Annotated in this window: 51 protein-coding genes, 1 tRNA gene and 1 pseudogene (1 of these 53 running past the window's edge); 15 read left to right on the top strand and 38 right to left on the bottom strand. The window is 61.1% G+C overall.

Annotated elements, in window-relative coordinates; genetic code table 11:
* From murC to mraZ, 10 genes are all read right to left on the bottom strand, one after another.
* Positions 1–988, bottom strand: the 5' portion of a protein-coding gene (murC, locus tag IEW17_RS04900) for a UDP-N-acetylmuramate--L-alanine ligase (RefSeq protein WP_188560905.1). It extends 410 nt beyond the left edge of the window; 988 of the gene's 1,398 nt are visible here — the first part of the coding sequence; it begins with the start codon at positions 986–988; its stop codon lies off the left edge, out of view.
* 95 nt (positions 989–1,083) lie between these two features.
* The gene (murG, locus tag IEW17_RS04895; protein WP_188560904.1) at positions 1,084–2,187 is read right to left on the bottom strand and encodes an undecaprenyldiphospho-muramoylpentapeptide beta-N-acetylglucosaminyltransferase; all 1,104 of its coding nucleotides are present in this window, start codon (positions 2,185–2,187) and stop codon (positions 1,084–1,086) included.
* Positions 2,188–2,275: 88 nt separating this feature from the next.
* Entirely contained in the window at positions 2,276–3,454 is a 1,179-nt protein-coding gene (locus IEW17_RS04890; RefSeq protein WP_188560903.1) for an FtsW/RodA/SpoVE family cell cycle protein, read from the bottom strand.
* 63 nt (positions 3,455–3,517) lie between these two features.
* Entirely contained in the window at positions 3,518–4,894 is a 1,377-nt protein-coding gene (murD, locus tag IEW17_RS04885) for a UDP-N-acetylmuramoyl-L-alanine--D-glutamate ligase (RefSeq protein ID WP_188560902.1), read from the bottom strand.
* Positions 4,895–5,003: 109 nt separating this feature from the next.
* The gene (mraY, locus tag IEW17_RS04880) at positions 5,004–6,224 is read right to left on the bottom strand and encodes a phospho-N-acetylmuramoyl-pentapeptide-transferase (RefSeq protein WP_188560901.1); all 1,221 of its coding nucleotides are present in this window, start codon (positions 6,222–6,224) and stop codon (positions 5,004–5,006) included.
* 51 nt (positions 6,225–6,275) lie between these two features.
* Complete coding sequence (locus IEW17_RS04875) at positions 6,276–7,748, bottom strand: UDP-N-acetylmuramoyl-L-alanyl-D-glutamate--2,6-diaminopimelate ligase (RefSeq protein ID WP_188560900.1); 1,473 nt, start codon at positions 7,746–7,748, stop codon at positions 6,276–6,278.
* An 83-nt stretch (positions 7,749–7,831) separates the two neighbouring features.
* On the bottom strand, positions 7,832–10,309 hold the full coding sequence (locus IEW17_RS04870) for a PASTA domain-containing penicillin-binding protein (protein ID WP_188560899.1): 2,478 nt from the start codon (positions 10,307–10,309) through the stop codon (positions 7,832–7,834).
* A 66-nt stretch (positions 10,310–10,375) separates the two neighbouring features.
* Positions 10,376–11,197, bottom strand: a complete 822-nt coding sequence (locus tag IEW17_RS04865) for an FtsL-like putative cell division protein (RefSeq protein ID WP_188560898.1) — start codon at positions 11,195–11,197, stop codon at positions 10,376–10,378.
* Between the two features lie 22 nt (positions 11,198–11,219).
* The gene (rsmH, locus tag IEW17_RS04860; RefSeq protein WP_188560897.1) at positions 11,220–12,143 is read right to left on the bottom strand and encodes a 16S rRNA (cytosine(1402)-N(4))-methyltransferase RsmH; all 924 of its coding nucleotides are present in this window, start codon (positions 12,141–12,143) and stop codon (positions 11,220–11,222) included.
* Positions 12,140–12,613: a division/cell wall cluster transcriptional repressor MraZ gene (gene mraZ / locus IEW17_RS04855; RefSeq protein WP_188560896.1), complete on the bottom strand. Its 474-nt coding sequence runs from the start codon at positions 12,611–12,613 to the stop codon at positions 12,140–12,142. The genes rsmH and mraZ overlap by 4 nt, the downstream gene beginning before the upstream one ends.
* Before the next feature lie 316 nt (positions 12,614–12,929).
* Between mraZ and IEW17_RS04850 the strand changes: the two genes are divergently transcribed.
* The 3 genes from IEW17_RS04850 to IEW17_RS04840 all read left to right on the top strand — a co-directional run bounded on the left by IEW17_RS04850 (position 12,930) and on the right by IEW17_RS04840 (position 16,316).
* The gene (locus IEW17_RS04850) at positions 12,930–13,373 is read left to right on the top strand and encodes a hypothetical protein (protein WP_188560895.1); all 444 of its coding nucleotides are present in this window, start codon (positions 12,930–12,932) and stop codon (positions 13,371–13,373) included.
* Between the two features lie 142 nt (positions 13,374–13,515).
* A complete protein-coding gene (locus tag IEW17_RS04845; RefSeq protein WP_229748819.1) occupies positions 13,516–15,867 on the top strand; it encodes a TonB-dependent receptor in 2,352 nt (783 codons plus the stop codon).
* An 80-nt stretch (positions 15,868–15,947) separates the two neighbouring features.
* A complete protein-coding gene (locus tag IEW17_RS04840; protein WP_188560893.1) occupies positions 15,948–16,316 on the top strand; it encodes a heavy-metal-associated domain-containing protein in 369 nt (122 codons plus the stop codon).
* A 165-nt stretch (positions 16,317–16,481) separates the two neighbouring features.
* On the opposite strand, the gene IEW17_RS04835 is transcribed toward IEW17_RS04840, so the two are convergent.
* The 11 genes from IEW17_RS04835 to IEW17_RS04785 form a co-directional block, all read right to left on the bottom strand.
* On the bottom strand, positions 16,482–17,222 hold the full coding sequence (locus IEW17_RS04835; RefSeq protein ID WP_188560892.1) for a fatty acid desaturase: 741 nt from the start codon (positions 17,220–17,222) through the stop codon (positions 16,482–16,484).
* Entirely contained in the window at positions 17,222–17,551 is a 330-nt protein-coding gene (locus IEW17_RS04830) for a DHCW motif cupin fold protein (protein ID WP_188560891.1), read from the bottom strand. The genes IEW17_RS04835 and IEW17_RS04830 overlap by 1 nt, the downstream gene beginning before the upstream one ends.
* A 21-nt stretch (positions 17,552–17,572) precedes the next feature.
* On the bottom strand, positions 17,573–18,415 hold the full coding sequence (locus tag IEW17_RS04825; RefSeq protein WP_188560967.1) for a 4-hydroxy-3-methylbut-2-enyl diphosphate reductase: 843 nt from the start codon (positions 18,413–18,415) through the stop codon (positions 17,573–17,575).
* 135 nt (positions 18,416–18,550) lie between these two features.
* Complete coding sequence (locus IEW17_RS04820) at positions 18,551–19,024, bottom strand: hypothetical protein (protein ID WP_188560890.1); 474 nt, start codon at positions 19,022–19,024, stop codon at positions 18,551–18,553.
* Between the two features lie 243 nt (positions 19,025–19,267).
* Complete coding sequence (locus tag IEW17_RS04815) at positions 19,268–20,110, bottom strand: phytoene/squalene synthase family protein (RefSeq protein ID WP_188560889.1); 843 nt, start codon at positions 20,108–20,110, stop codon at positions 19,268–19,270.
* Positions 20,111–20,177: 67 nt separating this feature from the next.
* On the bottom strand, positions 20,178–21,683 hold the full coding sequence (crtID, locus tag IEW17_RS04810) for a bifunctional phytoene desaturase/3,4-desaturase (protein WP_229748818.1): 1,506 nt from the start codon (positions 21,681–21,683) through the stop codon (positions 20,178–20,180).
* 124 nt (positions 21,684–21,807) lie between these two features.
* The gene (locus IEW17_RS04805; RefSeq protein WP_188560888.1) at positions 21,808–22,362 is read right to left on the bottom strand and encodes a sigma-70 family RNA polymerase sigma factor; all 555 of its coding nucleotides are present in this window, start codon (positions 22,360–22,362) and stop codon (positions 21,808–21,810) included.
* A gap of 234 nt (positions 22,363–22,596) precedes the next feature.
* Positions 22,597–23,496, bottom strand: coding sequence for a MerR family transcriptional regulator (locus IEW17_RS04800; protein ID WP_188560887.1), 900 nt, complete (start codon positions 23,494–23,496; stop codon positions 22,597–22,599).
* 52 nt (positions 23,497–23,548) lie between these two features.
* On the bottom strand, positions 23,549–24,043 hold the full coding sequence (locus IEW17_RS04795; RefSeq protein WP_188560886.1) for a sterol desaturase family protein: 495 nt from the start codon (positions 24,041–24,043) through the stop codon (positions 23,549–23,551).
* 126 nt (positions 24,044–24,169) lie between these two features.
* A complete protein-coding gene (locus tag IEW17_RS04790; RefSeq protein ID WP_188560885.1) occupies positions 24,170–24,976 on the bottom strand; it encodes an enoyl-CoA hydratase/isomerase family protein in 807 nt (268 codons plus the stop codon).
* Positions 24,977–25,207: 231 nt separating this feature from the next.
* Complete coding sequence (locus IEW17_RS04785) at positions 25,208–27,490, bottom strand: ComEC/Rec2 family competence protein (protein ID WP_188560884.1); 2,283 nt, start codon at positions 27,488–27,490, stop codon at positions 25,208–25,210.
* A 125-nt stretch (positions 27,491–27,615) separates the two neighbouring features.
* On the opposite strand from IEW17_RS04785, the gene IEW17_RS04780 reads away from it, so the two are divergent.
* A complete protein-coding gene (locus IEW17_RS04780; protein WP_188560883.1) occupies positions 27,616–28,557 on the top strand; it encodes a phytanoyl-CoA dioxygenase family protein in 942 nt (313 codons plus the stop codon).
* Between the two features lie 40 nt (positions 28,558–28,597).
* Here the strand turns inward: IEW17_RS04780 and IEW17_RS04775 are convergent, their stop codons facing one another.
* The 3 genes from IEW17_RS04775 to IEW17_RS04765 form a co-directional block, all read right to left on the bottom strand.
* Positions 28,598–29,842 (bottom strand): hypothetical protein, encoded by a 1,245-nt coding sequence (locus IEW17_RS04775; protein WP_188560882.1) that lies wholly within the window; start codon positions 29,840–29,842, stop codon positions 28,598–28,600.
* 473 nt (positions 29,843–30,315) lie between these two features.
* Complete coding sequence (locus tag IEW17_RS04770) at positions 30,316–30,750, bottom strand: GNAT family N-acetyltransferase (RefSeq protein ID WP_188560881.1); 435 nt, start codon at positions 30,748–30,750, stop codon at positions 30,316–30,318.
* Between the two features lie 145 nt (positions 30,751–30,895).
* Positions 30,896–31,984, bottom strand: a complete 1,089-nt coding sequence (locus IEW17_RS04765) for a PhoH family protein (RefSeq protein WP_188560880.1) — start codon at positions 31,982–31,984, stop codon at positions 30,896–30,898.
* A 121-nt stretch (positions 31,985–32,105) separates the two neighbouring features.
* Here IEW17_RS04765 and IEW17_RS04760 point away from each other — a divergent pair, with 121 nt between their 5' ends.
* Positions 32,106–32,876, top strand: a complete 771-nt coding sequence (locus tag IEW17_RS04760; protein WP_188560879.1) for an SAM hydrolase/SAM-dependent halogenase family protein — start codon at positions 32,106–32,108, stop codon at positions 32,874–32,876.
* Positions 32,877–33,034: 158 nt separating this feature from the next.
* On the opposite strand, the gene IEW17_RS04755 is transcribed toward IEW17_RS04760, so the two are convergent.
* A complete protein-coding gene (locus IEW17_RS04755) occupies positions 33,035–34,216 on the bottom strand; it encodes an alpha/beta hydrolase (RefSeq protein WP_188560878.1) in 1,182 nt (393 codons plus the stop codon).
* A gap of 134 nt (positions 34,217–34,350) precedes the next feature.
* Here IEW17_RS04755 and IEW17_RS04750 point away from each other — a divergent pair, with 134 nt between their 5' ends.
* The 3 genes from IEW17_RS04750 to IEW17_RS04740 all read left to right on the top strand — a co-directional run bounded on the left by IEW17_RS04750 (position 34,351) and on the right by IEW17_RS04740 (position 35,460).
* The gene (locus tag IEW17_RS04750; RefSeq protein WP_188560877.1) at positions 34,351–34,641 is read left to right on the top strand and encodes a putative quinol monooxygenase; all 291 of its coding nucleotides are present in this window, start codon (positions 34,351–34,353) and stop codon (positions 34,639–34,641) included.
* A 163-nt stretch (positions 34,642–34,804) separates the two neighbouring features.
* Positions 34,805–35,341: an iron-sulfur cluster co-chaperone HscB C-terminal domain-containing protein gene (locus tag IEW17_RS04745; RefSeq protein ID WP_229748817.1), complete on the top strand. Its 537-nt coding sequence runs from the start codon at positions 34,805–34,807 to the stop codon at positions 35,339–35,341.
* Positions 35,342–35,378: 37 nt separating this feature from the next.
* Positions 35,379–35,460, top strand: a tRNA-Leu gene (locus tag IEW17_RS04740).
* Between the two features lie 294 nt (positions 35,461–35,754).
* Here the strand turns inward: IEW17_RS04740 and IEW17_RS04735 are convergent.
* The 6 genes and pseudogenes from IEW17_RS04735 to IEW17_RS04710 form a co-directional block, all read right to left on the bottom strand.
* Positions 35,755–36,927 carry an MFS transporter gene (locus IEW17_RS04735; protein WP_188560876.1) on the bottom strand — a complete coding sequence of 391 codons (1,173 nt, stop codon included), beginning with the start codon at positions 36,925–36,927 and terminating at the stop codon, positions 35,755–35,757.
* Positions 36,927–39,107, bottom strand: a complete 2,181-nt coding sequence (locus IEW17_RS04730) for a TonB-dependent receptor (protein ID WP_188560875.1) — start codon at positions 39,105–39,107, stop codon at positions 36,927–36,929. The genes IEW17_RS04735 and IEW17_RS04730 overlap by 1 nt, the downstream gene beginning before the upstream one ends.
* 102 nt (positions 39,108–39,209) lie before the next feature.
* Positions 39,210–39,533, bottom strand: a complete 324-nt coding sequence (locus IEW17_RS04725; protein ID WP_188560874.1) for a hypothetical protein — start codon at positions 39,531–39,533, stop codon at positions 39,210–39,212.
* A 191-nt stretch (positions 39,534–39,724) separates the two neighbouring features.
* Positions 39,725–39,859, bottom strand: a pseudogene (locus tag IEW17_RS04720) (YegP family protein); the annotation flags it as partial.
* 33 nt (positions 39,860–39,892) lie between these two features.
* Complete coding sequence (locus IEW17_RS21425) at positions 39,893–39,976, bottom strand: YegP family protein (protein WP_188560964.1); 84 nt, start codon at positions 39,974–39,976, stop codon at positions 39,893–39,895.
* 9 nt (positions 39,977–39,985) lie between these two features.
* Complete coding sequence (locus IEW17_RS04710; RefSeq protein ID WP_188560872.1) at positions 39,986–41,773, bottom strand: WG repeat-containing protein; 1,788 nt, start codon at positions 41,771–41,773, stop codon at positions 39,986–39,988.
* A gap of 149 nt (positions 41,774–41,922) precedes the next feature.
* On the opposite strand from IEW17_RS04710, the gene IEW17_RS04705 reads away from it, so the two are divergent.
* The 4 genes from IEW17_RS04705 to IEW17_RS04690 all read left to right on the top strand — a co-directional run bounded on the left by IEW17_RS04705 (position 41,923) and on the right by IEW17_RS04690 (position 45,199).
* Positions 41,923–42,591 (top strand): hypothetical protein, encoded by a 669-nt coding sequence (locus IEW17_RS04705; RefSeq protein ID WP_188560871.1) that lies wholly within the window; start codon positions 41,923–41,925, stop codon positions 42,589–42,591.
* A gap of 740 nt (positions 42,592–43,331) precedes the next feature.
* Positions 43,332–43,742 carry a hypothetical protein gene (locus IEW17_RS04700; protein WP_188560870.1) on the top strand — a complete coding sequence of 137 codons (411 nt, stop codon included), beginning with the start codon at positions 43,332–43,334 and terminating at the stop codon, positions 43,740–43,742.
* Positions 43,743–43,921: 179 nt separating this feature from the next.
* Positions 43,922–44,200 (top strand): hypothetical protein, encoded by a 279-nt coding sequence (locus IEW17_RS04695; RefSeq protein ID WP_188560869.1) that lies wholly within the window; start codon positions 43,922–43,924, stop codon positions 44,198–44,200.
* Positions 44,201–44,524: 324 nt separating this feature from the next.
* Complete coding sequence (locus IEW17_RS04690; protein ID WP_188560868.1) at positions 44,525–45,199, top strand: response regulator transcription factor; 675 nt, start codon at positions 44,525–44,527, stop codon at positions 45,197–45,199.
* Between the two features lie 13 nt (positions 45,200–45,212).
* Here the strand turns inward: IEW17_RS04690 and IEW17_RS04685 are convergent, their stop codons facing one another.
* On the bottom strand, positions 45,213–45,497 hold the full coding sequence (locus IEW17_RS04685) for a hypothetical protein (protein ID WP_188560867.1): 285 nt from the start codon (positions 45,495–45,497) through the stop codon (positions 45,213–45,215).
* A gap of 44 nt (positions 45,498–45,541) precedes the next feature.
* On the opposite strand from IEW17_RS04685, the gene IEW17_RS04680 reads away from it, so the two are divergent.
* Positions 45,542–46,879 (top strand): sensor histidine kinase, encoded by a 1,338-nt coding sequence (locus tag IEW17_RS04680; RefSeq protein WP_188560866.1) that lies wholly within the window; start codon positions 45,542–45,544, stop codon positions 46,877–46,879.
* A 390-nt stretch (positions 46,880–47,269) separates the two neighbouring features.
* Here IEW17_RS04680 and IEW17_RS04675 read toward each other — a convergent pair whose 3' ends face one another.
* The 3 genes from IEW17_RS04675 to IEW17_RS04665 all read right to left on the bottom strand — a co-directional run bounded on the left by IEW17_RS04675 (position 47,270) and on the right by IEW17_RS04665 (position 49,357).
* Entirely contained in the window at positions 47,270–47,629 is a 360-nt protein-coding gene (locus tag IEW17_RS04675; RefSeq protein WP_188560865.1) for a hypothetical protein, read from the bottom strand.
* 147 nt (positions 47,630–47,776) lie between these two features.
* Positions 47,777–48,676, bottom strand: a complete 900-nt coding sequence (locus tag IEW17_RS04670; RefSeq protein ID WP_188560864.1) for a hypothetical protein — start codon at positions 48,674–48,676, stop codon at positions 47,777–47,779.
* Positions 48,677–48,748: 72 nt separating this feature from the next.
* Complete coding sequence (locus tag IEW17_RS04665; RefSeq protein ID WP_188560863.1) at positions 48,749–49,357, bottom strand: hypothetical protein; 609 nt, start codon at positions 49,355–49,357, stop codon at positions 48,749–48,751.
* Between the two features lie 661 nt (positions 49,358–50,018).
* Here IEW17_RS04665 and IEW17_RS04660 point away from each other — a divergent pair.
* A complete protein-coding gene (locus IEW17_RS04660; RefSeq protein ID WP_188560862.1) occupies positions 50,019–50,396 on the top strand; it encodes a hypothetical protein in 378 nt (125 codons plus the stop codon).
* Between the two features lie 71 nt (positions 50,397–50,467).
* Positions 50,468–51,181: a head GIN domain-containing protein gene (locus IEW17_RS04655; RefSeq protein ID WP_188560861.1), complete on the top strand. Its 714-nt coding sequence runs from the start codon at positions 50,468–50,470 to the stop codon at positions 51,179–51,181.
* Positions 51,182–51,289: 108 nt separating this feature from the next.
* Here the strand turns inward: IEW17_RS04655 and IEW17_RS04650 are convergent, their stop codons facing one another.
* The 3 genes from IEW17_RS04650 to IEW17_RS04640 form a co-directional block, all read right to left on the bottom strand.
* The gene (locus IEW17_RS04650; protein ID WP_373286153.1) at positions 51,290–51,883 is read right to left on the bottom strand and encodes a sensor histidine kinase; all 594 of its coding nucleotides are present in this window, start codon (positions 51,881–51,883) and stop codon (positions 51,290–51,292) included.
* 28 nt (positions 51,884–51,911) lie between these two features.
* A complete protein-coding gene (locus IEW17_RS04645) occupies positions 51,912–52,919 on the bottom strand; it encodes a PAS domain-containing protein (RefSeq protein ID WP_229748816.1) in 1,008 nt (335 codons plus the stop codon).
* Positions 52,920–53,219: 300 nt separating this feature from the next.
* Entirely contained in the window at positions 53,220–56,441 is a 3,222-nt protein-coding gene (locus IEW17_RS04640; RefSeq protein ID WP_188560858.1) for a PAS domain-containing sensor histidine kinase, read from the bottom strand.
* Positions 56,442–56,561 lie beyond the last annotated feature (120 nt).

Below are 56,561 nucleotides of genomic sequence, written 5' to 3'. Positions count from 1 at the left end.
GCGTGGTCACTACGAACTCAAACCGGCGTTTCACACCGCGGTAAGCCGCTACGGCGGCACGCAGTTCTTCTTCCTTCACGCCCTGTAGTTGGGCGACCGCGGCGGCGGCCAGCATATTCTCTACGTTGTGATAGCCCGGCACGGCCAACTCCAGGTTGCTGATTACCCCTTGCAGACTGTGCAGATTGAAGTGAAACTGGTGACCTTCAGCGGAAATATTGGCGGCAAATAATTCCGGCCCCTGCGCGGCATTGAGGCCGTAGCGGATAATGCGGGTGCCAGCGGGTGCGGCGGCAGCTACGCTAGGGTCGGCGATGTGGTTGATGAGCAGGGTGCCGCCGGGCTTGATTTGGCCCACGAACTGACGAAACGAATCTATCAGGGCCGCCTGGTCGCCGTAGATATCCAGATGGTCGGCATCGGTGCTGGTCACGATGGCCACGTCGGGGTGCAGCGTCAGGAAGCTGCGGTCGTACTCGTCGGCTTCTACCACGATAGGCGCATCGGGCGCGCCCGGCAGCAGCAGGTTGCTGCCCAGGTTCACAGCAATGCCACCCAGAAAGGCCCCGACGTCGTGGCCGGCGTGGTGCAGCAGGTGGGCCACCATGCTGCTGGTGGTGGTTTTGCCGTGCGTGCCGGCCACGGCAATGGTGTAGTGCCCGTGGGTGAGCACGCCCAGCACCTGGCTGCGCTTGCGAATGTCGTAGTTCTCGGCTCGCAGCCAGGCCCATTCCCGACTATCGGCGGGGATGGCGGGCGTGAGCACCACCAGCGTTTGCGCGCGGTGCGTTCGGATTTCGGCCGGAATATTCTCCACTACATCGGCGTAGTGAATGGCAATGCCTTCGGAGGCCAGCGCCTGGGTGAGCGGAGTTTCAGTTTTGTCGTAGCCGCTCACCTGATGGCCGTTGGCCCGAAACCAACGCGCCAGGGCCGACATGCCGATGCCGCCAATGCCAAGAAAGAAAACGTAGGGGAACTGCTTCAATGCGTTGAATTAAAAATCATGAATTAAAAATTAAAAGTGAGTCAATGCGGTGCCGATGAGTCTATCTTCTGCGCCACATTTTTGATTCATAATTTTTAATTTTTAATTAACTTCAATAGCTCGTCCACGATAGCCGACGTAGCATCGGGCCGGGCCAGCTCCCGCACGCGGGCACTCAGGTGCTGCTGGCGCACCGGGTCGGCCAGCAGGCGCAGGGCTTCGTCGTAGAGGCGCTCGGGGGCGTGCTCATCGGTGATGAGTACAGCGGCCCCTTTGCTGACCAGCGCCATGGCATTTTTGGTTTGGTGGTCTTCGGCCACGTTGGGCGAGGGCACCAGGATGCTGGCTTTTCCGGTCAGGCAGAGTTCCGACACGGACAATGCGCCGGCGCGGCTCACCACCACATCGGCGGCGGCGTAGGCCAAATCCATGCGCTTGATGAACTCCAGGGCGTGGAGATTGTCGGACTGGTAGGCTTCGGCTTCGCGCTGAGCTTCAGGAAAATAGAGCTTACCGGTTTGCCAGAGCAGCTGCACGCCGGCCTCGCGCAGGCGCGGCAGGGCAGCTGCCGTGGCCAGGTTGAGGGTGCGGGCGCCCAGGCTGCCGCCCACCACAAGCAAGGTCTTTTTATCGGGGTTCAAGCCGAAGAACGTCAACGCCTCGGCGCGGTCGCCGCTGGCAATTTCGGTGCGCACGGGATTGCCGGTGAGCACCATTTTAGTGGCCGGAAAGAACTTTTCCATGCCGTCGTACGCCACGCAAATTTTATTGACGCGCCTGGCCAGCAGCTTGTTGACCAGCCCCGCGTAGGAGTTTTGCTCCTGAATGAGCGAAGGAATGGCGCGGGAAGTGGCGGCCAGCAGCACCGGGGCCGAGGCGTAGCCTCCCACGCCGACCACGGCATCGGGCCGAAACGCCTCAATCAACCGCCCGGCCTTGCGCACCGAGCGAATGACCCGCAAGGGAAACAACAGGTTCTGCGGGCTGAGGCGGCGCTGCAGGCCGGTGATGTCGAGGCCCACTATTTTGTAGCCCGCTTCGGGTACGCGCGTCATCTCCATGCGCCCATTGGCCCCGACAAACAGGATTTCACTGTCGGGCTGGCGGCGGCGCAGCTCGTTGGCAATGGCCACGGCCGGGAAGATGTGGCCGCCGGTGCCACCACCGGAGATGATGACGCGAAGGGGAGAATTGGTCATGGATGGGAGAACGGCGGGGAGGGGCAGCAAGGCGTTAGAACGGTCATGCTGCGCTGCGCTTAGCATGACCGTTCTTTTAGTAGCATCACTAGTAACTGACCGATACCTTGGGAATACGGGCTGTATCGTCGGGCTCGCCGGTCATGGGGCGGATTTCGCGCTCGCCGCGGCTCACCGCCAGGATGATGCCGATGCTGATGCCGGTGAAGATGAGTGAGGTACCGCCCATGCTCAGCAGCGGCAGCGGCAGGCCCGTGATGGGCCCCAGGCCCACCGCCACGCCCATATTCACCAGCGCCTGCAGCACCAGGCTGAAGCTCAGACCCGCCGAGAGCAGGCCCCCAAAGGCCCCGTAGCTGTTCATCACCGTTTTCAGCCCCCGATAGAGAAAGGCGAGGTAGAGAAACAGCACCACGGCCCCGCCCAGCAGGCCGTATTCTTCGATGATAATGGCGTAGATAAAGTCAGAATACGGGTGGGGCAGGATGTTGCGCTCGGTGCTTTTGCCGGGGCCCTTGCCCGCGATGCCGCCCGTGGCAATGGCGATGTAGCTGTGCTCCAGCTGAAACGGAGTTTTTTTGGTTTTGTCGGTGAAGCTGGTCACACGCGACATCACCGTGCCCAGGCGCTGGCCGGCCGCCAGGCCCGCTCCACCCAGCACGATGCCGATGCCCACCATCACGGCCATGTGCTTGAGCGGCACCCGGCCAATGAACATGAGCAACATGCAGGTGGCAAACAGCAGCAGCGCCGTAGAGGCGTTACTCAGAATAATCAGGCCGCAGATAACTCCGACCCAAAGCATTACTGGCAGCAGCGTCGACTTGAAATCGTGCAAGTGCTGCTGGCGGCGGCTAAGCATGCTGGCCAGGTGCGAAATCAGGGCCAGCTTGGCCAGGTCGGACGGTTGAAAAGTCTGGTTAATCACCGGAATGGTAAGCCAGCGGGAAGCTTCATTAACGGCCCCCCCCATAAAGAAAGTAAACAGCAGCAGCGGCACCGACAGTAGCAGCGCGTAGAGCGACAGCCGCGAATAGTGGCGGTAGTCGACGCGGTGGGCGGCCCACATGAAGAACAGGCCGAGCAGAATCAAGCTGGTGTGCTTTATGAGGAAGGCTTCGGTGTTGCCGTTCATCTTCTTGTAAGCCAGCGTGCCGGTGGCCGAATACACCACGGCAATGCTGATGAAGGAAAACAGCAGCACGATGGCCCACAGAATGGGGTCGCCCTTGAGGTTGCGCTGCAACCAGTTTTTAATAAGTTCCATGGGCTGCCAGAGCTTGGAGAGCGAATGAGTAAGACGTTGCCGAAAGCATACTTTATATTAGAGTTACTCCGCGATTGGTCCGGCCACGACGGACTCCACGGCCGCGGCGAACTGCCGGCCCCGGTCTTCGTAGTTTTTGAATAAGTCGAAACTGGCGCAGCAGGGCGAGAGCAGCACCACGTCGCCCGGCGCGGCCAGGGCGGCGGCACGGGCCACGGCGTCGGTCATGCTTTGGGTTTCCTCCACGTGGGACACCACGGCATCGAAGGCGGCGTGGAGCTTGGTATTGTCGACGCCGAGGCAAATGAGGGCCTTCACGCGGTGGCCGGCCAGGTTGAGCAGGCTGGCGTAGTCGTTGCCCTTGTCGGTGCCGCCGGCAATCCAGATAATGGGCTGCTGAATGCCATCGAGCGCGTACCAGGCCGCTTCCACGTTGGTGGCCTTGCTGTCGTTGATGAAGCGCACGCCCGCCCGCTCGCCTACCACCTGCAGGCGGTGGTCGGCGTTTTCGAACGTGGCCAAACCGGCTTCAATTTCTTTGGTTTCCAAGCCGACCATGCGGGCGGCGAGCACGGCGGCCAAGGTATTCTGGCGGTTGTGCTGGCCGATGAGCGGCGAGTGGGCGGTGCTCACTTCCTGGCCGCTGTCTTCGTTGATGCCGGGGCTGAGGTTGGTGCACATTACGTGCTCGGCAGTGAAGTAGCCCGCCAGGTGCACATCGTGCCGGTGGTGCAGACTGAACGGCAGCTGGCGCGTTTCGAGGAAAGCCGACTGGAAATAGCGGTTCGTCACCTCATCGTCGGCATTGTAGATGAAAGCACCGTCGTCGGCCAGGTTGCGGGTGATGCGCAGCTTGGCCTGGGCGTAGGTTTTCAGCGAGTAGTCGTAGCGGTCAAGATGGTCGGGCGTGATGTTGAGCAGGATGGCAATCCACGGCTGAAAACCGTAAGTGTCATCGAGTTGAAAGCTGCTCAGCTCCACTACGTAATAGTCGTGCTTGTCGGCAATCACCTGCTCGGCGAGGCTGAAGCCCACGTTGCCGGCCAGGCCCACTTTGAGTCCGGCGCTTTTCAGCAGGTGGTGAATAAGCAGCGTGGTGGTGGTTTTGCCGTTGGTGCCCGTAATGCAGATGCACTTGGCCTTGGTATAGCGGCCGGCAAACTCAATCTCGGAGATTATTGGAATGTTCTTCTCGCGCAGCGCCTGGATTACTGGCGCTTTTTCGGGAATGCCAGGGCTTTTGATAACTTCCTCGGCCTGCAGAATGCGCTCCAGCGTGTGCTGGTTTTCTTCGAATTCGATACCGGCCTGAGCGAGTTGGGCCTTGTAGGCGGGCTGAATGACGCCGCGGTCGGACACGAACACGGCGTGGCCCTTAGCCTGCGCCAACAGGGCCGCGCCCACGCCGCTTTCGGCCGCTCCGAGGATAATGATGTTCATAATGAGTCGACAAGATTTCCCGCAGAGGGCGCAGAAGTTTTCGCAGAATACGCAGAAGAACGTCTCAGCGTCCTCTGCGAAAACTTCTGCGCCCTCTGCGGGAAATACGTTAGCGCAATTTTAGGGTAACCAGGGTAATGACGGCCAGCATGATGCCGACAATCCAGAAGCGCGACACGATTTTGGATTCGTGGTAGCCTAGCTTTTGGTAATGATGGTGCAGCGGCGACATGCGCAGCAGACGGCGGCCCTCGCCGTACTTGCGCCGGGTGTACTTAAAATAGCTCACCTGCACAATAACTGACAGATTCTCAATGATAAACACTCCGCACAGAATCGGAATCAGCAGCTCCTTACGCACCACCAGGGCCAGCACCGTGATGATGCCACCCAAGGTCAGCGAACCGGTGTCGCCCATGAAAACCTGCGCCGGGTAGCTGTTGTACCACAAAAAGCCGATGCAGGCTCCCACGAACGCAGTACAGAAAATAAGCAGCTCGCCGGAATCCGGGATGAACATGACGTCCAGATAATCGGCCAGCAGGGCATTGCCGCTCACGAACGCAAAGATGGCCAGCGTGATGCCGATGATGGCCGACGTGCCCGCCGCCAGGCCGTCGAGGCCATCGGTCAGATTGGCCCCGTTGCTGATGGCCGTAATCAAAAAGATAACGATGGGAATGTACAGGAAGCCGTACAGGCCGTTGAAAAACGTGCCCGCCGTAGCGAATAAGTCGCCGTAGTTCAGCTCGTTGTTCTTCATAAACGGCACGGTAGTAATCATCAGATGCACGTCTTTGAAAACCTTGCTGGCCTCAATGGCCGAATACTGGCCATTAGGCAGCAGGTACTCTCGCACCGTGATTTCGTTGCTGTAAAACAGCACCCAGCCCACCGTGATGCCCAAACCCACCTGGCCCAGCACCTTGAACCGACCGCTCAGTCCTTCCTTGTTCTTGCGAAACACCTTGATATAGTCGTCCAGGAAGCCAATCAACCCGAGCCATACCGTGCTCAAAATCATGAGGATGATGTAGATATTGCGGAGCCGGCAGAGCAGGATAACGGGCACCAGAATGGCCATGATGATGATGAGGCCGCCCATGGTCGGGGTGCCCTTCTTTTCACTTTGGCCCTGCAGGCCGAGGTCGCGGATGGTTTCACCCGCCTGCTTCCGTTGCAGCACCCGAATGAGGCGGCCGCCAAACAGCAGGGCGATAAGCAAGGAAATGACCACCGCCAGCCCGGCCCGGAACGTGGTGTACTGAAACACGCCCGCCCCCGGCAGGTGGTAGTGTTCGTTGAGGTAACGGAAGAGGTAATAAAGCATTCGGACACTTAAAGAACGTCATGCTGAGCTTGCCGAAGCATGACGTTCTGATTACTTATTCAATTCTAAAAAAATCTCGGTCAGCACCAGCTTGTCGTCAAACGGAGCTTTCACACCGCGAATTTCCTGATAATTTTCGTGGCCTTTGCCCGCTACCAGCACAATATCGTCGGGGCCAGCCAGCGCCACGGCGGCCCGGATGGCTTCGCGGCGGTCGGGGACGGTGCGCACCTTGGTCGCGTCGGGCACCGTCACGCCGGCCTGCATCTGGGCCAGAATCTCGTTGGGGTCCTCAAAACGCGGATTGTCGGCGGTGAGAATAACTTTGTCGGAGAGGCGAGCGGCTAGGTTGGCCATGATGGGGCGCTTGGCCGCGTCGCGGTTGCCGCCGCAGCCCACCACTGTAATAATCTGCTGGCTGGGCTGGCGGATTTCGTGCAGCGTTTGCAGCACGTTCTCCAGCGCGTCGGGCGTGTGGGCGTAGTCGATGATGCCCGTCACGCGTTGGGTGGCCGATACCACGGGCTCGAACCGACCGGGCGCGGTGGTCAGGCCCGAGAGGATGGTGAGCACCTCCGTGGGGTCTTCGCCCAGCAGCACGGCCGCGCCGTACACGGCCAGCAGGTTGTAGGCGTTGAATACGCCGATGAGGCGGAACAGGATTTCGCGGCCGTCGATTTCGAGGTGCAGGCCGTGCACTTCGTTGGCAATGAGGCGGGCCCGGAAAGTGGCCGCCCCGCGCAGCGAGTAGGTTTCGCGGCGAGCGGCGGTATTTTGCAGCATCACCGAGCCGCGCTTGTCATCGGCATTAGTCAGGGCGAAAGCGGTTTTGGGCAGCGCGTCGAAAAAGCCTTTTTTGGCTTTCAGGTAATTATCGAACGTACCGTGGTAATCGAGGTGGTCGTGGGTGAGGTTGGTGAACACACCCCCCACGAAGCGCAAGCCCGTGACGCGGTGCTGGGCCACGGCGTGGCTGCTCACTTCCATGCAGGCGTGGGTGCAGCCGGCGGCTACCATGCGCGCCAGCAGCGCATTCAGCCGGATGGCGTCGGGCGTGGTGTGGGTGCTGGGAATCACCTCCTCGTCAATCTGGTTCTGCACCGTGCTCAGCAGGCCGGCGTGGTAGCCCAGCTCGCGCAAGAGCTTGTGCAGCAGGGTCGCGCAGGTCGTTTTTCCATTCGTACCCGTGATGCCGATGAGCTGCAGCTGCCGCGATGGATGCCCGTGAAACGCCGAGGCCATGTGGGCCAGGGCTGCGGCGCTGTCCTGCACCAGCACGTAAGCCGTGGCGGGATTCAGCGTAGCGGGTAGCTCTTCACAAATCACGGCCGCCAGCCCCTGCCCTACTGCTATTTCGATGAACTTGTGGCCATCGGTGGCCGTGCCGCGCAGGGCGCCGAAGGCAATGCCTGGCCCCGCCTCGCGCGAGTCGAGCGTGAGACCGGTGATAAGCACATCGGCCGGACCGTGCTGAGCCAGCACGGCAACGTCGGTGAGCAGGGAAAAGAGCGGCAGGGAAATCATGTAAACAGTTGTGAGTTAAAAGTTATGAATTATGAGTTGAGGCATTTTGCTTTCCCAACTTTTAACTGCTGCTTTTAACTATTTCAGGCGCGGCGAATGGTAGGCTTAGCCGGGGCGGGCTTTGTGGGGTTCTTACCCGAAACGGTTTGGCGGGGGGCTTTCGCTTTACCAGCCGCTTTGGTAGCACTGGTTGCCGCCGGCCTGGCAAGCGCTGGAGCAGCGGCGGGCCTGGTCGGGGGCTTGCTGGCTTTGGCATTCGGCTTCACGCCGGCCGAGCGTTCGGCTACCGCTGGCTGCACATGGGCTTTCTCGCCGGCCGCAAACGACTTGCGGGCTTTGACGGGCTCCGTATCCACCGGCACCAGCAGCTTGTTTTCGGCCAAATCCGTGTGTTCGGGCTCGGGCAAGGCGGTGGGTGCGGCCAGGCGCGGGCCGGTTTCTTCCAGCGTGAGGGTGATGAGCCCGCCGCGCTTAATGGGCAGGCCCACGGGCAACGACTGCTCGCGCACGCGGCCCGTGCCAATGGCGCGCACGTGCAAACCCCGGTTTTCAAGCAGATACAAGGCATCGCGCAACGACAGCCCGCGCACCTGCGGTACCCGGCCCGGCCGCACGGGATTCACCACCAGCGCCACCGTGCGGGCATGAAACGCGGTGTCGGAAGCAGCGCGCACCCATTCCTCGCCCCCGGTAGCCTGGGTGTTGCCGACCAGGCCCAGCTTCTGGCACACCAAGGCCAGCTCGTCCTGCATGCCGGCGCGCACCAGTGGCACGTGGCTCTTGTTCAGGCGGGCCTTGGCCAGCAGCGGGCGCTGGCTCAGCAGGTCGCGGGCCATGCACTTATCGGCCACTTCCCGAAACACCGGCGCGGCCACGTCGGCACCGTAAATGCGGCCGTTGCGAGGCGAATCGACCACTACTATGCAGCTGTACTTGGGCTTATCCGCCGGGAAATACCCCACGAAGCTGGTCGAATACGTCTTGGTGTACTGGCCGTTCTTGAACTTCCAGGCTGTGCCGGTTTTACCGGCAATGGTGTAATCCTTGGGCCGAATACCGCGGGCCGTGCCTTCCAGCACCACCCCTTCCATCATCGACTTCACCTTGGCCAGCGTGGCATCGGAGCAGATTTTGGGATTCAGCACCTTGGTTTCGTTGCGTTGCAGCACCTGGTCGGCCTGCTTGATTTCTTTCACGATAAGCGGCTGCACTTTCACGCCGCCGTTGGCAATGGCGTTGTACAGCGCCAGCGTTTGCAACGGGGCCAGCTTCAGCTCGTAGCCAATACTCATGGTAGTGAGCGAGGTGCGGCTCCAGCTGCGGTCGCGCGGGTCCTTCACGTAGGGCCGCGCCTCGCCGGCCATCTGGAAACCCAGGGGCTTATCGAGGCCGAATTTCTTGAGCTGGTCGGTGTATTCGGTTGGGTTGCCCGAGAAATACTTGTCCACCAGCTTGGCTACCCCAATATTGCTCGACTTCTCAAACACCTGTTGCACCGTGATGCGGCCGTAGCCGTGCGAATCCGACTTCACGGCCCCGCCCACGTACATGCGGCCATTGCCGGTATCCACCATGTCGTCCAGCGTCAGCTCCGGCCGGGCTTCAAACAGCGCCATCATCGAGGCCAGCTTAAAGGTGGAGCCCGGCTCCGTCCGGCCCTGGTCGGCAAAGGCGTAGTTGTAGTCTTCCTTATAGGTGTTATCCGAGGCCTTACCCAGGTTGGCCACGGCCTTGATTTCGCCAGTCGCCACTTCCATCAGAATCACGCAGCCGTACTGGGCGTTATTATCGACCAGCGACTTGTAGAGCGCGTTTTCGGCCACGTCCTGCAGATTAATATCCAGGGTCGTCTTTATGTCGTAGCCTGGTAGGGGCTTGGTTTCGGTGCCGTCGTACACGGGCTTCACGCCGCCGGGCACGCGCTCAAACAGCGCCTCTCCGGCCTTACCGGCCAGACTTTGCTCAAAGGTGTATTCCAGGCCCGCGCCGTGCTTGTCCTCGTTCACAAAGCCGATGGTGCGCTGCGCCAGGCCACCGAAGGGCCGAAAGCGCTTATCGACCTTTTCAAAAATGGCCCCGCCCCGGTTGCGCCTGGCCCGAAACACCGGCCAGGTAGCCATCATCTTCTTTTCCTGAAAGTTGATTTGGCGGGAGTTGAGACGGATGTAGCGGATGGAAGGCTCCTTAGCCCGCCGGGCATTCACTAACCGGCGGCGGTATTCCTGCACGCTGCGGTCACCAAAAAAGTGCGAGAGGTGCCAGGCCAGCGAGTCCACTCCGCTGTCGAACACGGTTTCCTCCACCACGCCCGGGTCCCAGGCCACGCGGTAAAATGGCAGCGACGTGGCCATAATACTCTCGTTATCAGAGTATATATTGCCTCGCGTGGCGGGAACCGGCTGGTAGCTAATGCGGCGCTCCTGCTCCAGAGCACGCCACTTGCTGCCTTCCTGAAACTGAATCTTGGAGGCCTTCCAAAATATAGCGCACGAAAACACGGCCACCCCCAAAAAGGCCAGCCGCACCCGCGTTACTATCGACTTTTTTACGCTGCCTTTCATCGGGTTTTGCCTAACTACTTATCTTACTGACGCATCTTGCTTATGCGTGCTTGTGCTTTTTTGTACCTAATTTCTATTGTTGACCTTACTTCCTTTCGCCGGCGCAGATTTTTTGCGGACAGCAGAAGACGTGGCGCGGCGGGCGGGTGCAGTACGCACTGGCTCTACAGCTGAGTCCCCACTTAGCGCTTGCGGCGGGGCAATAATTTCGGGCCCAGCATCGGCGGCATCGTCGCTCATTGGCACCCGGCGGCGGCCCGCCAGCATGTCATTGCGCAACGCAACGGCCGAATCTCGGTCGGCGCGGGCGGCTAGCGTATCGGCGGTAAGCACGGGCATCAGTTCCAGTTCGGCCGCGTCGAGGTGGCCAGCGGGGACCGTAATGCGGAAGGGTGGCGACGAACTTTCAACCAGCCCAAAGGCCGCTACTTTCCGAGCGACTTCGCTCTGCTTGCTGGCCTCCATGTAGTCTGATTTCAGGGTCGTGTAGTCGGCGCGCAGGTCTTCAGTTTCCTGCTTGAGGCGCTGAATACTGCGGTTCATGCGGTTACCGTAGTGAGTATTGCCGATGTAAAGCAGGGTCAGCACCATCACAAAGAGCAGGTGCGGCAGAAAACGCACTGGCAGCCCCTCCCGAAACAGTCCATCCACGCTCGTAACCCGGTCCAGCAATGAGAACAGGCTCCAAGTAGTTCTGGGAGCGGCCTCCGGCGCTGGTTTGCGGGCCCGCTTTTCAATTGGAGGCACGCGCTCGCGCTCAGCGGCAGGCGGCAACTCGACGGGGGCCGTGTAGTCGGCCACCGGGGCCGCGGGTAGCGGCTCCGGGTCGGGCGCGGCTACCGGGCGGGGCACATTGGCCCGGCGCGGTGTGTCGGTGGGACGGAGCATGTTGGCGGCCATTTTTTTTCTCCTAGTTTCTGATTGCAACCCGCAATTTAGCACTTCGGGCGCGGCTATTCAAGGCTACCTCCTCGGCACTGGCCTCTTCGGGCTTGCGGTTCACGGCTTCAAATGGCTTGCTTTCGTTGCCAAAGAAGTCTTTTTCGACTGCGCCAAAAAACTTGCCCTTGGCAATAAAATTCTTTACCAACCGGTCTTCCAGCGAATGGTAGCTCATTACGACCAGCCGCCCCCCCGGGCGCAATACCTCAGCGGTTTGCAGCAGCATTTCCTGAAGTGCCTGCATTTCCTGGTTCACCTCAATACGCAGTGCCTGAAAGACTTGAGCCAGATACTTATTTTCCTTTCCTCGCGGGGTACAGGGCCGAATAGCCTCCTTGAGCTCCGCGATAGTGGCCAGCGTGCGGCCTCGACGAGCCGCGACCACGGTGTGAGCCAAAGTCCGGGCGTTAGTCACCTCGCCGTACATTCCGAAGATGCGGTGCAGGTCGGCCTCCTTGTAGTCGTTGAGGATATCGGCGGCCGTCAGGGGTCCATCGGGGTCCATGCGCATGTCCAGCGGCCCGTCGAAGCGGGTCGAGAAACCCCGCTCGGGCGTGTCGAACTGATGTGAGCTCACCCCTAAGTCGGCGAGCAGACCGTCCACTGGCAAGACGCCAAGCTGCTGTAGCTCAGCGGTTAAGTCCCGGAAATTAGCTTTTACAAATGTAAACTGCGGCTGTTCAAATTTATCAGCTTCGGCCTCAGCATCAGCATCCTGGTCGAAGCTGTAGAGGTGGCCGGTGGTCAGTTTTTCCAGAATGCGGACCGAGTGCCCACCGCCGCCAAAGGTGACGTCGACGTAGCGGCCATCGGGCTGCAGGTCGAGGGCCGCTAAGCATTGGGCCAGCATCACCGGGCGATGATAGGCAGTATCGTTGGAGTAGTCGCTCACGCCACGGGGCCGCCCAGCGGCGGAGTTTCGACGGATAAAAATTTCTGTGCCAGTTTGCTAAAGCTCTGCTGGTCTTTGATGAGGAACTCATCGTAGCGGGCGGGGTCCCAGACTTCGCACCGATTTCCCAAGCCTACAATAATGGCTTCCTTCTCAATACCGGCATAGCGTAACATGCTACGAGGCAGCATGAAACGATTGATGGTATCGAGTTCTACTTCAGTCATACCCCGGAAAAAATTGCGCTGAAACTGACGGTACTCTTCGTTGAACTCGTCGAGGGCCAACACCTTCTCGTGAATGACGTGCCACGCGGCCCGGGGGTAGAGCACCAGGCAGGGCTCGAAGCCGCGCACGAGCACCAGTTGGTTACCGGATTGCTCGGGCAAGTTGCTTTTCACTTTGGCCGGCAACACCAACCGCCCCTTCGGGTCGAGCTTGCATTCGTATTCGCCGGACAGCAGGTTCATGGGCAAGCCGCCGGAACTTAAAAGGGCGGTATGAACAAATGTACGGGAAGCCGATGGGAAATCAACCACGATTTACCATTTCTTACCACAAATACAAAATAGCCACCACACGGCTCAAAAGCAGCTTTTGATTGACTTTGGAGCTGTGGCAGGCAGCAATGATTGGGGATGAATTAGCCGTAAGCGTTAAAACGGCAGCACCGGAATTGTCAGGGGGGCTTCAGGGAAAACTAAGTTGCTGGCCGGAAGTTGTACGCTTCAAACCCGGGTTCTACACCCCAATGCCTACCGTTGGGGGCTTACCTTTGTAGTAGTTATGCGTCCCTACTCCCTGTTCCGTCGCTCCGTTAGCCTGCTACTGGCTGTGCTGGTGCTTCTCACCTCGGTGGGCTTCACGGTGCAGCGGCTCACCTGCCGCATGAGCGGCCTCAGTAGAGTAGCCGTAGCGGTAGCGGGCCAGGCCGACCTGCGCGGCTGCCTCGGCGACTTGGCTCCCGCCATTCCTGTGGCTAAAGACAATTGCTGCGATTTCAGCCAGCAGGTGCACAAGCTGTCGGTGCCCTCCCCTGAGTTGGCCGCCAAAATTCTATTACCTGCCCCATTACCGATGGCAGCGGGTTCTTCAGACTTGGCCTGGCCGGTTTCGCCAACGGTCACGCTACTGACATACGACAGTCCGCGCTGGTTCGCAGCCGATTCGTCGCCCCCGCCGCGCAGCGGGAGGGCGCTACTGGCATTTGTCTGCACACTGATGGTTTAGGTTTTCTGGAATTAGTCCATTGCCCGATGCTGGCAAAGTGGCAAAAGCCGCTGCCCGGCAACGGCCTTATTCTCAGAATACCTAACTATCAGACGATATGAAACTTATATGCGGAAATTTTCCGCTATTCCCCCTAGTAGCGTTGGCACTATTGGGACTGCGGCCGGGTGCGGCAGCGGCCCAGTCGACGGCCATTGCGCCGGTACGGGGCGAGGTCACGGAGGCGGGAAAAGGCACTCCCCTACCCGGCGCGGTGCTGCGCTGGCTCTTTGATATTCCCGACGCCAACGCGCCGGTGATTACCACGAATTCTGATGAAGCGGGGCGTTTCACGCTGGTGCGACCGGCGCGGGCAGCCTCGCGGCTGGTGGTGCAGGCGCTGGGCTACCGCCCCGATACGCTGGCGGTGGCCGCCACCGGTGCACCGTATTTGCGCGTGGCCCTACGCGCTGGCCAGGAACTAGGCGAAGTGACCGTGACGGCCCGGGGTCCGGCCTATTCTTCCCTCACCCCGGCCAACGTGCAGGTAATTTCGAGCCGCGACCTGACCAAATCGGCCTGCTGCAACCTAGCCGAAAGCTTCGAAACCAACGCCTCGGTGGAAGTGACGACGTCGGATGCCGTATCGGGCGCGAAACAGATTCAGCTGCTTGGCCTGGATGGCAGCTACTCGCTGCTGACGGTGGACAACCAACCGGCCCTGCGCGGACTGGCGGCCCCCTACCGCTTGGGCTATCTGGCGGGGCCGTGGATTGAAAGCATTGAAATCATCAAAGGCACGGGCTCGGTAGTGAACGGATACGAAGCCATTTCGGGGCAGGTGAACGTAAAATTGAAAGAGCCGGAGAAAACGGACCAGCTGCTGTTCAATATGTACGGCAACGACCTCGGCAAATTCGATATCAATCTGAATGCTTCGGCGCGCATCAGCCCGAAATGGAGCACGGTGCTGCTGCTGCACACCGACCACCTGGGCAACCGCGTGGACCGCAACGACGACAAGTTTCTGGACCTGCCGCTGGCCACCCAGTTCAACGCCTTTAATAAATGGAAGTACCTGTCGGGGCACGGCTTAGTAAGTGAAGTGGGCTTGGGCGCGCTGCGCGAAACCCGGCAGGGCGGCCAGCTTGGTTTCCGGAACACCGGCGACGCGGCATTCCTGCAGAATTACGGCACGACGCAGGCCACCACCCGCTACACGGGCTACGCCAAAACTTCCTACACCTGGCCCTCGCGCCCGTTCCAGAGCCTGGGCCTGCTGCTAAGCGGCACCGACCATGATTTCACCTCACGGTATTCGTACGGCTACCAAACCTACCACGTCGGCCATGACCCCACGCTCCCGCCCGCCCTCGTTAGCAACCGCACCTCACGCCGCTACGACGGCACCCAGCGCACGGGCCTGGCCACTCTGCTGTTTCAGAGTGCGCTTGGCAACACGGCCCACGTGTACCGCACGGGCCTGAGCTTTCTCTACGACGACTACAAAGAACTATTAAGCGACGGCCGCACCTACCTCATCGAAACGCCCGCCGAGGCTTACGCCCGTGAGCACCGCGCCCGCCGCGAGCTGGTGCCCGGCGCTTTTGCCGAGTACACCTACCAGAACAGCCGCAACCTAACGGTGGTGGCCGGCCTGCGCGCCGACCGCCACAACCTTTACGGCTGGCAGGTAACGCCCCGCCTCAACCTGAAATACGACGTGGCCAAAAACACTGTGCTGCGCCTGGCTACCGGCCGGGGTTTCCGCGTGGCCAATCCCATTGCCGACAATGCCGCCATGCTGGCCAGTGCCCGCGAATTCGTAATCGGTGCCAACCTGCGCCCCGAAAAAGCCTGGAACCTGGGCGGCAGCGCCACGCAGTATTTCACGGCGTTGGGCCGCCCGGCTACGTTTATTATCGACTACTACCACACGGACTTTCAGAACCAGGTGGTGGCCGACATGTACACTTCGGGAGGCTTTATTATTGTTGATAACCTGGTGCCCGGTGGCCGCTCCTTTTCCCGCAGTATGCAAGCCGAGCTGCAAGTTGAGCCACTGAAAGGGCTGCAAGTGAAAGGGGCCTACAAGTACCTCGACGTGCGCACCACCTACGACAACATTCTATTACCCAAGCCTCTCACCCCCACCCACCGCGCCTTTCTGAACCTGGGCTACGCCAGTGCTTTTGATAAGTGGCGCGGTGATTTCACGGTGCAATGGTTTGGGCAGCGGCCGCTAGCGCACGTTACCAGCACGCATGCGCACGGCTCGGGGCAGGAATACACGCCCGAAATGGCGCCGCGCTACGCCGCGCTGAATGCTCAGGTCACGCGGGCCTTCAAGCGGCTGGAATTGTATGTTGGGGTCGAAAACCTGACCAACTATCGCCAACCCAACCCCATTGAAGGGGCGGCGGCCCCATTTAGCCCCAGCTTCGATGCCGCCATGGTCTGGGGGCCGGTGTTTGGCCGCCTCACCTACGGAGGGTTACGCTATCGCATCGAGTAGCGAAGGCCCATTAACTTTTTAACTTTTTTCGGCAGCAATTTTGTTATAGCTGTCAATACCCTACTACCTAACTCGATTCCATGAAATTCCTCCTCGCACTGCCCTTATTCGGTTTGTTACACTTTTCGCCCAGCGCCCAGGCCCAAACCGCGCCTACTACCGCTAAAGCACCAGGTACCACCACGGTCCAGTTCAAAACTTCGGCGGTGTGCGACATGTGCAAGTCGCGCATTGAAAAAAGCCTGGCCTACGAAAAAGGCGTGCAAAGCGCGGTTCTGGATGTACCCACTCAAATTGTCACAGTGACTTACAAAGCCGATAAAACGTCGCCCGAAGCGCTGCGCACCGCCGTGCAGAAAATCGGTTACGATGCTGACAAGCTGACTGCCGATGCCCGTGCTTACAACCGGCTGCCGGACTGCTGCAAGAAGACCAACGCGGTGCACTAAGTGCCAATCCCTAATTAAACGAACAATGAAGCCGGTGTAATCACTTGGTTATGAGAACAAAAGCTACCAGCTATTAGCTAAAAGATAGTGGCTTGGCACTTAAGCATTGTTAGCAGATAAAAAAAGGTCCCGTTCGATAACGAACGGGACCTTTTTTTATCTGTTTTATTTGGTCTTCCACAAGCGCCACCAAGGCAGATACGGCTGGTCGTGGTGCTCGTAATGGTAGCCGAAAAAGTAGCAGCTCACGAACGCCCACAGGTGGTGCCGAAACTGGCTGCGCGCCCTGTGCAGGTTATCGGCCGCGTGTTCGCCCCGATGCGGCAGGTAAGTTCCAAAGAAGAACAGCTGAAAAGTAGCCAGCACAGCTGGCACCATCCAAAAGGCGATGACATTGGCTTGGGGAAAAAACAGCTTCAGCACATTGTAGGTCACGGCCATCAGGAGCACCTGCCACCAGGTCACGTAGTTCCAGGCAAAGCGTAGGAACCAAGGCAGAAAACCGGGGTGGTTACCGTCGTGATAATCAGGGTCGTCTTGGGTGCCAACGTGGCGGTGATGGGCGTGGTGCTTGGCCAACATGCCGGGAAACCAATTATAAGCAAACAAACCAGCCGCCAGAATCCCCAAGGCGTTGTTCAGCTGCTTGTTCGGGCTTACTACGCCGTGCATGGCATCGTGGGCGGTGATAAAAAGCCCGGTATAAAGGTGGGTTTGCAGCAGCACCAACAGATAGGGCACGGGCGAATACCAGTTGGGCTGGTAGCTGCTGAGCAAGAACGTCAACAGGCTCGCCCACGTCAGCAGCACCAGTAGCGCCACGGCTGCCCCTTTGCCACCCACCGGCGTGGGAGGCACCCGGCGCGGCGCGGCAAAAGCAACGGCTGATTTGGTGGCAGTTAGCATTAATCGACAATGAAAAGTGTGGCTCCGGCGGCAGTATGGCTGCGGTGTGCTTCGGCCCCATCGGCCACTTGGTAGCTCGTGCCCGGCCTCAGCACGAACTGACGGCCATCGGCCAGTTCCGTACCCAACTCACCAGCTACCACTAGCAGAAAATGCCCCTTCTGGCACCAATGGTCGGCCACGTAGCCGGGGCTGTACTCCACCATGCGCACCCGCACCGGCCCAAACTGCCGGGTGCGCCACAAGGCGGTGCCGGTAGTGCCGACGTGCTCCTCGCCCGGCACCTCGGCCCAGTTGGTAACGCCAAATGGTAAGTCGGTTATTTGCATGGCTCCGCGCTCACGTTGTTTCTACAAGCTCAGCAACCGGTCGCGTACCTGCTCCATCAACCACATGGGCGTGCTGGTAGCCCCGCAAATGCCCACCGACTGGCCCGGCTGTAACCAAGCGGCGTTGATTTCGGCCACGTTAGAGATGAAGTGGGTCTGCGGGTTGGTTTCGAGGCACACTTGGTACAACACCTTACCATTCGAGCTCTTGGTGCCCGATACGAACACAATCTGGTCGTACTGCGCGGCAAAGCGGCGCAGGTCCTTGTCCCTATTACTCACCTGCCGACAGATGGTGTCGTTGGCATTCACCTGATAGCCTCGGGTTTCCAGCTGGTTCTTGATGTTGTAGAAGCTGCTGGTGCTCTTGGTGGTCTGGCTGTAGAGGGTGATATTTTCGGGCAGCTCGTGGCCGAGCAGCTCATCGAGGCTCTCGAACACCACGGCGTTGCCGCTTGTCTGACCCAGCAAGCCCAACACTTCGGCATGGCCGTGCTTGCCGTAGATGAAGATTTTCTCTTTTTTGTCGTAGCTGGTCTTGATGCGGTTTTGCAGCTTGAGCACTACCGGACAACTGGCGTCAATCAGCGTCAGGTTGTTTTCCATGGCCATCTGGTAGGTGGCCGGCGGCTCGCCATGAGCTCGTATTAGCACGGCTTCATCGCGCAGCTCGGCCAGCTGCTCGTGGCAAATGATGCGCAGGCCCCGGACCTCCAGGCGCTGCACTTCCTCATCGTTGTGCACAATATCGCCCAGGCAATAGAGGTAGCCTTGCTCATCGAGCAGGTCTTCGGCCATTTGAATGGCGTATATCACACCAAAGCAAAAGCCAGAGTTGGGGTCGATTCGGACGCTGAGCGACATTTTCGGCATAGGTCTGAGTAACCAGCAACCTGCCCGCAAGGTTGCGAAACATTGGCCGGACCGCCGAAAATACGTAGGTTAAACTTAAATTAATTTGCCCATCCGCTATTGCGCCGGTTGCCAACAACCAAAGGGCTACTCTTTCACCTTGCTCAGGCGTTGGGCATCTCCCTCGCTCACGTGGCCGCGCTCCACCAAAAAGTTGCGCACCGTGCGGAATGCCTCCGAGTCCAGGCCTGAGCCGGGATGGCTGAGCGCGGCGCTCAGCAGCATTTCCTTGTCTTGGTCAACGTGTTTGCTCAGGCCCAGGAAAGCAGGCAGGTTGCTTTCCACAGAAAAACGCAGAAAGCGGATTTCAGGGTTCTGCGGGTCGAGGCCCACGGCTTGCTCAAAGGTTTTGGCCGCGTCCTGCACGTAGGTCAGCTTGTTGAACATCGACGCGTCGCGGGCCCGGATGGCTTCGGCCGCCGCTTTGTAGCCCAGCACCAGCGCGTCGCGGTCCTTGTAATCGGCCAGCAGCTTATAAAACTTTTCGCCAGCGGCTTTGTCGGCGGCGGCCAGCTCGTAGTGGCGGCGCAGGGTGGCGGGGTGGAAAGGAGACGACGACACAGGTTTGATGGGGTTAAATAGAGTAATTCGGAGGGTATTGGGAACAGCGGCGATGACAACAGACGGCCGCCATGCTACACTGGTCCGCCAAACACTACTACGCAAATCGGCCGCCGAGGACGACGACCAAAACCCTAAAACAATCGTAGAAAACAGAAAACCGGAAATACGCATATCAGCAAAACTACAGCGTAAGGCAACAATACAGTTTACCCTTGGCAAAAGCCGTGCGCAAAATTCGGCTTAAATGCGCGACAGCCGATACCGAAAATACGACCCCACCAGCAGCAACAGCTTAGTATTGTCGGGCACCCGCACCCGCTCACCCAGAATGCGGGCCGCCGTCAGCTTCTTAATCTTGTAAAAAAGCTTCAGGTAGTAAACATAGGCCAGGTATACCCCCAGCTTAGCCGAACTTGGCAATTGCTGAATACCTACGTAAGCCGCCTCAAAGTCCGCTCTGATGTCGGCCTCAATCTCGCTTTTGGTCGCGTCGTTGAAATGCTGGTACACCACGCCAGGGAAGTACACCCGGCCCCGGTCTTCGTAGTCAGACCGAATGTCGCGCAGGAAATTCACCTTTTGAAACGCTGAACCCAGCCGCCGAGCCGGCTCGCGCAGCCGCTCAAACATGGCCGAATCGCCGTCGCAGAAGATGCGCAGGCACATCAGCCCCACTACTTCGGCCGAGCCGTAGATGTACTCTTGATACAGCCCGGGATGGTAGTTCTGGTCCTCCAAATCAAGCGCCATGCTGTGCAGAAAGGCCTCAATAAACTCACGGTCAATTCCGTAGCGGTGCACCACGTGCTGAAAAGAATGCAGCACCGGATTGAAACTTAGGCCCGTATCCAGTGCCTCATAGGTCTGGCGGCGGAAATCGGCCAGTAGCGCCGCTTTGTCGTGGTCATGGAAAGTATCCACGATTTCATCGGCCCAGCGCACAAAGCCATACACGGCGTACACCGGCAGGTGCAGCTGCTCATCGAGCGTGCGAATGCCCAGCGTGAACGAGGTGCTGTAGCGCCCCGTGATGAGCTTGCTGCAAGCCAGGCTGGTGTCGGTGAATAATTTAACGTGGTCCATTTGATGAATTAAGAATTGAAAATCAAGAGTTGAGAATACCGGTCTGAAACAAGTGGTATTCTCCTTTTTAATTTTTAACGCTCAATTTTTTAGTTTCCTTTAATACTTCACCCGCCACCACCTGCCCCGAAATAAGCGAAGGCGGTACGCCCGGGCCGGGCACAGTCAGTTGACCAGTGAAATACAAATTACTAACTTTTTTGCTCTTGAGAGTGGGCTTCAGGATGGCCGTTTGCTTGAGCGTATTAGCCAGACCGTAGGCATTACCCTTGTAGCTGTGGTAGTCGGCAATGAAGTCGCGGTGGGCGTAGCTACGCTTAAACACTACCGCATCTCGAATGGAGTGGCCGCAATGGCGCTCCAGGCGGTCCATTATTAGGTTGTAGTACCGCTCGCGGGTGGCCTCGTCGTCGGTCAGGTCCGGGGCCACGGGAATGAGCAGGAATAGATTTTCCTGGCCTTCGGGCGCTACCGTGGGGTCGGTTTTGCTAGGTACCGAGGCATAATAGAGCGGCTTGGTAGGCCACTGGGGCTGCTCGTAAATCTCGCGGGCGTGCTGGTTAAGGTCCTCGTCGAAAAACAAGTTATGGTGGCGCAGCTTGTCGAGTTTTTTATTTACACCGAGGTAAAATAGCAGCGACGACGGGGCCATGGTGCGCGAATTCCAGTACTTCTCATCGTAATGCCGAAACTCGGGCTTCAGCACCTGCTGCTCAATGTGGTGATAGTCGGCCCCAGCTACTACTACATCAGCCGCGAAGAAGCCGCTGGCGGTGCGTACCCCGGTGCTGCGGCCGTTTTCAACCACAATTTCGGTCACCTCCTCGTTGCAGCGGATTTCCACGCCCTGTTCTTCGGCCAGGCGCACCATACCTTCCACAATCTTGTGCATGCCGCCTTTGGGGTACCAGGTACCCAGCGCCAGGTCGGCGTAGTTCATCAGGGAGTAGAGCGCGGGCGTGTTCTCGGAAGTCGCGCCGAGGAACAGGATGGGAAACTCCACCAGCTCCAGCAGGCGCGGGTCCTTAAAGAAGCGGCGTACGTGCTTATGCATGCTTTGCAGCACGTCCAGGCGCACCATATCCACGAGCAGCTTAGGGTCGGCAAACTCAAAAACCGAGCGGCTGGGGGCATACACCAGCCGGTTGATGCCCACCTCGTACTTGTAGGCGGCCTGCTTCAGAAACTCGTCGAGGCGGGCGGCGCTGCCGGGCTCATAGCGCTCGAATAAAGCGCGCAGCTCGCTCATTTTGGCCGGAATATCCACCGCTTCCGGCCCCTTGAAAATCACCTGATACGAGGGGTCGAGCCGCTCCAGCTCGTAGTAATCAGAAACCTGCTTGCCGAAACGGGCAAAGTATTTCTCGAATACGTCGGGCATCCAGTACCAACTCGGGCCCATATCAAAGGTGAAGCCCTCGGCGCGAAATACGCGGGCGCGGCCCCCAGGGCCTTCGTTTTTTTCGAGGAGGGTAACATGCCAGCCGGCCTGGGCCAGGGTGGTAGCTGCCGCCAGGCCCGCGAAACCGGCCCCGATTACTACCGCACGCTTAGATTGTTCGTTTTGCAACACAATGCACGTTAATGAGACGGCAAGCTACAACGCTACGCGAAGTCGCTGCCGACAAAAAAAACCGCCGGCCCCGCGCCACAAATGCAGCAGCAAGGCCGGCGGCCGAAGAATTCACTCAGGTCTTTTAGTCTTCAACAGCTTCTGACGCGTCGCTGCCAGCACTGGCTCCTACCGGCGCATACACTTGCAGCGCCGCTTTCAAGTCCTTGCGGGCAATGTGGATGCGGTTTTTGACGGTACCGATGGGGATTTGCAGCTTCTCGGCAATCTCCATGTACTTGTAGCCGATGTAGTACATCATGAACGGCGTACGGTAATCGGTACCCAACCCGGCGATGGCCTCGTTGATGTCGCGCACCACGAAATCCGACGTCGCCCCATTGTGGGTGATGTAGTTCTGGTCGGTGTTGAAATACTGAAAATACTCCGTCGAATCAATGTTGGAGCTACGCTTGGTAATCTTGTTGTAGTTGTTGATGAAGGTGTTGCGCATGATGGTGTACAACCACGCCTTCAGGTTGGTACCAGCTTTAAACTTGTCTTTGTTGAGGAGGGCCTTCAGGAGGGTTTCCTGCACCAGGTCCTTTGCGTCATCAGCGTCTCGCGTCAAATTCATGGCGGCGGGCCGGAGGGTGAGCGAAATCTTCTGCACTTGCGAGGTGAATTCTAGCGAAGTCATACTGTTTAGCTTTTGGTGGCCGATTGTTAAACAAATATACGAGCCAAATCGAAATTCGTCTACGTAAAGCCAAAGATTTTTTTATCCAATCGCCTTGCCGTTAGACGGAGTAGAATCAATATAGCGGGCATGCCAACGAAGGCCGACGCATACTCGGCCAATGACCTGTTTTTCCCGGAGAATGAGCAGATTTAAGGGCACCAACGGCTGACAGATTGCCTTTTGAATCAATATTTAGCTCGCCACGGGAGCAAAATTATTTTCGGTAATCAACGCCAAAAAATCCGTCATCAGTACCGGCGCAACACAATTTTCCGGCAATACCAACCCCTCCTGCCGAGCCAAGGGCCCATACAACACCAGCTGTGCTCCGGGAAACAGCGCCTGCACATCGTGCGCAAATTCGGCCACCCGGCTGCGTTCGGGCTGGGAGATAAGGACGGCCACTACGGCGTCGGGCTGGTAAACCTGGCCCACTTCGCTAAGGCCTTCGGTGGGCAGGTTCTGGCCCAGGTAGAGCGTGTGGTGCCCTCGGGCCCGCAGCAGGTAATTCATGAACAGCAGCGCCAACTCGTGCAGCTCGTTGGCGGGCAAAAACAACACCCAGCGCCGGGCCGTGGCGGGTATCCCCGGCAGGGAATCAGTCGCGGCCAGAATTTTCTGGCGCAGCAAGTGGGCCAGCATGTGTTCCTGAGCCATGTCAACCGTGCCGGCCAACCACATCAGCCCGATGCGCTGCAGCAGCGGGTAAGCTATCGACAGCATCATCTGCTCAAAGCCGAGGCGCCGGGCAGCATCGTTGAACAATTTGTTGAGTTGACGCTCATCGAAGCCCAGCATGGCCGCAAGCAACGCATTCACCTGGCTGTGGTAATCGTGGGCGTTGTCGCTGTTGGCCAGCACTGCCTGGCTTATCTCAGCGTCGGTGAGCCGAGCAACTTGCGAGATGCGCTGGCCTTGGCCGCACAGCGTGGTTACGTTGAGCAGGCGGCGCAGGTCGTTGTCGCTGTACGTGCGAATATTGGTGGCCGTGCGCACTGGCCGCAACAAGTTGTAGCGCTGCTCCCACATCCGAATAGTGTGTGCCTTGATGCCCGAAAGCTGTTCTAAGTCACTGATGGAGAATTGGCCCATTCCTTGGACTATAAATTATAATATAAATAATTAACCAAAATAGTTAATTCGGCTATTTTTTGAAGTCAACTAGTTTGGCCCGTTTATTTCGGGCCTGTTGGCGGGCAAGCTCAAAGTATTTTGGTGATACCCAGAGCAGCCCAAACTCAGCCGAACCGTCGCGGCCAATGGTTTTGTGGTGGGTTTTGTGGGCCATGTTGAGCGCCCGGAGGTAGGTGTTCTGCGATTTTTTCCAGAACCGCAGGCGGCCGTGAATCAGCACATCGTGCACAAAAAAATACACCGTACCATAGGCCGCAATGCCCACTCCGACCCAGAACCACCAGCGCCCACCGTTATCACCGATGATGAATAGAACCGCCGAGATGGCTCCATAAATCAAGAAGAATAAATCGTTGCGCTCCACCGGCTGCGGGTGCCGCACGTGGTGCGAGCGGTGCAAAAACCACAGCGGCCCGTGCTGCACGAATTTGTGCATGAACCAGGCCCAAAACTCCATGAAGCCGAAAGTGGCAAGGACAATACCAAAAGCGGGTAGTGCAGTCATGCGGAAGTAACCGGGGCGGGAAAAGGTTGTTTAGAATGGGCGCTGAAACGCCGTTTCGTTCCCGAAAATTCCAGGAGCGAAACGGCGTTTCATCTTTATTGAGCTGCGAAGAAATGGACTTCTCTATTACCAGCCAATCTTCTGCTTGCTTAGAAACGCGGCAATGCCTTTGCGGCAATCCTCCGAGCCGCGGGCTTCGGCGTTGCGCTGAGCGGCATAGCGCAGGCCCTCTTCAAGGGCAAGCTCGGGCAGGCGGGCCAGCATTTCTTTGGTCAATTCCATGCTCTGGCCGGAGTTTTCGCGGCATAGGCGCTGGGCGTAGGTGCGCACGTTTTCGGCCAGTTCTTCTTTCGACGCCAGGAAGGTGACAAGGCCCATATCGAGCGCGGTTTGGGCAGAAACAACGTCGCCGGTAAGCAGCAATTGCTTGGTGCGGGCTTCGCCAATTTTGCGCAGCAGAAATACGCTCACGATGGCCGGCAGAAACCCGATTTTGACTTCGGTGTAGCCAAATTTGGCCTCGGGCACGGCAAAGGTGAGGTCGCAGATAGCGGCCAGGCCGCAGCCGCCAGCCAGTGCGTGGCCTTGCACCTGCCCGATAACCACCTTTTTGAGAGTGTAAATCTGGTGAAAGAGCTGCATGAGGTGCGTGCTGTCTTCCAGGTTGTCGGTGTAGCCAAAACCTTGCAGGTCCTGGATATAGGCCAAATCGGCGCCGGCGCAGAATACATCGCCGGCCGCCCGCAGCACGATGACCTTGGCAGCATCATCGTTTTCGGCAAACTCGAAGGCTTGCTTTAGCTCCGTTACCACGTCGGCATTCAGGGCGTTGCGCTTGTCGGGGCGGTTGAGGGTGATGTAGCCGATGCGGTCCTGGGCTTCATACTGAATGTAGCGGAGGGCTTCGAGTTCGGGGGTGAGCAAGTTTTCCATGAGAGGCGGGTGAGGCGCGGACGGATTGGTATAGCCAGGATGCCCCGGAGGGTGAAAAGGTGGCATTCTCTGTGGCAATTAACGTAAAAAATGCCTGGATGGACTTCCAAACTCGACCAACTATTGGCTGTGCCGGCCGAAACCAGTTGGCTACCGGGCCGTTGGATGCTTTGGCCCTGCTCGCAACAATCTGGTCGGCGGTGGCCGGGGTGGCCTTGGGCGCGGGCGCGGTCAGGGCCGGGCAGCCAGCGGCGGCGGGCACCGAAAAGCCCCCTGCGCCGTGACATCCCAAGTGCGGAAGCCGTGGGCGCGTAGCAGCGAATCTTGCCGGGCCACGTACCAGATTTTGCACGACGAATCGAACACCACCCGCACCTGTGGGCCAAAAACGGCCGCTATGGTTTCGGGCTTGATGCGAGCATTGCGGCGCAGCACCAGCACATCAATAGGAGCAGGCTGGATGGCCGGGGAAATACGATTGGCCACGAAACCGATGCGCAGGCCACGCCAGCGGGCCAGCACCACGGGGCCGGGCTTGAAATAAAGACGGGGATTTGCGCTGTCGCGGTCGGCGAGGCGCTGCACGGGCACGGTGCTGCCGCGCCAGCCCACGCGGTAAGCCGTGCGCTGCGCCGCCCGCCGGATGATGCCCGGCAGGAGACGGTAGGTGCGTTCGGTTTCCGTTAGCGGCAGCGAATCGGGCGTGACGAACTCGGCCGCCGCGCCCTGCCAGAACCCCACCGCCGAACGGCGCGGAATACTGTACACAATGAACTCCTCCGTCGGAGCCACGGCGCGAGCCTCGGCCACGCGGCTGCCGGCGTAGAACAGCAGCACCATTGCCATGCCGCGCAGCCAGCCCAGGTGCCGGGTATTGAGCCAGGCCAGAAAAGCGCCGATGAGGCCAAAGAGCAATACCGTTTGCAGTGCCGAAACGTGGATATCGCGAATAACCCAGTCTGCCATCAGGCGGCTAATAAGGAAGATGTATTCGTTGAAAGCCCACACCATCCACTCAAAAAGCCAGGCTACAAAGCGCGGCAGCAAATCGAGCCACCACGCAGCCCCGGCCGGGAGCAGCGCGCCAATGCCGGCCGCTATTCCTTTCAGTCCCAGCAGCGCCAGCCCCACGTACACGGCCCCGCTCGAAATGGGCACGGCCACCAAATTGGAAAATAAAAAGCTGAGCGGAAATTGATGGAAATAATACAGACCCAACCCGAAAGTGGCCACCTGCGCCGCCAGCGACAGGGCCACGGCCTGCCACACTTTATCCAGAAACCAGCCGCTGCCCCGCCAGGCCCACTGCACGGGCTTGGCCTGCCAGGGCCGCCGCCGGGCGTAAAAAAAGGCTTCCACATCGACCCAGCGCGCGATGCGCGGCTGCACGTACACGATGCTGAGCACCGCCAGAAACGAGAGCTGAAAGCCCACGTCGGCCACTAAAAACGGGTTCCAGACCAGTAGGCCAAAGGCGGCCACGCCCAGGGTGTTGAAAATAGAATCCTGCCGCCCCAGGGCCCGACCAATGATAATGACGGTGAACATGACCGTGGCCCGCAGTACCGACGCCGACAGACCCGTGAGAAACGCGTAGCTCCAAATCACGGCCAGCCCCACCAGCGCCGACCACAGCTGAAAACCCTTCGCCCGCCCAAAAAGCACCCGTAGCAGCCACGACATGGCCGCGAACAGCAGCCCCACCTGCAAGCCGCTCACGGCCATGATGTGCGTGGTGCCGGTGGCCGTGTAGGCCTGCTTGGTGGCCAAATCCACGTCGTCCTTTATGCCCAGCACCAGCGCCGACGCAATGGCATATTCCCGCTTGGTGGTGATGTAATGCCGAAAGACGCCGTCGAGCTGCGCGGCCGCCTGCATACTCAGGGCCACGAAGTAGTTTGGCGGCTCCAGCCGTAGTACTCGGTATTGGTCGGGGTGAATGTACTGCTGATGATATACCTGCCGGTATTCCAGGTAGCGGGCATAATCGAACTCGCCGGGGTTCAGCGGGAGCTTGCTGACGTCGGGCCGCCCCCGAATGAGCCAGACCTCGCCGTAGCGCGGCTGCGCGATGCCCGCCACCCGCGGCAACGACACCCGCACTCCGCCAGTGGCCGCCAGCCAGCGCCCGGCCACGCGCACGGCCTGCACCCGCAGGGTGGTCGCGTACGTGGCGGCCCGCACCACGGTAGCCTCATCCACCACGGCCTGGTAGCATTCCACCTTGTCGGCAAAGCGGTAGAGGTGGTCGGCGCGGCGGCTTTGGGTGGCCCGCTGGGTGAGAGTGGCCCCGAGCGCTACCATGGTGAGCAGCGACAACACCCCGGCCGCGTCCGTGAGGGCGGGCTGGCGCTGGCGCACGCTCCAAAAAATGGCGGCCATGCTCAAACCAGCCAGGCCCACGGTAGCCGGCCACAGCTCCGGCCAAGCCACGCCGAAATACAGGTAGGCTACGATGCCGATAATCAGCGCCGGGGTGTAGCGCACGAAGGGGAAGGTGGCCCAGGTAATCATAAAGCGGCAGCAGACAGGAAGGGTATCGGGCTGGCAATGTAGCGGTTTGCAGAGATACTGCCAATGTAGAAGCGTGGTACGCCGGACGGCCCTAGTATCTTGGGGTTTCGAAACCTTCCCGCCCCATGTTCTCCTTTCTACGCCGCCTCAAACTCAGCTACGCCGCTTATAACGTATTTCAGCGTCGCCGCTTGGCCCACAACCTGCCTATTTACCAGAAGCTGGGGCTGAACAAGCGGTACTACTCCCCCATCAGTAGCCGCGATTTTGCCCACCTGCCGGCGGGCGCCGGGTTGCCGGTAGTGGCACCGCTGGCCGCGCGGCTGGCGGCCGTGCCAGTTTTTCAGGCGCTACCGGCCGCCAGCCAAGCCAGCCTGCTGGCATTTGAGGAGAATGGCTTTGCCATTCTGCCCGACTTCTTGCGCGTTGAAGCCGTCGAGGGAATCAATAAGGAGTTAGCCGACCTCATTGACGCCCGGCAAATCAGCCTGCGCTACCGCAACAAGTTCATGTTTGCCTTCCGCAAGTCGGCCCGCATTCGGGCGGCGGGCGAGGGCCCTTTGCGGGAGTTGGTGGCCGCCTTGCTGGGCCACGAAACCAAGCTTTTTCAGAGCATCAACTTCCTGACCGGCAGCCAACAGCGCACCCATTCCGACAGCATCCACATGAGTACGTTCCCGCTGGGCGGCATGGCCGCGGCTTGGGTGGCGCTGGAAGATATTACGCCCGGCAACGGCCCGCTACACTACTATCCCGGCAGCCACAAGCTACCCTACTACCTCAACGCCGACTACCAGAACGAGGGCACCAACTGGCTTATCGGCAGCAAGGAATACACGGAATACGAAGCTAACATCGCCCGCAAAATTGCTGAGGCCCGCATCGAAAAACAAGTTTTTCTGGCCTGCAAAGGCGACGTATTTGTGTGGCATGCCAACCTCATGCACGGTGGCGAGCCTCACCTCGACCCGGCCCAGACCCGCAAAAGCATGGTGTTTCACTACTTCAGCCAGGCCCATATTTGCTACCACGAAATCACCCAGCGGCCGGCGCTGCTGGAGGAGTAGCTGCGGGTATTAGCGCGAAGCCCCAACCCAGCCTCGCAGCTTACATAATGGCCCCGGCCAGTCGCCCAAAAAACGGCATCCGGTAGCGCGATGCGAATACTACTATCTGGCTTCGGAGCTGCTCCACCTCAGACGCGGTGGCTCCACCCACGGCGGCAACGTGCAACTCAACCAGCCTCATGTGTACCTGATAATAATCGAGCAGCCAGCCGTGTGTTTCCAAATGAAAAAGCAAGCTGCTGTTCGGATAACTAACCGGAGCATGGCCGGTACGAAGCAGCGCCACGGTGTGGAACCCCCGCAGCAGCTCATTATAAACGTTGTGGTCCAATTTGGACAGTTCCGGGAATTCTGCTTCGGTGAATTCGAGCCATTCGAGCAAATCCGAAAACTGGCTGGTTAGAAACAGTGCCTCGGCCACGAAGAAATGAAACCCGGCCGGAAATAAGTTGTAGAAAGCCGGCAGAGACGGCACGGGCGAAACCGCTCGGGGCACGGCAACGGCTTCCCGCCGCAGGCGGGCCAGCAGGGCGGCCGGCAACGGAGCCGCTGGGGCATCGTGCCAGGCCGCCACAATTTCGGCGAATGCCCGCCGGCCACGCGGAAAGGCATGGACGGCCGCCGGCACCGGCAGAGCCAACAGTTGCCGCAAACGATTTCGCCAGGCGGGCGCGTCCCCGGCCAAAAACTCGCCCAAAAACAGGGTGCCGTGCCCGAACAGCTGGGCCTCGTCGGTGGCTTTGTGGCGGAGGTATTCGGTCACTACTTCGCCATAAGCTCCGGTGAGGTGGGCCAGGTCGACGAACGATTCCACGAAAAACTCCTGCCCGGCCGGGTGGGCTGCCAGGCGCAGGGCCAATGGAGCGGCCGGCCCGTCGGGGGCCAACGGCCGCGTCACACGCCCCAGAAAGTACCCCAGCAACAGGCGTTCCGGATAGGCCAGCCGCTCCATGGCCAGTAGCTCGGGAATATCGGTGGGGCAGGCAACCACCGTTTCGGCAGTTATCAGGCCCGCCACGGCCTGGCCGAACGCCTCAAAAGTGGCATGGCCAGCGTAGCGGGCCAGGGTATCGAGGGTGTGAAGGTGGTAGCCCCCGTCTTTCTCAACCAGCCCGAAAAAGCGGCGCAGGGTGCTGGGGCTCAAGCGGCGGCCACCGGTGACGGCGGTTTTCAGCAGCTCGGCTTCGAGGGCATCGCAGTGGCTGGGGTAGCGCAAGGGCTGGCCGAAGCGGGTAGCCACGGCCTCGCGCAGGGCCGTGTGGAGGGGTGCAGTTAGGACGGGCATGAAGGCAGAATGGGGTTGGGCCATCAAATAAAAGAAACTTTTGGCCTTTGCGCGGTGGCCGGGCAGACCGGCACCTTTGCCCCGTTATTTTTCACTCAGCCCCAACCCCATGAAATGCCCCTACTGGGGTAAGGGTAACGCCCGCCGCGAGCGGCGTGAATCGTCCGGCGGCCCCTTTTTCAGCCCAAGTTGGGCCATTCCTTTCAAGCTACCATGGCGGCCCGTGCGCTTGGTGTGGTAGCTGGTGAGGATTCCATTTTAAGCCATTAGCACGATGACCTACTTCCGCTCTTTCCTCGCTTTGACAGTATTCTGGGCTTCGCTGGGAGCGGCCAGCGCCTCCGCGGCGAACAGCCATTCTGGCCACGCTATAAACAGGCCGATTATCATCAAAAAACCCTCATGCTATCAACATGAGGGTTTTTTGATTTAAAAGGTTGATTGAAAACCCAGACAATGTTTTCCTTTTTATGCTATCCCAGCACCATTTTGTAATGCTGAATATTAGCTTCCTCAAACATCTCCCCTTCCTTACGGAATCCGTGGCGCTCGTAGAACGGCACGGCTCGAATCTGGGCGTTTAGGTACACGTCGGCATCGGGCAATTCGGCCCGCACATCGACCAACACAGCGTGCAGCAGCGCGGCCCCAACTTCCTGGTTGCGGAAATTGGCCAGCACGGCGAAGCGCTCCAGCTTCACCCCATTTTCAGTTTCGCGCCAGCGGGCGGCTCCGGCGGGGGTGCTATCGCCAAGGCGGGCCAGGTAGTGGCGAGCGTCGCGGCGGTCGTGCTCGTCGTGCTCTTTGGTTGCGGGCACGCCTTGCTCCTGTTGGAAAACTTTTTCGCGGATAGTAAAAGCAGCGTCGAGGTCACGCAGGTCAGTGACGCGGTGGGCGGTGGCAGACATAGGTCGGGGCTAAGGCTGGGCAAAAAGTTGTCATCCTGAGCGCAACGAAGGACCTTACTGCGTTCGAACGGCTTGTTCTGACTTGATAAGGTCCTTCGCTGCGCTCAGGATGACAATCGATTAATAGATGACAACGATTGAATAATTACAGAGGCTGCTCGTGGTTTACCGGCAACTCCATTTCGGGGTTGGGCAGGCCGGTTTCCTGTTGCTCGCGCAGGCGGCGCTCATGCCGCTCATCACGGCGCGGGACGCCATTGGCCTGGGCCTGGCGCGACATTTCTTCGTTATCGAACTGGTCGTAGGCTTCCACGATTTCCTTCACTAAGCGGTGGCGCACCACGTCTTCGGAAGTCATCTCGACGTAGCCAATGCCCTGCACGTTCTTCAGGATGTCCATGGCCTGCATCAGGCCCGATTTCTGACGCGTGGGTAAGTCAATCTGGCTGCGGTCACCGTTCACCATCACCTTGGCGGTGGGACCCATGCGGGTCAGAAACATCTTAATCTGGCTCGGCGTGGTGTTCTGGGCTTCGTCGAGCAGCACGAAGGCGTTGTTCAGCGTCCGGCCGCGCATGTAAGCCAGCGGGGCTATTTCGATGATTTTATTTTCCTGGTAAAACTTCAGCTTCTCGGCCGGAATCATGTCTTCCAAGGCGTCGTAAATCGGGCGCAGGTAAGGGTCCACCTTGTCCTTCATGTCGCCGGGCAGGAAACCCAGGCTTTCGCCGGCCTCTACCACGGGGCGCGAGATGATGATTTTTTTGACTTCCTTATTTTTGAGGGCGCGCACGGCCAGCGCCACCGAGATATACGTTTTGCCGGTACCCGCCGGTCCCAGAGCAAAAGTCAGGTCGTGAGCCATCACGGTGTCCACCAATTTCTGCTGGTTGGGGGTCTTGGCTTTGATAACGCCGCCCTTGGCCCCGAACAGAATAACGTCGGGCGAGGCGGCCAGCACCCGGCCTTCAGCCTCCTCAGAAGTCGCAGAAAGGTACTGGTTCACGGTTTTCTCGGTAATCTGACCGTATTGGTGGTAGTGCTCAATAAGCGAGGAAAGCAGGTCGTTGATGCGGGCGATGACTTCCGTCTGGCCCTGGATTTTGATTTCGTTGCCGCGGCTAATGATTTTAGACCCCGGAAAAGCGGCGGCCAGCTGGCGGATATTCTGATTGTCAGGGCCGAGGAAATCGACCAAAGACATGTTTTCGAGGGTGATGATTTTTTCGACCAAGTTGGAAGAGAGGGGGAAAGATAAAGAGAGACAACAAACGGCCCGTTTTCATCACAAACCGGCTACTTTTGCTTCGGTTCGAGCGACGGAACAATACTACGAAAAACTACGGAACGCAGGCATGGGATTGATTACGCTGCTGACAGATTTTGGCTACCGCGACCACTACGTTGCGGCGTTGAAAGCGCGGCTGCTGCACCTGGCCCCGGCAATTCCGGTGGTCGACATCAGCCACGGCATCGAACCCTTCAACATTCCGCATGCCGTTCACGTTCTCAGAGCCGTATTTCAGGATTTTCCGGCGGGCACAGTCCACGTCATCGGCGTCAACGACCACGGCGCGGGCCCCGAGCCGGGCTGGCTGGCGGCTTTGTTCGAGGGCCATTATTTTCTGACCGGCGACAACGGCATTCTCGCCCTGCTGGCCAACGGCATGCCCGAGCAACTGGTGGCGCTGCCGGCCGCCAGCTCGGCCTCCCCCACCCGCGATGTGCTGCTGCCAGCCGCCGTAGCCCTGGCCCAGGGCGAGCCGCTCACCAGCCTCGGCCCGGTGGTGAACACCATGCACCAGCTCAACAACCGGCAGCTGCGCCTGCAGGACCACCGCATCACCGGGCACGTCGCCTACGTGGACCACTACGGCAACCTGATTACCAATATTTCGCGCACCGCAATAGAAGCCGTGGGCCACGGCCGGCCCTTGGCCGTGCACTTTGGCCGCGACGTGGTGCGTGAGCTGCATCCGCACTTTTCGGCCGTGCCGCCCGGTGAGGCGGTAGTCGTTTTCAACAGCCAGGACTGCCTGTGCCTGGGTATTTGCCAAGGCAATGCCTCGGAACTGTTGGGCCTGCACTTCGACTCGCAGGTGGACGTGCGGTTTCCAACGGAGTAGCATACTACCAGTCGCTCAGCACAAAAAAAGAACGTCATGCCGAGCGCAGTCGAAGCATCTCGCGTGCAGCAGTACCTCAATCGTGAGGACAATGCCAGCGAGATGCTTCGACTCCGCTCAGCATGACGTTCTGAGTTATCGAAGCCGCCTGTTTCGACTTATTTCAGCGCGCCTTTCAAGTCGCTCATGACCACCCCTTGCGCTTCTTTAGCCTGGGGCACAACGGCCGCCATGCCGAAGAATTCGTGCGTGGCACCTCCGTAAAGCTTGTAGTTCACTTTTACGCCGGCGGCGGTTAGCTTATCAGCCAGCGTTTTGCCTTCGCTGGTCAGCGGGTCGTATTCAGCCCCGATGACGGTGGTGGCGGGCAAGCCTTTCAGGTTGGCAGCCACAAGGTTAATGCGCGGGTCTTTGCCATCGGCCGGGGTGCGCAGGTAATTTTTGAAGAACCAGGCCATCGCGCCCTTATTCAACGGTGCGCTTTCGGTATTAGCCAGGTACGACGGGGTGTTCATGTCGTAGCCGGCAATCGGGTAAATCAGCACCTGGTATTTGGGCATCGCCACTTTCTTGTCGCGGGCCATCATGCTCACACTGCAAGCCAGGTTACCACCCGCGCTTTCACCTACTACAGCTACCTTGTTGGGGTCGCCTTTCATGCTGGCAGCATTCTTAAGCACGTACTGATACGCTGCGAAAGCGTCGTCATGGGCCGTCGGAAACTTGCTCTCCGGACCTTTGCGGTACTCCACCGACACCACCATTGAGCCGGTTTGCTCGCACAGCGCCTGGGCCGAAGCGGCGTAGGTGTCGTTGGTGGCAATAACCCAGCCGCCGCCGTGGTAATATACAATCACCGGATATGGTGCAGTGCCGCCCTTCGGCGTGTAGAAACGGGCCTTCACGCCGGGCATGAGGGCTTTGGTCACGGTGTCGCAGTTCAGGGGCGGCGTGGGAATGTTGCTGGCGCGCATTTGCTTCATAGCAGCGTCGGCGGGGCTGGGCTGCTTGCGGGCCTGAGCGGCGGTGAGTTCAGGCAGGGGCTTATTTTTAAAGCTCATAAGCTGTTCTATCACGGCCTGCATCTCGGGCTTGAGATTGGGACCCCAGGCGGGCTTGGCCCCGGTGGGCTTGGCCATCCCCATTCCACCTCCGGTAGCGTCGGCAACCACGGCGGCGCTGTCGGAAGCGGCATTGATATCTTCCGAAACCACCGTGGCGGTTTTATTGGCTTCGGTAGCGGTGGGCTGGCTGTTGCAGCTGCTGAGGAACAGGCTGCCTGCCAGGGCCGGAGCGGCGAGCCATGCCGCCGCGGTGACGCGAGAAACTAATTGTTTCATGAAAAAATGGGCTAAGGTGGAGATTGAAGAGAGCGTTTGGCTGACATTTACGACCAGCATGGGCGATAGTTGGTGTTATTATAATTATTTGTAGTACTACTTTCATCCAAAAAATAGATAACCCATTCATTTCAATGCTTATTCGCATCGTACGCATGACCTTTGAGCCGGGACAGGTGCCTGCGTTTCTTGCGCTTTTTCGCGAAAGCAAGGACCGGATTCGTGAGCAGCCCGGCTGTCGGCACTTGGAGCTTTGGCAGGATGCGGCCAACCCGGCCATCTACTGCACGCACAGCCATTGGGACGATGCCGGGGCCTTGGATACCTACCGCCAATCCGCATTATTCGGCGAAGTATGGCCGGCTACCAAGCGGCTGTTTGCGGCTCCACCGGTGGCCTTCTCATCACTGATTGCCGCTGATTAACCGTGATTGCACTGATTGCACTTGTCCATTTTTTTCCAACATCTCCGCCTTTCAAAGCTTCTACTTCTAAATCCTCTGTTTTCTCACCATTCTGTTTTTCTGATTTCCCTTTGCCGAGTCTGGCCAGCGAAATCAGCGAAATCACGGTTAATCAGCAAAATCAGTGATTGATTATTTTGCCTTCTACGGCTTGGCCGAATCCTTTTTGCCCGATGAGGCGGCCCTCAAGCGCCTCTACTACGCCAAGAGCCGCGAAACCCATCCCGATTTTCACGCCACGTCTTCGCCCGAGAACCAGGCCGACATGCTGCGCCAGGCTACCCTCAATACCGACGCTTACCGTACCCTCGCCGACCCGGACCAGCGCATGGCTTACCTGCTGCGCCAGCACGGCCTGCTGGAAGAAGGCAAGCAGGAACAGCTCCCGTCCGATTTCCTGATGGATATGATGGACCTCAACGAGCAGCTCATGGACCTGGAAAGCGCGCCCGATGCCACCGCCCAAGCCCAAATAGCCACCGAAGCCCAAGCTTTGGCCGACACGCTGGATGCCGGCATTCATCCCGTACTCGCTGGGTATGAGCAATTACCCGGCGACCACCGCCCCGCCGCCCTGCAGCAAATCCGCACCTACTACCTAAAAAAGCGGTATCTGTTGCGCATTCAGCAGCAAGTGGCTACCTTTGCAACCCGCTCCTGATACCGGCAGAGCGGAATTGTTCTAACAAGCTCATCCTGCCCGGATGGCGGAACCGGTAGACGCGTTGGTCTCAAACACCAATATCGCAAGATGTGCCGGTTCGACTCCGGCTCCGGGTACATTTACTAGCTACGGGAACCCCCGAATAGTCGCCTACTACGTAGTATGGGCACTTTTCGGGGGTTCTTGCGTTTGATGCACTACCCTTTGTAAACCGACATACTACTAAGTTTACGCCCCCAGTCACGCCCCTACTTGCCCCCAATCTTTTCTCATCGTGACCATTCAATTTGAGCGGCGGGCTGACCGCCCCGACGCAGCCGGACGGGACACTGACGGAGCCGATGCCCTAGGCCGAAACTGACGTTGGGAGGAAGTGACAATGCATGACGGCTTGGGAAAGCATAAACAGCTCAGGACTTGGGCGCGAAGCGAAGAAAATATAGCGCCACGCCGAGTGCCACGACGGCGGCGACCCCGAACGTCCAGGCGGGGCCGGCCCATTGCCAGAGCGCGCCGGCGCCCATGCTGGCCAGCAGGGCGGCCAGGCTGCTGAGGCCGCCGAACGTGCCGAGCGCGGCGCCGGTGTCGGCTCGGTCGGCGAGGTTGCTGAGCCAGGCCTTGGCCACGCCCTCGGTGCTGGCGGCATAGAGGCCGTAGAGTGCGAATAGGGCCGCGAAGGCGGGCCAGCCGTGGGCCAGGGCCACGCCGCCGTACACGGCGGCGAAGGCCAGCAGGCCGCCCACGAGCAAGCGGCGCGGGCCTAGGCGGTCGGCGAGGTGGCCGGCGGGCCAGGCGGCCAGCACGTACACGGCGTTGTAGAGAATGTAGAGGCCGATAACGGACGCATCGGACAGGCCGCGCTGGCGGGCCAGTAGCAGCAAGAACGCATCGGAGCTGTTGAAAAGGGCAAACACCAGCAGCGCACCTGCCACCCGGCGGTAGGCCGGCGGGGCCACGCGCCAGTAGCCGAACGAGGCCCAAAAGGGTAGCACTGGGCGCGGAGAAGGCACGACCGGGCGCTCCCGAAGCCAGAACGTGATGCCCACGGCCAGCACGCCCGGCACGAAGGCCAGCAGGAACAGCGGGCGGAACTGGCCGGGGCGGGCGGCCAGCCAGAGCAGGGCGGCCAGCGGGCCGAACACCGCGCCCAAGGTGTCCATGGAGCGGTGGAAGCCGAAAACTTTGCCCTTGGTGGCGGGGGTGGCTTCGTCAGACAACAAGGCGTCGCGGGCCCCGGTGCGCAGGCCCTTGCCCAACCGGTCGACGGTGCGGGCCAGCAAGACCCACGCGGGCGTGGCCAGCACGGCCAGCATGGGCTTGGACAGCGCGCTCAGGCCGTAGCCCCACTGCACGAAGGGCACTCGCCGGCCCAACCTATCCGACCATTGGCCGAAGTAGCCCTTGCTCAGGCCGGCCACGGCTTCGGCCACGCCTTCGAGCAGGCCGATGAAAAACACCGAAAAGCCGATAGATTGCAGGTACAGGGGCATGACCGGGTAGAGCATCTCGCTGGCCAGGTCCGTGAAGAGGCTGATGAGCGAGAGCAGCCAGACTGCGCGGGTGAGGTAGGCAAAACGCGGCATCAAAGCGTGATTTTCAAAGCCGCATTGGCCACGATGCCATCGAGCGGCGCGTAAAGGGGGCGGAACGTGGGGCTGGTAGGCGTACCGAGCACGACGGATTCGAAGCGGGTTTGGCGAACGTCGAGGAAGTTCTCGACGTTGAGCACCACGGAGAAGTGGGGGGCAAACATCTTCTCTCCGAGCACGCCGAGTAGCCAGAAGCCCTGCCCCTGGCGGGCGCCTTCGCCGAGGTACTGCGGGCCGTTGTAGGTGCCTTCGAGGCCGAGCCGAAAGTTTTTCTCCTGCTCGAACACGGTGGTGAGCACCAGGCGGTGGCGCGAGACGAAAGGAAGTTCGGCGGGCTGGACGGGGTCGTAGGTCTGGCGGGTATCGGTGAAGGTGTAAGCGGTGAAGAATTGCAGCCCTTCCACGGCCAGGCGCAGGTTGGTTTCGAGGCCGCGGGCGGTGATGGGCGTGGGCGCGTTGCGGAAATGGGTGAGGCCCCGAGCCAGCTGGGCGGGGTCGGGAATCAGCGTGTGGTTGAGGCGGGTGTAGAACACGGCCTGGTTGAGGGAGGCGTTCAGCTCGCCGAGCCGGCCGCGCACGGTCACGTCGGCGTTGAGGCCCTGTGAGGTTTCGGCTTGCAGCTTCGCCACGTCGAGGGGCAACACGTTCACGTAAGCTTGCTGCTCGGTGGCGCTGCTGAAGATGGTGGGCGCTTTGTAGCCGAAGCCGCCACCGGCCCGCAGGCTGACGTGCTCGCCGGCTTTGTAGAGGGCCGAGAAGCGCGGCAGCACGAACAGGCCGTAGGGGCGCTGGTAATCGGTGCGCAGGCCGGCCTGCAGGGTCAGGTTTTGGAGGATGCGCCAGTCGTCCTGGGCAAACAGGCCGTAGGTCTGGTAGCGGTAGTCACGGGCGGCCAGGGCCGGGGCGCGGTCGGTTTCGCGGAAGTCGTCGGTCAGCACGTTGGCGCCGAACACGGCCCGGTGGGCGCCAAAGGGCAAGAGCAGCGAGGCTTCGGAATAGGTGGAGAGCTGGCGGCCGGCGAAGTACTGGCCGCCTGCCTCTATGCGGCGGGTGAAGCCGCTGACGCTGTTTTTGAGGGTGAGCACCCGCTTGCGGCCGACGTGGGAATCGAGCCGCAGCTGGGTGTTGTAGCGCTCCGAGCGGTTGCGCTCGGTGTAGCCGGCCGCGGTGGGGTTGTCGAGGGCGGGCAGGTAGCCGCCGGCGCGGGCGTCGACGGTGGCGTTCAGGCCGGCATAGAGCGTGGTCGAGTCGGTGGCGTAAAAGTACAGGCGCGGGTTGACGGTGGTGGCCTGCACCTGGGGCAAGTCGGTGAACCGGTCGCCGCTCACGTCGCGGGCCTGCTGGGTGTTTTGGGTGGCCAGCAGGGTGAGGCCGAGCCGGCCGGTGCGGCCGGTGTAGAAGGCGGTGAGGTCGCGCCCGCCCTTTTGGGTCTGGTTGAGCAGCACGTTCAGTTCGGGCGTTTCGGTGGGCGTTTTGCTCACCAGGTTCACCAGGCCGGCGATGGCGTCGCCGCCGTAGAGGGCCGAGGACGCGCCCTTGATGATTTCCACCTGGCGCAAGTCCAGGGGTGGCACCTGCACCAGACTCAGACCCTGCGAGAAGCCGCCGAACAGGGGAAAGCCGTCTTTGAGCAGCTGGGTGTAGCGCCCGTCGAGGCCCTGGATGCGGAAGGCCACGCTGCCGGAATTGGCGGAGGTGAACTGCGGCTGAATGCCGCTGGCCTCGGTGAGCAGCATGGCGATGTTGGCCGGACGCATACTACTTTTTTCGGCCAGCTCTTCGGGCCCAAGCACCTCGATGCGGACGGGTACGTCCTCGATGCGCGAGCCCGTGCGGGTGGCTTCGACGACCACGCCCTGCAATTCGAGGCTGCTGGGTTCGAGCTCGACCAGGGCGGGTGCGTCGCCGGTTTGGGGCAGGGTGAACGTAACGGTGCGGGAAGCGTAGCCCATGCTTCCAACCTGCACCTGCTGGGGGCCGGCGGGCACGTCGGGCAGCGTGGCGCGGCCGTCGGCGTCGGTGGCCGCGCCAATGCGCAGGGCAGGAATGGCCACGGTCACGCCGGGCAAGGCGGTTTTGGTGCGCTCATCGCGCACCAGCACACGCAAGGGGCTCTGGGCCACGGCGGCGTAGGCGCTGCTCAGGAGCAGGGCCAGGACAAGAAATATTCGCATGAAAAGGAGGACGCGGAACGTCCGGCAAGGTTGAAAAACGGGAAACGGGGACTCCGGCGGCGCGGCTTCGCGTCGGCGGGGTTAGGCAACAGCTTCCAGATTTCAGACTTGCAGCACGGCGCACCAGAGGTAGCGCCGCTGCTGCGGGGGCGGGCTTTCGGCGCGGGGCCAGGCCCGGTCGGCGGGGGTTGCCGGGAAAACGGCGGCCCACATGATTTGCCAGCGCGGGGCCGCCAGCACGGCGGCCGGGGTGGCGGGTTGGACCGCCGCCGCCGGCATATTCACCTCGGGGCGGGCGGCCACGTAGGCGTGGCATTCCTTGGCGTAGTTCTGCTTGCACTCTTCCGTATCCAGCTCGCACACGCTGCCGAGGTAGAAGCTACCGAGCAACAAGGTGAGCAGACGGAGTAAGAGGCGGGCGGACATAAAAGGGGATGACTACCTGAGGATGGGGCGACTGCACCCCGCCCTACGAATTCTACTGGAAAAGGTCGGAATTATGTGCCAACGGCTAAGGCAGCGTAAAAGCGCATGCTACAATTTTTGCGAAGTTTACCCCTTCATGAGAAAAGCTCGCCGATACGTTACCAGCGAGCTTTTCATATTGTTTTAAGTTGTTAGCCCAAGTCCTGAACGCGGGCCTCGGGGGCTTTGCGCAGGACGACTTGGAGGCCCTGGTCGCGGGCCTGGGTGGCAGGGTACTTCTCGCTACGGCCAATGATTTCGCCATTGGCGGCCACCTGGTTGAAGCCGTATTGGCCGGCGTTGAAGAACGACTCGAAACGCTAAGGCTGGCAGTTGGCTTTGACGCTCTGGATGCCGTTTTCGCAGCTGGTTTTGCTGGTGTAGCCTTCGCCGGACTGGAATATCTATGGCCTTTAGTCCACCGGCTGGCCGTTCGTGTCAATCGTGAAGCGACGCTCCTGCAGGGTGACCTGGGCCCGGCCGTTCTCAAAATCCGTCGCCGTATCGTATATCTGAAACACCGAGGGGCCCTGCCCGGCCAGGTTCCTTTTGGTGATGTAGGTGTAGCCCGGGTCCAGGCGCACGCGGGCCAAGCCGTCGCGGAAGGAATACGCTTCGCGGAATAAGAAGGGCGGGGTATTTGGGTCCTCTGGTTCCGGGCCGGTGATGTACTGCCAGCCGCGCTGGTCGCGCACGGCCGCGTGGCCTTCCGAAAAGTCCCGGGCCTCGAGAAAAGTGCGGGGGAACGGCTGACCTTCCGCATCAATAAATGTGTAGGCCCCGTTTTTCTTCACCCGGGCGTAGCCGTCCGAATACGGGTAGCGCGCCTCGTAGGGGTCCGCGGCGGCGGGCTCATTCTGGGGGCCACTGGCTGGGCTTTCGCTGGCCGTTGGCGCGGGGGGCTGCTGAGCCACCGGCGCCGGGTTCGTGGTCGTGGCGGCCCCGGCGGCGGGGCGGCTCGCCGCTGCTGACTGGCGCACTTCCTTGGCCGGCGTGGGAGTAGACGACGTGCGGTCCATTTGACTGACGCCCCACGCCCCCGCACCCAACAGGGCGGCCACCCCTACTACGGCGGCTACACGCGGCAGGCGTCGGCGGCGGCGCTGGCTGCCACTGGCCGCCGGGAAGGTGCCAAGGGGGCGGTTATTCAGCTGCTCGATGAGGTGACCAAGTTGTTGAATCTTGGCGTCGAGGTCGCGATTGCGGCGGTCGGACTCGGCGCGCGAGGCGCGGATGGATGCCTCCAGCACGGCTTTTTCCCGGCTCTCGATGGCTAGGCGGTCGCGCAGGGTCTGGGCCTCGGTGGTGACGGGCGGGGCTTGGGCCAACTCGGTGCGCAGCTCTTCCATGCGCCGCTCGCGCTCGGCTTCGCGGGCTTCGAGGGCCTGGAGCTGCTGCTGCAGCTGGGTTTGGGCATCGCGCTGCAGTTGTTCGAGGCGCTGCTTTTCGGCGCTGCTGGCGGCGGCCTGGGCGGCGGGATGGCCGTAAGGAGTGTCGTGGGGAATGTCGTCGGCCCCGAGCCAGCTCCAGGCACGGCGGAGGAAACTGGGCGCGGGGGCCGGCTCGGCGAGGGGCAGGCCGGCGGAGGCGGCCGGTTCGGGTTGCGGGTCGTCGTTGTCGGCGGTGGCCAGGTTGTGGGCCCATTCGATGAGGTCGGCCTCGGGAAGGTCGATTTCGGGGCGGGCAAGCTGGGTTAGGCGGCGGGGCAACTGGGCGGCGTCGGCCAGGAGCTGAAAGCTGCCGTCGGGCAGCTGGCTCAGGTGTCCCTCTACTTCGGGGCCGAAGGTGACGGACGCCCCGAACACCACCAGCCCGGAAATGAACTGCAGGTTGGCTTGCTCGGGGCCGAACTGGGGTTGCAGCCAAGTGGCCAGCGCGGCTTTTTGGCGCTGGAACTGCTCGTAGGGGTTGTCGGCCCCGGGGGTGGAGCCGGCCAGGGGGCGGCCGTCGAGGGGCCAGGCGCCGTAGCCCAAGGCGGGCATCTGGAGCGGGCCGCCGCGGGGCACCAACACCAGAACCGTGATGCTGTGCGGCCGGATGACGACGGCATCGAGCGGCTCGCCGCCGTCCGCCACGGCAAAGTGGCCGAGCAGCAGCGTCGCACCGGGGCCGGGGTCGGCACGCAGCGTGGCCACCAGCCGGTCGTAGAGCTGCGCGGTGGCGGGGTCGGCGAAGGGCGTAAAGAGAAACTCGTGCAGCATGGCGGGCAAAGAAACTGGCTTTCCAGGCAATGGGTAGCCCGGCTTGTACGCCGGGGGGCGAAAAGGGGCTGCGGGGGTGCAAGGGTTGTGGCCCGAACTTTGACAATGCCCGGACGTAAGCGCCTCATCACTTAACTTTTCCCACCCCCATGAAACCCGCACATTACCTGCTCGCCGCCAGTCTGCTGCTTTCGACTTCGGCGGCTTCAGCCCAAGACGATGGCAAAGGCAAGGATAAAGACAAATACAAGAAGGAATATAAAGACAGGGAGTACAAGGACAAAGACCGCAAGGACTACAACAAAGACTACGACAAGGACCGCAGAAAAGACTACGAAAAAGACCGCAAGGATTACGACAAAGACCGTAACGAACGGTACAAAGAGGGCAAGGACCGCAATGACGACCGGGACGATGACGACCGGGGTAGGCGCGGCGATGACGACCGGGATAAGCGCGGCAGAGACGGCCGCTACGACAGCCGGAACCCGCGCCCGGTGGGGGGCCTGGGCGGCGTTCTGGGTCGGGTGATTCTGCCCCGGGCGGGCACGGCGGGCCCCCGGGAGCTGGCCGGTGTGCCGCGGGGGCAGTACCCGCCCCCCGGCGAGTGCCGCGTGTGGTACCCCAACCGCCCGGCCGGCCAACAACCGCCGCCCACCAGCTGCGACCGCCTCGCCGGGGTACGCTTGGAGCCCGGCGCGTTTATTCTGCACGGGGACCAGGCCTATGACGCCGAGTACAACTGGCGGGAAGAAGACCGCCGCCGCCCCGGCACCGTGGGCCGTGACATCCTCGACGTGCTGTTTCCGCGGCGCTAACCCCTAGCCCCGAAACCGGAAACGCCCGACTGCTCACTGAGCGGTCGGGCGTTTCCGGTTTCGGGGCGCTTGCTGGGAGGCGTGGGCAATCAGGGAAATCCCTAAGGAGCTGTTTGAATTAGCTAAAATCATTCTAAAACGGTCATGCTTATCTGGCGTCCGCTTGTCAAAGCATCTCTACCGCTTCGCTTGAGCCGGTGCAACGAAGCGGCAGAGATGCTTCGACTGCGCTCAGCATGACTGTTTTATTAACTCTATCTGCCCTGCTTCGTCTTCATTCTGGTGGGGGCGCCGCTGATTGAGCGCCTCGCTGAAAGCGGTGTTCAGCATCATTGCCGCGGCGGCGGTGGGCGTGGTGCTCAACCTGGCGGTGTAATCGGGCCGGGCGGTGCTCTTACCTACGAGGCAGCTCCACTTGGCGCAGGTGCCCGAGGGCTGCCTGGCTGGCGAGTGAGGATGGGGAGAGGCATTCGCTATCATTTTTGCATCATGTTGAGTCAGTAGGTTTGTGTCATTGAAGCTGTTTAGAAAGTCAAGAAGTCTGTCATCCTGAGCATTCTGCGATTAAAGCAGAGACGAAGGACCTTATCACAACTGAACGGTCTCGTTCAAGCGTGTTGTAGCCGGGATAAGGTCCTTCGTCTCTGCTTTAATCGCAGAATGCTCAGGATGACAAACGCTCAAAAAGATTGACTTTCTAAACAGCTTCATTCCCTAACTTCTTAAAGTAAAAGTCCTTTATGAAAAAGATGCTTTTCTCTGCTGTTGCCCTGTTGTGCTCGGTAGCGGCCATGGCCCAAGCGCCCGCTGCGGTTTCCTCGGCTCCGGAGAAAGCCGCTGCGATAGAGCGCAAGCAAGACACTAGAACCAAGCAGCACGACGCCGACGATGACCGCAACGACGACAAGGCCGCGAAGCCCGACAACCACGGTCAGAACGTGAGCACCTTTGCCAAGACCACGACGCTCACCGGGGCCGACAAGGGGGCTGCCGTGAGTGCCGTAGCCCGCGACAGTCGCGACAGTCGCGACACCGGCCACACGCCCCGCAGCGGCCGGGGCGGTGAGCACGGCCAGCGCGGCAGTCGCGCCACGGGCAGCAGCCACGCCGGTGCCGGGCACGCCGGTGCGGGGCACGGCCACGGGCACTAAACGGATTTGATTACGGCCGCGCCGGCCGGGCCGACCGCGCCTTGAGGAAGCCCGGGCGTGGCCGGCTTTGGCGCTTCACGGCAGCCTTTGCGGTCGGAAGGCTGTAAATTGCTTCATTGCTTATTGAATTTGTTTGCGTTATGAAAATGCTAATGCGTGGGGGTTGCTTAGTTTTATTATTGTGCGGGACCGTAGCGGCCCGGGCCCAAACGGTGCCGGCCCCGGGTGCGCCGACCACGGAACCGCCCGTGAAAGCTGTGCCCCAAACCGAGCGCAAAAGCAAACCCGAGCGGGTGGACGAGGACGCACCCGAAAGCCCGGCCGAAGGGCGCTCAGCGCGGGGCAGCCGGCCGGAGCGGAGTGCACGCGGCGCGCGGGGCAGCCAGGGCCGCGAGGCCAGGGCCGGCCGCGGCGCACGCGGCGCCGGTGGGGCCGGCCGCACCAAGCGGGAGCACTAACCGTGGCCGCTTTGCGAATTTTGCGTAGCGCCGGCCGTCTGGGCGGGCGGGCCACGTGGCTGTGCACCGGGGTGCTGTGCTTCGGCGGGTTGGGCTGCTTTTCGGCGGCTGGGCAAGATGTGTGCAGCAGTCAGCCGCTCGGCACGGGGGCTTCACGGGGGCTTGAGCTACGGCAGCAGCTCCTCGTTTTTTGGGCGCACCTAAAACCACGCGTTATCCCTGCGCGGTGCCGATGAACCTGCTGCCCAATGACGTGTCGGGGGCCCGGCCTTACTTCACGAGTAGCTTGTTGCTGAACCTTTAACGCCGACTGCGGCGCCGCCCATGAATGTTCTGATAGTAGAAGACGAGCGGACCCTGGCCCGCGAGCTGAGCTTGTTTCTGCATAACCACGGCTTTGCCTGCACGGTGGCGCGCACGGCCCGGGAAGCGCGTGCACAACTGGCCGACACGCCTTTTGACTTTGTGCTGCTGGACCTGGGCCTGCCCGACGGCAGCGGCCTGCAGGTGCTGGCCGAAGCCAAGGAAAACGAGCTGACCGCGGCCGTCGTCATCCTCACGGCCCGTGGCGCCGTGGAGGACCGCATCGGGGGGCTGGAGCTGGGCGCCGACGACTATCTGGCCAAGCCGTTTTCGCTGCCCGAGCTGCTGGCCCGCATGCACGCCATCACGCGCCGGCGCTTTGGACTGGTGAAGCCGCTGGTGACCTGCGGGGCCTTCATACTGGACCTGCAGGCCCGCCAGCTGCTGCACACGGAGCAGGAGGTGAGCTTGTCGGTGAAGGAATTTGACATCCTAAGCTACCTGGTGCTGAACCGCAACCGCGTGCTCACGCGCCTACAGCTGACCGAGCACGTGTGGGGCCACCTGGCCGACTCGGGGTTTGACTCCAACTTTATCGACGCGCACATCAAAAACCTGCGCAAGAAGCTTGGGGCGCACGCCGAAACCGACTGGCTGGAAACGGTGCGCGGGCTGGGCTACCGGGTGCGGCTGTGAGTGGGGACCAGAATCACGAAAAGGACGTCATGCTCATCTGGCGTCCGCGCAGTCGAAGCATCTCTACCTCAATACTAAATCTGATTAAGTAGTCGCGCACAAGTAATCGAATAAAAAAGAACGTCATTCCGAGCTTGCCGAGGAATCTCGCCCGGTTCATCCGCGCCGCCTGCTGGCGTGAGCGAGATTCCTCGGCAAGCTCGGAATGACGTTCTTTTTGGCAAACTACGGTTACTTCTGCACGACTGCTTAGTTGCGCGGTAGAGATGCTTCGACTACGCGGACGCCAGATGAGCATGACGTGTAAATTATTTGCCTAATAGGCCCTTAGCCACCCTGCTTTTGAAGCTCAGCACCAAATTTTCCCTTTTCAACGCCCTCTCACGGGTGGCCATTCTGCTGCTGCTGGTGGGGGTGCTGCCGCTGGTGATGAGCCGGCTGGCGCTGCTGAGCACTGACCAGCGGCTGGCGCAGAAAAAAGAAAAGGTGCTGCGGCTGATTCGGCGCACCGGTATCTCGGCGTTCATCGAGGGCGGGCAGTCGTCGTACGGCAGCTACAACCTGCTTAAGGAGGAGTTTATCTCGCTCGAAACCATCGTGCCGGGGCCCAAGATTGACGTGATAGAGGACTCGAAGCGGGCCGTGGAGGACGAGGTAGTGCAGTACCGGGTGCTGAGCTACTCGTTTGCGCAGAGCGGCCAGAACTACCTGCTCGAAATTGGGCGCAGCACGGGCAGCATCGGCGAGACGGAACGCAACTTCCGGCGCTACGCTTTTTACATCCTGCTGGTGGCCGTGGCCCTGACCACGCTGGCCGACCTGGCCTTTTTCCGCTACCTGCTGGCTCCGTTTTATACCATCATCCGGCAGCGGCTGCGCCACAGCCACTACCCGCCGGCCTTTGACTTGGAGCCCGTGCCGACCAGCACCGACGACTTCCGCTACCTCGACGAGAGCCTGCGCGAGATGATGGCCACCATCCAGGCCTCGTTCACGAAGGAGCGCAAGTTCATCGCCGACGCCTCGCACGAGCTACTCACGCCGCTGGCGGCCCTGCAGTACCGCTTCGACAACATGCTGGCCGACGAAAGCCTGTCGGAAGAAAACCAGCTGCGGGTGGTGGACTCGCAGCGCACCGTGCACCGCTTGCGCACCATTATCAAGTCGTTGCTCATGATTTCCAAGATTGAAAACGACCAGTTTACCCGCACCGAAACCGTGTCGCTGGAAGAACTGGTGGCCGAAGTGAGCGAGGAAGTACAGGACCGGCTGGAGGTGCTGCACCTGGCGCTGACCTACGTGCTGGAGCCCGACTTTACGGTGGCCAACTGCAACCGGGGGCTGCTGTTTACGCTGGTGTATAACTTGGTGAGCAACGCCATCAAGTACAATCGGGAGGGCGGGAAAATTTACGTGCTGGGCCGGCCGGCGTCCCCCGGTAGCGGCTACGTGCTCGAAGTGCGCGACACGGGTCAGGGCATCCCCAAGGCGCAGCTGCCGCAGCTGTTTCACCGTTTCGACAAGGGCACTACCTCGGACCCGGACAGCTACGGCCTGGGCCTGAGCATTGCCCGCACCATTGCCGATGTGCACCACATCGACATCGAGGTTAATTCCATTGAGGGGCTGGGCACTTCCTTTTTGCTGACGTTTCCGGCGGGGCCGGTGGACCGGGGCTAATCCCCGGGCGGGCGGGGGCGTGGTCGGGGCTCATGCAGAGTTTATTGCGCGGCCGATGAAGGCGGCCGATGCGCGGGTGCAGTAGGGCGGCAACTGGCCAGAATTCACGGACCGGCTGCACGTTGAGGTGTTGGGGTAAACCAAAACGAGCGGACCCGATGGTCCGCTCGTTTTGATTATTGCCATACGCCAATGGAATTTGGTGCGGACAGCGAGGCCACGGGGTTAAGCAGTCGCGCATAAGTAACCGTAGTCAACCAAAAAGAACGTCATTCCGAGCTTGCCGAGGAATCTCGCCGGAGTCATCCGCGCCGCCCACTGGCGCGAGCGAGATTCCTCGGCAAGCTCGGAATGACGTTCTTCTTTATCCGGTTACTTATGCGTGGGCACTTAGTTGTTGCGGTCGGTGTGGGTGACGGTGATGACGTTGTTGCGGTCGATGGCGATGGTGTACTCGTGGCACTTGCTCACGTCGGTCGTTTTGACGTAATCGACGTTGTTGACCTTGAGCGTGAACGTGGTGGTACCGGCCGCGTAATTGGCGTATTCAGACGAGGCACCGGCGGCCACGTTGTTGATGTTGAGGGTGTTGCCGCCGGAGGTTTTTACCTGCACGCTGGCGGTCTGGGTCCCGTTGTTGGTGATGCGGGCGCGGGGGTCTTCGTCTTTGCACTTCTTGGTGCAGCTACTAGCGGAGAAAATGAGCATTCCGGCGAAGAGCAGGGATGCAAAAGGGGTTGAGACTTTCATGGGGTTGGAAAATGGGGTAAGGGTGTCCCCGCTGGACGCGGGAGGTAATGCAAATAACGTAAGGTGAAAGTGGGCCGTGGCCCAAAATGCCGCGTAACCATTACTAAAAAAGCCCGTCAGAATGAGTGGGCCCTGTTCTATTCGGGGTTACAGCGTCACGGTGAGGGTGGCCGTGAAGAAGGAGCGGCCGGCGGAGTCGTTTTCGGGCAGCACGTTGACGGGCTGCAGGTAGCGGTAAGCCACTTCGGCCGAGACCTTGCCGAGGGTGTAGGACACGGGCAGGCGCAGGCCGTAGCTGAGCAGGGTGAAGCGGGAGGCGTCGGTGCTGGTGGTCGTGGGGGTGGGAGTGCCGGTTTTGGTTTTGGGCTTCTTGTTGCCGCGCTGGATTTGCTGGGCGTCGCTGACTTGCGCGAAGTCCTGGGTGCCGGCGATGAGGCTGAACTTGGGGGTGATGGTGAAGTAGTCGTCGGGGGTGAACACGCCGTCGATGTCGAAGACGCGGGAGTTGTCGAGCACGGCAAAGGTGTCGTGGGCGTTGGGGCCGAAGAGGTAGGAGCCGTTGAGGCGGGTGTAAAGCACGCCCCAATCGTAACCGAGGGCGGCGTCAAGGGAGTTGTTGACGGCCGACTTGACCAGGGGGCTGTTGGGGGCGTACAGGAAGTGCGAGTAGCTCAACGAGAGGTCCACTTTTTTACTCAGGTCCTGGTCGTAACCGATGGACAAGTCGGTTTCGTCGAAGTGGGTGGCGGTGTTGAACAGGTCGTAGTTGTAGACCGAAGCCCACACGTTGAACTTGCTGGTATAGGTGAGTTCCTGGGTGAGGTAGGGGTAGTTGGTGGCTTGGGTGCGGCCGAAAAAAGCCGAGTTGTTGCCGTAGCCGAGGGCCGCGCTCAGCGAGCCGGTGGCGTCGTCGGCTTTCTGAACCGGGGGCGCGGTAGCGGGGTGGGTACCGCTGGCCTGAGCGTGGGGTTTGGACTGGGCCCACGCGGCGGGGCCGGCGAGGAAAAAGGCGCTGGCTAGTGCCAGTTTGGCAACAAAATAGGACATGAGAAATAACGAAAAACAAACCAGCCGCTGCCGGGGAGGCAGCGGCTGGCAAAGATGGACGACAGGAGCCGCTTATTTCACTTTGTGCTCTTTGTGCTCTTTGGCGGGTTTGGCGTGGCCCATGCGGTCGCCGCCGTGGGCATGCTCGCCACGGGCGCTGCGCTCGTGCTTTTCCATTTTATCGGCGCGGGCGTCGACCATTTTCGCGGATTTGTCGGCGTCCTTGCGGGCGTCCTTGCGGTCTTTGTAAGCGTCCTTACGAGCGTCCTCCTGGTCTTTGCCAGCGTCCTTGCGGGCGTCCTTGCGGTCTTTGTAAGCGTCCTTGCGGGCGTCCTCCTGGTCTTTATAAGCGTCCTTGCGGGCGTCCTTCCGGTCTTTGTAAGCGTCCTTCTGCTGCTCGGTTTGGGCTTTGTAGGCGTCCTTGCGGGCGTCCTGCTGCGCCTTGTAAGCGTCTTTTTCAGCGTCGGTGAGGGGCTTGGCCTGCTTGTCGTATTTGGCAAGCTTTGCGGGCTTGGGGGCTTTCACATACTTGTCGTTTTTGGCCTGGGCAGCAGTTGACACGGCTTGGCCGTAGGCGCGGCCATCGGCGGGCGTCTGGCCGGCAACGGTGGCAGGGCCGGTTTGGGCAACAGCAGCAAAGGAGAAGAGCGCAGCCGACGCCGCGAGCAGGAGGTTTTTCATGGGAAGTAAAAGCGTTATGGGTGAATGATGTTACAAGAGTAGAGGGCGAAGATGATACCAACATGATAAGCGAAGGAAATGAGGCGGACGCGGCGCGAATAGCCGGGGTTAAGTAGTCGTGCAGAAGTAACCGAATAAAGCAGCCCGTCATTCCGAGCTTGCCGAGGCATCTCGCTCGCGCCAGCCGGCGGCGCGGATGAACCAGGCGAGATTCTTCGGCAAGCTCGGAATGACGTTCTTTTCAGTTGACTGAGGTTATTCATGCATCACCACTTAAGGACTGGCCGCACGTTGAGGGGTGGCGTGAAAATGAAACGAGCGGGCCAGTTGGTCCGCTCGTGTTGGTTTGTATAGGGCAAAGAACTAGCGCCAGATGCTGGAAACGCTATGGTCGGGCTACGCTGTGGTACGGGGCCTGGCCTTGGCTTTGGGCGCGGCGCCGAGCACGGGGGCGCTGAGCTGCTGATAGCCGGGTGATTCTGCCCCGGGCGACATTCTGTTTCCGCGGCGCTAACCCCTAGCCCCAAAACCAGAAACGCCCGACTGCTCGCTGAGCGGTCGGGCGTTTCTGACTGGGCCGGGGGTTAACATGTGCAGGGCGCCGGCCGTATATGCGCTACTATCTCACCACGTCTGCTGGGCGTGAATTCCCTGATAATTGATGAAATACTCCGTCCTTAGCCTCCTGTCGGCGGCTTTGCTGCTGGGCAGCTGCAGCCAAGAAGACCAAAAGCGGCGCGAAGCCGACAACGCCATCGAAGAAGCCAACGAAGCGCAGGCCGAAGCCGATGCCAAGCGGACCCGAGCCGTGGCCAAGCAGGTGCGCGCCGACGCCGAAACGCGCGCGAATGCGCTGGAGGACCACGCTAAAGCGGTGGAAAAAGGCGCCAACGTGGACGTTGAGGACCGGCCCTACGCCGGGACTGACGAGCGGGAGCGGATTCGCTACGAGGCCGACCGGGAGCTGCGCCGGGCCGAGAAGGAGCGCCGCCGCAACGATGAAGAACACCGCGGCGACAAGGACTACAAGCGGGATTAAGCCGCGCTACGTTGGGGGCGAGATGGGCTGAAAAATCCTTCCCGCGTTTCTCTTTTACTCTTTCTTTGATTATGAAAAAGCCTATTTTTCCCCTGCGACTGGCGGGCCTGTTGTTCTCGGTGCTGGTGCTGCTCGGCGGTTGCAGCAAAGACAAAGCTGGCCCGATGAGCCAGGAAATCCGCCTGGCCAATTTTGAGGGCCTGGAGGTGAAAGCGGGCTCTGCGGTGGTGCTGACCGAAGGGCCCACGCAAAAGGTGGAGCTGCGTGGCGGCAACGCGGACGTGGTACGGCAGCTGCGGACTGATGTGGATAACGGTACATGGAAAATGGAGTTTGACGGCAACGTGCCCGACCAGGACCGGATGACGGTTGAGGTGACCATGCCCCGGCTGCGGCGGCTGATTCTGACCGGGCCGGGCGCGGTGCGGGGGACGAGTCCGTTTACTTTCTCCGATGTCTCCATTGTGAATACCGGGTCGGGCAGCATCAGCCTGGGGCTGGTGGCCACGGCCGTGAACGTGGAGGTGAAGGGCTCGGGGCCGGTAGAGTTGGTGGGCACCACGGCCAACCAGACCGTGAGCGTGACGGGCTCGGGCTTTTACCGGGGCTTTGGCCTGAGCAGCGCCAACACGGATGCGACGGTATCGGGGTCGGGTAATGCGGAAGTGTGGGCCACGTCGACGCTGCGGGCTACGGTGCCGGGCAGCGGCAACGTGCGCTACAAGGGCCGGCCGGTTATCACGGCCACTACGCCAGGCTCGGGCCGGGTGATTGACAGCAACTAGAACGGGCTACCACTGTGCTCCGAGTGATGGAGCGGTATGCATAGGATTAACCAGAACGAGCGGGCCAGTTGGTCCGCTCGTTCTGGTCAGAGAAGCTGGAGAAAGAAATTAAGCCGTCGGATGTACGGGGAAATAGACGGTGAAGGTGGTGCCTTCGCCGGGTTGGCTCTGCACGTCGATGCGCCCGCCGCTGTTTTCGACTATCTTTTTGACCATGTAGAGGCCGATGCCCGACCCTTCGACGTGGGTGTGCAAGCGCTGGAACATGCCAAAGAGTTTGCCCTTGACCTCGGCGACGTCAAAGCCGAGGCCGTTGTCCTGCACACGCAGCACATGGTGTTGGTCCTGCCGGAAGTAAGTGAGCCGCACCGCGGGTGCCCGGTCGGGGTGGCGGTATTTGAGGGCGTTGCTGAGCAGGTTGTAGACCACGCTCCGCAAGTTCTTTTCGGAAAGCGGCAAGGAGGTGGTGGCCGGCACATCGACGGTGAGCTGGGCCTGGGTTTGCTGCACGAGCGGCAGCAGGTCGAGCCGCACTTCCTCCACCACGGCGGCCAGCAGTGCCTGCGTGTCGGTCTGGGCGTGCGCCTGTTGCAGCCGGCTCACGTCGGTGAGCTGCTCGATGGTGCGCCGGAAGCGCTCGGTGGCCCGTTCCATGAGGTGCAGCATTTCGGCCACGTCGCCCACCAGGGCCGCCGGGGGCAATTCCCGGGCCAGGGCGTGCAGCAGGCCTTCAATGTTGGCGATGGGGACGATGAGGTCGTGCGAGGCCGTGCGAGGCCGTGTAAATGAAGTTGTCCAGGTCCACGTTGGTGCGCGTGAGCCCCTCGTTGGCAACCGTCAGCTCCCGGTTGAACGCCTGCTCCTGCCGGTGGCCTTCTTCGACCAAGTGGCGGGCCCGCACTTGCTCGCTCACGTCGGTGCCGACGGACACAATGCCGCGGATGCGGCCTTCAGACTGGCGGTCGGGCTGAAACACGAAGTTCCAGTACACCGTCTCGGGTTGTCCGCGGCGGGTGATGGTCGTGGCCAGCTCGTGGGCGTGGTAGGGGGTGCCGGTGGTAAATACCTGGTCGAATACGGCCACCAGGGCGGGGTCCGCCGCTTCGGGCAGCACCTCGAACACGGGCCGGTCCCGCACGTCGGCCCACGCGCGGTCCCAGATGGCTAGCGTGGCGGCATTGGCCACGGCCACGCGGTGCTGCGGGCCCTGGTAGACCGCCACCGCCACGGGGGCCTGCGCCAGCAGGTCCCGCAGCTCGTTGCGCTGGTGCTCGGCGGCGGCGCGGGCGGCTTGCACGCGGGCCTGGCTCTGGCGCAGGGCTTGTTCGACGGCGCTGCGGTCCTGGTCGCTGGTGTCGGTGAAGCTGACCACCAAGAGGTCGCCGCTGCGCCGGGCAGCGAGGCAGAAATAGTTGTCGAGCCCGTCGGCCTGGTAGTTGACTTCGTGAACGGTGGTGGCCCCGGCCAGGTACACGCGCCGGTAGTAGCCCAGGATGCCGGCCACGGTGGCGTGCGGAAAGCAGGTGAGCAGCGTGCCGCCGGGGCGCTCGGCCAGGCCGCTCATGCGCTGGCCGGCGGGGTTGAGGTAGTCGATGGCAAAGTCTTCAATCTCGCCGGTGGGACCGTAGACCGGGTGCAGCACGTTGACGCCGGTGAGCGAAACCCCTAGCAGGTCGAGCAGCAAGCCCTCGGGCAGGAAGCGTGCGGCGGGAGGAGAATCGGGAGTACCAGGGGCCATGAGCAGACGGGGGGAGTTCAGCAAAGAAAGAAAAACACTCCCGGTTCGGGGCGCAGCAACGGTGGGCAATAATTCATTAAACAGTCGCGCATAAGTAACCGTAGTCAATCAAAAAGAACGTCATTCCGAGCTTGCCGAGGAATCTTGCCGGAGTCATCCGCGCCGCCCACTGGCGCGAGCGAGATTCCTCGGCAAGCTCGGAATGACGTTCTTCTTTATCCGGTTACTTATGCGTGGGCACTTAACGGCCAGTTCGCCAAAGCAACGGCACGCCCAAAAGGCGACTTCTGGACTATCCTTTCAACAACGGCCAAAGCGGATGCGGAACGTCGCTCCTTCGCCCGGCTGGCTGTCCACTGCGATAGTGCCGCCGGTGGCCTCCACAATGCGGTGAACCAGGTACAGGCCCACGCCGGTGCCGGGGGTGTGGGTGTGCAGACGCCGGAAGAGCTGAAACAGCTCCGCGCCGTGCTTGTCGGCGTCGAAGCCCAGCCCGTTGTCTTCCACCACCAGCACCGGGCAGCCCTGCTCCGCCCACACCGAAACATGGATGCGGGCCGGGCGCGCGGGGTCGGCGTACTTGAGCGAGTTGCCCAGCAGGTTGAGCAGGATGGTGCGCAGGTTGGCCCGGGCAAAGGCCAGGACCGGCCAGGACGTAAAATCCGTGGTGATGCGGGCCCGAGCCGCCCGCACCTGCGGCTCCAGGGCATTGATTACCTCTTCGGTCAGGTCGTCGAGCGACACCCGCTCCGTGGGCGCCAGGCTGGTTTGCTGAGCCTGGCCCAGGGTGGCCAAATCATCGATGGTGTTGCTCAGCTGCTGCAGCGCCTCGCGCACCATGGGCACGAGCAGCTGCTCCTCGGACGGTTCCGCAAATACGACGCTGCGCTGCAACTCCAACAAGAGCCCGGCGAGGTTATTGACGGGCTGCTTGAGGTCGTGGGAGGCCGCGTACACGAAGTTGTCCAGGTCCTGATTGGTGCGGGTGAGCTGCTCGTTGGCTTGCTTGAGCTCGGTGATGTCGATGGCTGAGCCCACGTAGCCGTACAACTCGCCGCCCGCCAGGTAGCTCGGCGCCCCCTGGGCCAGCATCCACCGGAACTGCCCGTCGTGGCGTAGCATGCGGAGCTCCAGCACGAAAGGAATGCGCTGCGCGATGGCCTCCGACAAGGTATGTTGGGTCAAGGCGAGCTCGTTCGGGTGGACGTAGGTACGCCAGCCCGTGGCGATGTATTCTTCCTCGGTGCGCAGCCCCACAAAGTCGAGAAAGGCCCGGTTGAGGTAGCGCACGGACGAATCGGGGTTCGCGGCCCACACCAGGTTGGGGGCGGCGTCGGCCATGGTGCGGAAGCGCGCCTCGCTTTCCTGCAGCTCGGCGGCGTAGGCTTCGAGGCGCTGGCGGGCCTGGGCCAGGTCGGTGACGTCGGCGGCCGTGTTCAGCACGCCGTACACCTGCCCTTGCGCGTCGCGCAGCGGGGTAAAGCTGTAGTTGTAACAGTACGATTGCAAGCGACCGTCGATGAGCAGCTCCACCCGTTCGTTGCGCAAGTGCAGGGCCTCGCCGGTGGTCAGCACCTGCTGCAAGTGCTGGAAAATGGCCTGCCCGACCAGCTCGGGCAGCACGTCGGCAACGCGCTGGCCCAGAACGTTCGGCCCTTTGCCCCAGGCCGTCAGCAGGGCCTCATTGGCGACCTGAATGCGCAGGTCGGGGCCCACGTACACGCCGATGGCAAAGGAGGCGCTTTCAACCAGGGCGCGGACCTGCTGCTCGCTGGCTTCCACCGCGTGCCGGGCGCGGACTTGCTCGGTCACTTCGTAGGCAAACACGAGCACGCCGTCCACGGCGCCCGCGGCGTTGCGGCGGGCCTGGTACGTAAAGGTCGCGACGACTTCCTCCAGCGGGCCGTTCTCGTCCCGGGCCAACTGCAGGGGCAGCTCGTGGGCCACGAAGGTTTCGCCCGTGTCGTACACGCGCTGGAGTTCGTCGAGCAACGGCAGGCCGATTAGTTCGGGCAGGGCCACGAGCAGGGGCTTGCCCAGCAGCGCACGGCCGGGAAAAACGCGCTGGTAGGCGGGGTTCACCAGCTGGTACACCAGCTCCGGGCCGTCGAGGATGCAGATGGGCGCCGGGGCCTGCATGAACAAGTTGTGCAATTGCCGCTGCTGCGCCTCGCGCTCCTGGCGGGCCAGCACCTGCTCGGTGACGTCGTAGGCGAAAACGGAGACGCCGGCCACCGCGCCGCTTTCCCGGTAGGCCTGGTAGGTGAAGTTGTAGTTGCCGGTGCGCGGCACTTCCCCCGGGGCGGGCGGCGGCGTGAAGGGCAGCTCCTGGCCGTAGTAGGTTTCGCCGGTTTGGTAGGCGCGGTCCAGCAGGGCCACGAAGCCCTGCGCGGCCAACTCCGGCACGGCCTCCACCACGTTCAGGCCCACCAGCTGGCAGCCGGGGAAGATGGCCTGGTAGGCGGGGTTCACGTACTCAAACCGGTGGCCGGGGCCACGCAGCAGGGCAACTACGGCCGGGGTTTGCTCGAATATCTGGTAGAGCAGGGCCCGCTGGTCGGCTTGGTGCTGGGCGGCGACCAGCAGGTCGGCTTGCAGGGCCAGCGCGGCCCGGGTGCGCTCCTGCACGCGGGTTTCCAGCTCCTGGTTGAGCTGCTCCACCTGCTGGCGGACGCGCACCTGCTCCGTCACCTCCACGGCATACGCCAGGATGCCGGTGATGCGCTCCGGTCCGTCGTACACGGGCTGGTACGTGATGTTGAAATAGCCGTGGTAGGACTGCGGGTCCTGCCCGATGCGCACCAGCCGTTCTTGGAAAGTGCGCGTCCGGCCCGTGGTCAACACGTCGGCAAACACCTGCTCGAAGCCCTGGCCGGCCAGGTCGGGCAGGGCTTCGAAATGCGGCCGGCCCTGCACCTGCGCCACGGGCCGCCCCCAAATCTGGCCCATGCGGGGGTTGGCCCATTCCACCACGAAGTCGGGGCCGCGCAGCAGGCCCATGGCCACGGGCGCCTCCTGGAAGATGCGCCGCAACTCGGTGCGCTGCTGCTCGGCGTCGGCGCGGGCGGCTTGTTCGGCGGCCTGGCTTTCGCGCAGCTGCCGCTCGGCCAAGCGGTTGGCGGTGATGTCCTGGACGGAATGAATAATGAACTGCACCTGCCCGGCCGCGTCGAGCACGGGCGTGTGGCGCGGCTGCCAGTGGCGCTCCACAAACCCGCCGGGCTGCGCCGGGTCGGGCACGTCGTAATGCTGCGGGGCCATTTCGTGCGGCCGGCCGGTGGCCATTACCTGGGCGAGCGAGGCGCGCACGTTGGCCACGGCGTTGGCCTCGGGGTTGTCGGGGTTGTCGGGAAAGGCGTCGAAAATGAACTGCCCGACGATGGCGGCTCGCTGGGTCAGGGTCGCGGCCAGGTAGTCGTCGCTGGCGCCCACTATCACCCACTCCGGCGACAACAATAGCGTGGCGCCAGGTTGGGCATTGAAGACGGGCAGTAAGTCAACCGGGGACAAGGTTGTGGGCATCAAGACAGCGTTGGAGGCGGAGTTGTCAATACGAAAGTCAGGCGCACAGGACTACGGCAGCCGTGAAATGAAACGAGCGGGCCAGCTGGTCCGCTCGTTTCAGCCGTAGCCCCCAACTCG

It is taken from the genome of Hymenobacter frigidus (assembly GCF_014640435.1).
GTDB classification, from domain to species: domain Bacteria; phylum Bacteroidota; class Bacteroidia; order Cytophagales; family Hymenobacteraceae; genus Hymenobacter; species Hymenobacter frigidus.
Note: the sequence above shows the minus strand (reverse complement) of the source record. Positions and strands in the feature narration are given on the sequence as shown.

What these genes read in the sequence shown, in the direction of transcription:
- murG (WP_188560904.1), bottom strand. Translation starts at nt 2,187, where the DNA reads ATGACCAATTCTCCCCTTCGCGTCATCATCTCCGGTGGTGGCACCGGC.
- IEW17_RS04890 (WP_188560903.1), bottom strand. Translation starts at nt 3,454, where the DNA reads ATGGAACTTATTAAAAACTGGTTGCAGCGCAACCTCAAGGGCGACCCC.
- murD (WP_188560902.1), bottom strand. Translation starts at nt 4,894, where the DNA reads ATGAACATCATTATCCTCGGAGCGGCCGAAAGCGGCGTGGGCGCGGCC.
- mraY (WP_188560901.1), bottom strand. Translation starts at nt 6,224, where the DNA reads ATGCTTTATTACCTCTTCCGTTACCTCAACGAACACTACCACCTGCCG.
- IEW17_RS04875 (WP_188560900.1), bottom strand. Translation starts at nt 7,748, where the DNA reads ATGATTTCCCTGCCGCTCTTTTCCCTGCTCACCGACGTTGCCGTGCTG.
- IEW17_RS04870 (WP_188560899.1), bottom strand. Translation starts at nt 10,309, where the DNA reads ATGAAAGGCAGCGTAAAAAAGTCGATAGTAACGCGGGTGCGGCTGGCC.
- IEW17_RS04865 (WP_188560898.1), bottom strand. Translation starts at nt 11,197, where the DNA reads ATGCTCCGTCCCACCGACACACCGCGCCGGGCCAATGTGCCCCGCCCG.
- mraZ (WP_188560896.1), bottom strand. Translation starts at nt 12,613, where the DNA reads ATGAACCTGCTGTCCGGCGAATACGAATGCAAGCTCGACCCGAAGGGG.
- IEW17_RS04850 (WP_188560895.1), top strand. Translation starts at nt 12,930, where the DNA reads ATGCGTCCCTACTCCCTGTTCCGTCGCTCCGTTAGCCTGCTACTGGCT.
- IEW17_RS04840 (WP_188560893.1), top strand. Translation starts at nt 15,948, where the DNA reads ATGAAATTCCTCCTCGCACTGCCCTTATTCGGTTTGTTACACTTTTCG.
- IEW17_RS04835 (WP_188560892.1), bottom strand. Translation starts at nt 17,222, where the DNA reads ATGCTAACTGCCACCAAATCAGCCGTTGCTTTTGCCGCGCCGCGCCGG.
- IEW17_RS04830 (WP_188560891.1), bottom strand. Translation starts at nt 17,551, where the DNA reads ATGCAAATAACCGACTTACCATTTGGCGTTACCAACTGGGCCGAGGTG.
- IEW17_RS04825 (WP_188560967.1), bottom strand. Translation starts at nt 18,415, where the DNA reads ATGTCGCTCAGCGTCCGAATCGACCCCAACTCTGGCTTTTGCTTTGGT.
- IEW17_RS04815 (WP_188560889.1), bottom strand. Translation starts at nt 20,110, where the DNA reads ATGGACCACGTTAAATTATTCACCGACACCAGCCTGGCTTGCAGCAAG.
- IEW17_RS04805 (WP_188560888.1), bottom strand. Translation starts at nt 22,362, where the DNA reads ATGACTTCGCTAGAATTCACCTCGCAAGTGCAGAAGATTTCGCTCACC.
- IEW17_RS04800 (WP_188560887.1), bottom strand. Translation starts at nt 23,496, where the DNA reads ATGGGCCAATTCTCCATCAGTGACTTAGAACAGCTTTCGGGCATCAAG.
- IEW17_RS04795 (WP_188560886.1), bottom strand. Translation starts at nt 24,043, where the DNA reads ATGACTGCACTACCCGCTTTTGGTATTGTCCTTGCCACTTTCGGCTTC.
- IEW17_RS04790 (WP_188560885.1), bottom strand. Translation starts at nt 24,976, where the DNA reads ATGGAAAACTTGCTCACCCCCGAACTCGAAGCCCTCCGCTACATTCAG.
- IEW17_RS04785 (WP_188560884.1), bottom strand. Translation starts at nt 27,490, where the DNA reads ATGATTACCTGGGCCACCTTCCCCTTCGTGCGCTACACCCCGGCGCTG.
- IEW17_RS04780 (WP_188560883.1), top strand. Translation starts at nt 27,616, where the DNA reads ATGTTCTCCTTTCTACGCCGCCTCAAACTCAGCTACGCCGCTTATAAC.
- IEW17_RS04775 (WP_188560882.1), bottom strand. Translation starts at nt 29,842, where the DNA reads ATGCCCGTCCTAACTGCACCCCTCCACACGGCCCTGCGCGAGGCCGTG.
- IEW17_RS04770 (WP_188560881.1), bottom strand. Translation starts at nt 30,750, where the DNA reads ATGTCTGCCACCGCCCACCGCGTCACTGACCTGCGTGACCTCGACGCT.
- IEW17_RS04760 (WP_188560879.1), top strand. Translation starts at nt 32,106, where the DNA reads ATGGGATTGATTACGCTGCTGACAGATTTTGGCTACCGCGACCACTAC.
- IEW17_RS04755 (WP_188560878.1), bottom strand. Translation starts at nt 34,216, where the DNA reads ATGAAACAATTAGTTTCTCGCGTCACCGCGGCGGCATGGCTCGCCGCT.
- IEW17_RS04750 (WP_188560877.1), top strand. Translation starts at nt 34,351, where the DNA reads ATGCTTATTCGCATCGTACGCATGACCTTTGAGCCGGGACAGGTGCCT.
- IEW17_RS04735 (WP_188560876.1), bottom strand. Translation starts at nt 36,927, where the DNA reads ATGCCGCGTTTTGCCTACCTCACCCGCGCAGTCTGGCTGCTCTCGCTC.
- IEW17_RS04730 (WP_188560875.1), bottom strand. Translation starts at nt 39,107, where the DNA reads ATGCGAATATTTCTTGTCCTGGCCCTGCTCCTGAGCAGCGCCTACGCC.
- IEW17_RS04725 (WP_188560874.1), bottom strand. Translation starts at nt 39,533, where the DNA reads ATGTCCGCCCGCCTCTTACTCCGTCTGCTCACCTTGTTGCTCGGTAGC.
- IEW17_RS04710 (WP_188560872.1), bottom strand. Translation starts at nt 41,773, where the DNA reads ATGCTGCACGAGTTTCTCTTTACGCCCTTCGCCGACCCCGCCACCGCG.
- IEW17_RS04705 (WP_188560871.1), top strand. Translation starts at nt 41,923, where the DNA reads ATGAAACCCGCACATTACCTGCTCGCCGCCAGTCTGCTGCTTTCGACT.
- IEW17_RS04700 (WP_188560870.1), top strand. Translation starts at nt 43,332, where the DNA reads ATGAAAAAGATGCTTTTCTCTGCTGTTGCCCTGTTGTGCTCGGTAGCG.
- IEW17_RS04690 (WP_188560868.1), top strand. Translation starts at nt 44,525, where the DNA reads ATGAATGTTCTGATAGTAGAAGACGAGCGGACCCTGGCCCGCGAGCTG.
- IEW17_RS04685 (WP_188560867.1), bottom strand. Translation starts at nt 45,497, where the DNA reads ATGCTCATCTGGCGTCCGCGTAGTCGAAGCATCTCTACCGCGCAACTA.
- IEW17_RS04675 (WP_188560865.1), bottom strand. Translation starts at nt 47,629, where the DNA reads ATGAAAGTCTCAACCCCTTTTGCATCCCTGCTCTTCGCCGGAATGCTC.
- IEW17_RS04670 (WP_188560864.1), bottom strand. Translation starts at nt 48,676, where the DNA reads ATGTCCTATTTTGTTGCCAAACTGGCACTAGCCAGCGCCTTTTTCCTC.
- IEW17_RS04665 (WP_188560863.1), bottom strand. Translation starts at nt 49,357, where the DNA reads ATGAAAAACCTCCTGCTCGCGGCGTCGGCTGCGCTCTTCTCCTTTGCT.
- IEW17_RS04660 (WP_188560862.1), top strand. Translation starts at nt 50,019, where the DNA reads ATGAAATACTCCGTCCTTAGCCTCCTGTCGGCGGCTTTGCTGCTGGGC.
- IEW17_RS04655 (WP_188560861.1), top strand. Translation starts at nt 50,468, where the DNA reads ATGAAAAAGCCTATTTTTCCCCTGCGACTGGCGGGCCTGTTGTTCTCG.
- IEW17_RS04645 (WP_229748816.1), bottom strand. Translation starts at nt 52,919, where the DNA reads ATGGCCCCTGGTACTCCCGATTCTCCTCCCGCCGCACGCTTCCTGCCC.
- IEW17_RS04640 (WP_188560858.1), bottom strand. Translation starts at nt 56,441, where the DNA reads ATGCCCACAACCTTGTCCCCGGTTGACTTACTGCCCGTCTTCAATGCC.